Raw genomic sequence first — 57,671 nt, 5'->3', positions numbered from 1 at the left:
CCAGGACCAGGTGGCGCACGGATGATGCGCGTGCGGGTAGTTCCCGCCACTGCTGGATGTAGCCGGAGCCCGACGGCGCTGCGTCGCCTCGTTCTTCCAGTGCAGTCAGCATCCGCGCGAACTCACGGATGGTGAATGTCCGTTTCAACAGGGACGCGTCCATCTGCAGAACTTCCCCGCGGTGGTTTGATGCCATGGTGAGCACCAGGTCGGCCTCCCTGAGGATCGTCTGGGCGAGCTGCCGGGCGGCAAAGTCATCGGGTGTGCCGCCGTAGGTGCGGATGATGTCCGCGGACAGTGGTTGGATGGGGCTGCCCACCATAGCCCTGATGCCGGCGCTGCGGACTTCGAAACCGCCGGGGAGAACTTGATTTAGACCTGCCTGAAGCAAGCGCTCGGCGACGGGGGAGCGGCAGATGTTGCCGGTGCAGACGGTGAGGATCCGAACGGCTTGGGGCGATTCCAAAGGTATAGCTCTTTCACTAGCTGGCAGGCGCGCGTGACACCTGTGTTTTACAAGTTAACACGGCAAGAGTGATGGCTCGTGCAATGCTGGGTGGCGCAGGGGCTGCCGTTTCAACGGGGTCGAATGCATCAGCCCGATTCCGAATCCCACTGTGTTCATCAGGATGTCCTGCACGCTTGAAGACCGATGTGGCAGAAACAGCAGCTGGCTTAGCTCTAGGACGCCTGATGCAGCTGCCCCGAGCGCCAAGAGCTGTCACCAGCGCTTGCCTGGAAAGGTAAACGCAATAAGGAAGCGTGCTGGCGCAAAGAGGAATACGTTGGCAGAGGTCTCGACGAATCCGTAGCTGAACCACTCCGGGATACCGTTTTGGTGGAGAAATCCAGAAGACAAGCCAGGCTGCCTGCTGCTGGCTTGTCCACAGGAGTTGGCCAAAAAGCGATGAATGCAAGGGCAACAAAGTGGAGCAAGAGCATCCAGCAGAGGAGTCCAAAGGAACGCAATTTCACGTGTTTCGCATCAAGGCGAAAGCCGCAACGCCGAAAGAGGTCAGGGCCAAGACTATCAGGAACAGAATCGGCCATGCCGGCCTCGGGATTTCCGGAATCGCGGGCCATTCCATTCTGAGGCTCAGCCTCTTACGTCGTCGCCAATGTCTCCCCATGGTCATAAAGTACTGTACACATAAGAAGGAGGGGTTGTTACCGGACTACCGTTAACAACCCCTCCTTTTGTATGACCTTTAGGCTGCAGCTACGGTTTCATTCTTTGCGCGGCGGCGAACCACCAGAACGGAAGTGGTGCCAGCAACGAGTGCGCCAGCGCCGACCAGGCCCCACAGAATGAGGCTGGAATCGACGCCGGTGTTGGCCAGACCGGTGCCACCGGTGTTTGCCAGGGTTGCACCGCCGGTGTTAGCGAGGCCCGCCGCGGTTGGGATCGCATCTACTATCTCAGTGACGGTGTGGCCGGAAGTAGCACCGACCGCGGTCAGCTGGTAGGTGCCGACCTGGGCCAGTGAGACGTCGGTGGAGAAAGCACCGGAGCCGTTGGCAACAGTGGTGATTGTGGTAGGTGCCAGGTGAAGGGCGCCGGGTACGGCCATGGCGATGCCATTGCTCGTGCCGGGTGCCGCAGCGCCCTGGGGGGCAGCAGTAAAGGTAATGGTGATGATGATCGTTTCGCCGGGCGTGAAGCCAGTTCCGGAGAATACGATGGTGCCGCCTACAATTATCGTTGCCCTGGAAATAGTGCCCTGCGGAGGGGGTGCCGGGTAGTCAACGGCCATTGCTGGACCAGACGCGGCAAGTGCGATGGTGCCCGCGAGCGCGAGCGCTGACAGAGTTTTCTTCAATTTGTCCCCCTGAGACCTTGGTACGTACTTGAGACCTGCTACGTAGTTCTTTGTGATGAAAGAGATTCCATCCACCACGAACACGTGAACTGAAATCCGAGTCCTACCCCAGACCGAAGCTACCATCCTGTGGGTGCATACTGCAAAGTAAATCCAAACCCGTTACAAAGGATTAATCCCCCGTCTATCTGTCCGGACCGCAGCTTTCCGATTGAGTCGGGAGTATTACGCGGTCCACGGATTGGATGGTCGGGGTCACCACTACCTCGGGCTGGCTGTTCTGGACGATCTTTCCAAAAGTAAATTCCACGGTACTGCTTTGTCCAGGCGCCAGCCGGACAGAGAGGGCGCCGACGGGTCGCTCGTCGTGGCGCTGCGCGCCAAACGGGACGTTTTTCCCATCCTGAGTGGCTGTTTCGACGTAGGCTTGGGCGGGGCCGTAGGCGATCACATTGCTTTGCGCGGTACCTGCCGGCACTCCATAGGATCCCCCACCGGTAACGTACGCCGGCAATGAGGTTGCCGCATCTGCGGGAGCGGTGTTCGTGCTGGTGATCCGAACCTTGACGGTCCCATAACCGCCGGGAGCAGTGCACTGCTGGATGAGCTGAACAGTGCGGTTCACGTAGTAGTCCATTTTGGCGCCCGTGCCGTCATTGAAGTAGGCGCCAAACTGGGCTGCAGGCACGCTAGGGCCGGAAATTGAGCCGCTGAGCGTGTACTTCGCGAGAGTTGTCTGTTCAGCCGTATCCGCTGACCAGAGCAGAACCCGGTGCTCTTCCACGCCTTTCCCGACGCCGGCAAGCAGGCTTTTCGCATTGCCCTTGCCCGAGGTGAAAGCGCCAAAGATCTCCCTCGCCACAGCAGCGAAATAGACGTCCTGCTGTTTTGGATCCTTGATTTGGGCGTAGACATCCGAAAGCAGCGTTTTCACCACGTTCTTTCCGGAGAGCTGAGTCGGCAGTTTCCCGGAGTTCAGCGCCTGTACCTGTGGATCTTGAAGCGTGACTGGTCCCGTGGCGTCCAGTATGTAGCCGAGGGCCACCGGGTCGATCGAGACCACACCGTCGAGCTTTTCGCCCTTCTTCTGTTCCCACATCGTTAGCGCCGTGACTGCGGACGTGGGGAAATCCGGGGTGAAGTTGACATCTTGCATGAAAGTGCCCATGCGGGAGCTGTAGATGCGCTCCTGTTCGGCGTCTACGGATACCGCTGGATTGAAGGCTCCGAGTTCGGTAGCGCTGCTTTCAGTAGAAAGGCTGAGCTTGCCTTTGTCCGCGGTAAGGACCACCAGGGCGCCCGGGATCCCTCCGGTGGCTCTGGCCTCGGCGTTGTTCTGTACGAGCAGCAGGTAGTGCCGCGGCTTGTCCGAGCCCAACATGGCCGGGGCGAGGCCCGCAGCGTCAGACGCCGTGTCGAGCTCGTCTCCCACGGAACTAAGTTGTTGCCGCGCCTGTGTCAAGGGTCCCGCAATCTGGGGGAGCAAGCTGCCAGCATCGATCGCGTTGAGGCGTTCGGCTGAAGAGCGCACAACGTTTGCGGCGGAGGCCACTGCAGGTGCGGCTTTCTGGATTGGATTCAAGTCAGTGCCGTTGCCGCTGGGCACTAACTTGTCCCAGTTGAGGGAGTCGTACACCTTTACCAAGGGGGCCACGCCAAGCGTGGCTACGTCGTCCGCTGAGCGGGCTATTTCGGTCGTGGCGGAGAAATTCGCGCCCAGCCATGGCATGGCAGCAGCTAAGGACCAGAGTGGATCCGAGGCCGCTTCGCGGGCAGATGCGGTGTGGTCCCTCAGCTCGTCGGCAACCTCGGTGGCATCTGCGGGCCGGTTCTGGAGGATGCTCTCTTTGAGTTTGGGCACCAGCTGTGTGGATGACCAAAGCTCTGCCTTGATCGTGGAGGCCTTGGCACTGAGCCAAAGGACGGCGGCTCCGCCGAGGACCAGAACGGCTACGAGGCATATTCCGGCGGTCAAGACGCGACGACGCCGCTTACTTGGGACCGTCTGTCCGCCACCCTGGAGCATCCCGGACTCCTCCGGGATGCTCTCCTCACGTTCGGTGTCAGTCACGTCTATGGCCTTCCAAGTCCGCGGAACTGCCATCCGGCGGCGCGCCATTTGGCGGCATCCAAGACGTTTCGTCCGTCCAGGACTCGGAGTTCGGCGACCGCGCCGCCTACTTCATAGGGGTCGAGCTCTTTGTACAGCCGCCATTCGGTGAGCAGGAGTAAGGCATCGGCGCCCGCAATGGCCGCATCCAAGTCGGCCTCGTACTGCAACTCAGGGAATCGCTTGGCAGCGTTCCCCAGGGCTTTCGGATCCGTGACCGTCACGACGGCACCTTGGAGCTGGAGCTGGGCGGCGATGCTAAGTGCCGGCGAGTCCCGTACGTCGTCGCTTTCGGGCTTGAAAGCGGCGCCGAGTACCGTGATGCGTTGACCCAGTAGGCTCCCTCCGCAAAGTTCTCTTGTGAGCTCCACAACCCTGGTCCTTCGGCGCATGTTGATGGAGTCCACTTCCCTCAAGAAGGTGAGGGCTTGGTCGGCTCCGAGTTCGCCGGCCCTGGCCATGAAGGCCCGGATGTCCTTCGGGAGACATCCTCCGCCAAAGCCGATGCCTGCGTTGAGGAACTTGCGGCCAATCCTGTCGTCCATTCCGATGGCATCGGCCAGCCGGGTGACGTCCGCCCCTGCTGCTTCACAGACCTCAGCCATGGCGTTGATGAACGAGATCTTAGTGGCCAGGAACGAATTGGCGGCCGCCTTGACTAGCTCGGCTGTCGGGTGGTCGGTGACTAAACGTGGAGTGCCGTCGGCGAGTGGGGAGGCATAGACCTCATCCAACACCGAAACGGCTGCGTGATCTTCCGAGCCGTCTGCAACGCCATAGACTAAGCGGTCAGGTGAAAGAGTGTCGGTGACGGCATGGCCTTCGCGGAGGAATTCGGGGTTCCACACAAGGTGAGCCTCTGGCTGATGCTCGGACAAGATGTCAGCCAAGCGGGCGGCAGTCCCCACTGGAACAGTCGACTTGCCCACCACAACGTCGCCAGGCCCTACATGGGGGAGCAACGTCTCCATTGCCGCGTCCACGTACCGTAGGTCAGCGCCGTTTTCGCCTTTCTTCTGGGGTGTTCCCACGCAGATGAAGTGGACGCTGCTTCCGGCGGCCGCGGACATGTCAGAGGTGAAGGACAGACGCCCCGTCTCTTGGACGTTCTTGAGCAGTTCTTCCAAACCTGGCTCGAAGAACGGGGCCCGAGCGGCGGAGAGCGAACTGATCTTCCGCTCATCCACATCGATGCCAACCACCTCGTGGCCAAGCTTGGCCATACAGGCGGCGTGTACGGCACCGAGGTAGCCGCAGCCGATGACTGAAATGCGCATTGTATTGCCTTCCCCCAGAGGGTTATATTCTGCGTCAGAGCTGATCAATAAGCGCCGTGGCCGCCGAGGACGGCCCTAGCGGTACGAAGCAAGATGATGAGGTCCCCAGCTAGAGACCAGTTTTCCACGTAATAGAGATCCAACCGGACCGAGTCCTGCCAGGAAAGATTAGATCGTCCGCTGACCTGCCAAAGCCCGGTCACCCCTGGTTTGACCAGAAGTCGCCGACGCACATCCTGTTCGTAAGCCTCGACTTCTTTGGGCAACGGAGGACGTGGGCCGACCAAACTCATGGAACCAAGAAAAACATTGAATAGCTGAGGAAGCTCATCCATGCTGTACTTACGGAGAACGCCGCCCACACGAGTGATGCGAGGATCGTTCCTCACCTTGAAAAGCAGCCCGCTTCCCTCATTTCTGTGAGCGAGCTCGGTGAGTCTCGCCTCTGCATCCACTACCATGGAGCGGAACTTGAGCATCCTGAAGTGAGCGCCTTCAAACCCCACGCGTTCTTGTCTGAAGAGGACGGGACCAGGACTGTCGAGTTTCACCATTAGGGCCAGGATCATCAACAGCGGGGAAAACAAGACGATGAGGCCAGCCGAGGCGGCGACGTCGAAGAGTCGTTTGGCGACACGCTGACCCGCTTCAAGGGTTGGAGTCGTGACGTGAATGAGAGGAAGCCCGGCAACTTGTTGCGTGTGGATGCGCGGTCCTGCGACGTCGGTGAGGGCCGGGGCGAGAATGAGCCCAACGTTACGGTCGGCCAATTCCCAGCCGAGCTGACGGAGCGTTCTCGGACTTAGATGAACGCCTGCAGTGATGGCCACTGCGTCAGCATCGCATCGATCGATCGCGTCAAGGATTGTCTGTGTTTGTGGCGTGTGGCCAAGCAGAGGAAGCCCTGAGCCTGCCAGTTCGTTCGAGGAAGATGGGTCACCCGGCGTATATGCGGCAACAGGCATGTAGCCGGCGTGCTTCTCGCGCACCAGGTTTTCCGCCAGGTGGACGATTCCGCTAGGACCTCCCAGAAGCATGAGACGGGACATACGCCGGCCCTTTTGCCGGTGAACACTCAAATGCTGTCGTAAGAGCCAGCGACCCAGCAGGAGTCCGGTGAGGCCAGCGGGCAGGGCGATCCCGACGTATCCGCGGGCAGTATCCAGGCGGAATACGTAGGAGAAAATCGCAACAAACCCGAACAGCCAAAGAGAGGCGGCGGCTACGCGTTTGTACTCGTCAGGTCCGGACCCGAGAATTCGACTTTGCCTCGTGTTCCATGCTTCCAGCATAAGCCACCATGTGATGGCCAAGATTATAGACAACCAAACATAGCTCGAGTCTTGCCCAGAAACGGTAAAGCTCGAGTCCAAGCCGAACCGGATGCTGTAGGCACCCGCCAGCGCCCAAACGATGACAAAGGCGTCAACTATTCGAAGGGTACGTGAAGTACGTGATCTCCAATTTGCCTCTTGACTCAAAGAGTCCCCCATTTCCATGTGACCGCCGCTTGGACTTCTTAGTTACGGATCTCAGCCATATTCGCCCGGTACCAGTCAACCGTGGCCTTGATTCCTTCTTTCAAGTCAATGGAAGCAGACCACCCGGCTCTTGAAAGCTTGGAAACATCCAGCAGTTTTCGTGGCGTGCCATCCGGCTTGGAAGTGTCCCACTCGATAGCGCCTGAGAAACCGACAGCTTCTGCTACTATCTCGGCCAGTTCCTTGATGGTTACATCTGCCCCGGCGCCGACATTTACTTGTTCAGGACCGTCGTAGTTCTCCAATAGATGGAAGCAGGCCGCAGCCATGTCGTCTACGTGAAGGAATTCCCGCCGCGGTGAGCCGGTGCCCCAGTTGGTGACTACAGGAGTACCGGATTTAGCCGCTTCGTCGTAGCGACGAATCAGGGCGGGCAATACGTGTGAACCTTCGGGCGAAAAGTTGTCGCCGGGTCCATAGAGGTTGGTGGGCATGGCCGATATCCACGGGAGCCCGTATTGCCGGCGGACTGCCTGTACCTGCATGATGCCTGCGATTTTCGCGATTGCGTAGGCATCATTGGTGGGTTCAAGGTGGCCTGTGAGCAGCGAGTCCTCACGGATTGGTTGCTCTGCGAACTTTGGATAGATGCAGGACGACCCCAAGAAGAGGAGACGTTCGACACCGTGCTCGCGAGCCGCGTCGAGAACATTCACCTGGATCCGCAGATTGTCGCTGAGGAAGTCCACGGGATACGTGTTATTTGCAAGAATCCCGCCTACCTTCGCGGCAGCCAGCACCACGTAACGGGGCTTGCTCGTGGCAAAGAACTCGAAGACCGCATTCCGGTCCTTAAGATCCAGTTCGGTGGAAGACTTGCCCACAAGCTGGGCGAAGCCTTCGTTTTCCAAGTTGCGCCAAATTGCGGAGCCCACCAAGCCACGGTGTCCGGCTACATAAAATCTTGAGTTGCGGTCGAGTCTGCCAGGCGTGTATGAGACGGACTCAGACATCAGTTTTTCCAACTATCGAGATCTACGCCATCGATCCAGTGGTTGCCGGCGTGCTTTAGGGCCTCTATGTCAGCATCCACCATGATTCGGGCAAGCTCCGGCGTGTGTACGGTTGCTTTCCAGCCGAGTTTTTCCTGCGCCTTCGAGGCATCGCCTACAAGTGCGTCGACTTCTGTAGGACGCAGATAGCGCTCGTCAAACCGCACGTGGTCTTCCCAGTTCAGTCCTGCATGCTCGAACGAGATCTCCAGGAAGTCTCGAACGGTGTAGTTACCACCAGTTGCGAGGACGAAGTCCTCCGGTTCATCGGCCTGAAGCATGCGCCACATACCTTCAACGTATTCGGCCGCGTATCCCCAATCCCGCACGGCGTCTAGATTGCCCATATAGAGCAGATCTTGTTTGCCGGCCTTGATGGCGGCAACTGCGCGCGTAATCTTGCGGGTGACGAATGTCTCGCCACGACGTGGGGATTCATGGTTGAACAAGATTCCGTTCACCGCGAACATGCCGTAGGCCTCGCGGTAGTTCTTCGTGACCCAGTAGCTGTACACCTTGGCGGCCCCGTAAGGGGAGCGCGGGTAGAACGGCGTGTCTTCGTTTTGCGGGGGAGGAGTAGCACCGAACATTTCGGACGAAGAAGCCTGATAATACTTTGTCGCGATGCCCGACATGCGAACTGCCTCGAGGAGCCGGATGGAACCAACTCCGGTCGTGTCGCCGGTGTGCTCGGGCTCGTCGAACGACACCCGAACATGCGACTGGGCCCCGAGGTTGTAAACCTCGTCCGGCTGGATTTCCGCTAGCAACGTGACGAGTCTCGCGCCATCGCTCAAGTCGCCGTAGTGGAGCAAGAGCTTTGCGTTGGGTTCGTGGGGATCGACGTAGAGGTGGTCGATCCTTGAAGTATTGAACGTCGATGCCCGGCGGATAAGTCCATGAACCTCATAGCCCTTACTCAGTAAGAGTTCTGCTAGGTAAGAGCCGTCCTGCCCGGTGATGCCGGTGATGAACGCGCGCTTGGTCATTCTTGCCCCCATGAATTGCAATAAAAGGAAAGTGTGGCTCAAAGACTGCGCTGCGATGCCAGCCTTGCCAAGAACTCATCATACTGGGCGATCGCGGCGCTTTCGGATAATGTGACTTGCCGGAAGTGCAAACCGTTGCGACCCATTTGACGGCATTCGTCGGGATTCGCCGTGAGCGCCTCTATGGCCGAGAGTAGTTTGTCCGGAGCTCCGGCCGGAACCGTGATGCCGCCCCCTGACGCCTGGATTTCGGAAGCCGTGACGCTGCCTTCATCGGTCGCCGCCACAACTGCTACTCCAGAGTTGAAGTACGAAGTCAATTTGCTTGGGACGGCCATATCCTTGACGCCGGGGAGCTCGTTAACGAGGAGGACGTCGGCCGCTGCCAGTGCGCGCTGAAATTGATCGTCGGGGAGAGTATCGACGAATTCGAGCCTGGCGTCCTTCTTTGCGAGTGCTTCAAGTTTGGGCCGCTGGTTGCCGTTCCCCATAAGAATAAATCGCACACGACTTTCTCCCGTTGCGGCCAAAGCTGCGGCGTCCACGACGTTCTCGAGCCCTTGCTTCTTGCCCATGTTGCCAGCGTGCAGTACAACGACATCGTCGGGAGACCACCCCATCCTCGTACGAAACGCGTGAAGACCTGAAGTGGGTGATGCCGGCAGGTGAGTCCAATTACGAATGACGCGGATCCTCTTCTCGGGAACTCCAAGATACTCCACCATGTACTGCTGGAATCGATCGTGGATGGCGACTACAGCATCGACCGAGCGGAGGATCAAAGACTCGGTCTTCGACATGAGCACTCCGAGCCGCTGCCCCCCGGCCCCTGTTTCAACGACGCCGCGGCTATATATGTCTTGGACCCATATGACAACCCGCGGCCGTCGTGGGGACAATCTGGCTCGGAGGATAGCCATGGCAGATGAAAATAGGCCCGGACTGACGACTAGAACGACATCGGGACATTCCCACGACGCGAGGATTGCCCGAAGCCCGAAACTGAGTTCCATATGCATGCGCTGCAAAACTCTTGGCTTTTTTGGGATGAAGTGCCTTAGGCGTTTCACGTTGACGCCACCTAGGACTTCAAGTCGCTTCCATCCGGTGTAGCCCTGCTTGAGCTTCCATTCGGGATAGTGCGGGTAGCCAGTGATGACAGAAATCGAGTGGCCTGCGGCGGCCAGACCGTCCGCTAAACTTGTCGTGTAAGGGGCGTTGCCAGTCGGCTCGGGAGCGTAGTTGAGCCCGATGATGGTAATTCTGAGATGCTCATTCACAAGTGTAACAATAGGCGTATCGCGTCGCATCAGCTCATTTTGGGGGGGAGTCATGTCCGAATCATCTGGTCGTTCAAGAACCATGCGGGTGATCGATCTGTCCCATGCTCCCGGTGAGCGCGCCGCGTGGGACCGGCCACGGATAATCATCTACCTTTGGTCAATCGCTGAACTGCTCCTTGTCACGAATCCGTGGCAGATCAGTTCTGCCCTGAGGGTACGCGTTCTCCGTCTGTTTGGAGCAAGAATTGGATCCGGCGTTGTCTACCGCCCCCGAACGCGCGTTCGATTTCCTTGGAAACTTGAAATAGGAGATCGAACTTGGATTGGCGAGGGGGTGTGGATTCACAACCAAGACTACGTTCAGGTGGGCTCGGACGTAGTACTGTCTCAGGACGCCTTTATTACAACTGGAAGTCATTCCCATCGAACGGACATGGCGCTCCTGACCAGTCCAACGACAATAGGCAGCGGTACGTGGATAGCAGCTAGAGCCATAGTTCTCGGCGGTACGACCCTAGGCGTTTCGTGCTTGGTTTCGCCCAATTCCGTTGTTGGTCCTCGGACCACATACCGGGATGGTGAGGTCTTAAAAGGAAATCCAGCGAGGGTTGTCGGACAAAGGTTTCCGGAGCTTCCCGGACTAAACCACGATGTATGAAGTCCGTCCTCGGACGGACAGGCCGAGATTATTTTCAAATTCCAAAATGGGCCAGCCGAATAAAAATCGGGCCACCCACGAGCGTATTCGCCGAGCTGCCCGCTTCATATCCTTGGATCTAGCGCTTCAAGCTATCGCGTTTCTTGTGGGGGTAGCAGTAATTCGGGGGCTTCCCAAGGAAAATTACGGCCAATATGCGGTGTACGTCGGGATTCTCTTTGCTTCAATCCTTATTTCTGAGTCAGGTCTATCAAATGTGATGCTAGGTTACGCCAGCCAGCACCCAGGCGATTCCACGCGCACGAGTGACTTGAGGAAGTCCGGTCTATATGTTCGGAGGAAAATCGGGCTCGTTTCCACCTCTACAGGTGGCCTGGTTCTAGTCTGGTTGCTGACACTTAATAGACTCGGCACACTGGAGACACTGGCCGCGCTCTTGGCATATCTTTTGTCGATGCAGGCAGTGTTCGTGCGTTCCAATTCGCAAGTCTTCCTTCGTTTAGAAGGGCGTGCCAACTCCTCTCAGAAAAACCTCCTTATTGCAGCAGGTTTCCGTTTAATTTTGATCGCACTGGTCATGCTGACGATGCCGATTCAAATGAGATTCACGGCAATAGTACTACTAACCGCTGTAACTTACTGGATCGAAGCCTGGCTCATGACGCGAAGTCTGAGGTCGCAGAACGTCGTCGTCGGTTTGCGAAGCAAGCTGCATGTCCGACGGCTAAGTCGGGCGGCGAGACGCCTGGCCCCAATGAATTTCGCCATTGTCGGACGGGAGCAAGCATTCTTGATGGTCATGTCCTTGGCAGGATCTACGGTCGTCCTTGGCGAGATCTCGGCTATGACCCGATTTGCCGTTGCGTTCACCGTCGTAAATTCTTTCGTGCTAAATCTCGTTTTACCTAGATTGGCGAGAATGAACGCATCAAGAGCTATCAGGGCCATTCCCATCTATTCGGCAGTATATTTGGCGTTAGCCGTCATGAGTGTAGTTTGCGTCAGTCTATTCTCGCCGATTCTGCTGTGGGTGCTGGGGGATTCATATAAAGGACTCAATCTGGAGTTGACTGTAGTAATGGGTGGATCTGCCGTTTTAAGCTTTTGCAGCGGACTGGGCATGATGGGTCAAAGCCGGCGATGGCTTTCTGGTTCCTGGTTTTTAGTAGCCAGTTCCGCCATTTGGGTCGTCAGCGGTCCGCTGCTCTTTGATTTAAGGACGACGATGGGCGGAGCCCTTTATTTGGCCACCCAATGCCTTCCTGCCTTGATGGCTGAAGTTCTCAGGTTTGCAGCTGGAGCTCGAGAAGTCCGCAGAAGCACTCGGATGGAGCATGAACGGTCATGACTCCATACGAACTATCGAAGTCAGTATGCCCGACCCGTGTAAGAATATCTGGACAGCTTACGACGTCCTCGTTTCTCAGAGTCGTTACCCTTCTGTATGTCCATCTTTGGATCTTGGAAGGACTGTTGAGAAAACTTGTCCCTGCGGCGAATTATTTTTTGTATTTTAGCAGGGACGCTCTCGCCTTAGCGGCCATTGTAGCTTTTGTTTTCCGAAATGGCACGGATAGAAAGCACGGCCCCAAAATACTGTTTGTGCTGGCCCTGGTTCTTTGGACTTGCGTGGCGGCACTGCCCGGTACGGATTCCTTATCCGTTTGGGTGGTTGGAATACGAAGCTATGTCGCCCCCGTTCTGTTCATAGGGCTTTGTTCCCTATTGCCGGAGGCTCGTCAGCTGCGACGAATTCGATCTACCATCGCGATGTATCTTCCAGTCCAAGCCGTCGTGGTTATTGCACAAGTCACATCGCCCGCGGATAGTGTTTGGAATCGTCAAATTTCGGGTGAAGAAGCTCATTTTCTAAATGAAGGCATCGCTCGGGCTTCTGGAACTTTTAGTGCACCAGCCGGTTTGTTTGGTTTCTTCTTAGTGGCGGTTGCCCTTTGTTTGGGATTGCTGCTAGGTGGCGAAAGTAGGGATCGATGGACTTCTTTGCTAGGGATATTTTCCGCAGTGGTGATCGTCACACTCGCCGGGTCGCGGGGAATATTGACACTCCTTCTAATCCTTGTCCTAAGCATTTTCTTTTGGCTGTTGACAAACGCGACTTTTTCGCGCTTCATTTTAGCAATTTTAATAATGGCCGGCTCGGTATTATTGTTCATATCGATCGTATTGGCACTTCCGCAGGTTGTCGACGCGTTTAACGGCAGAATCCAGGATGCATCACAGAATGAGGACACCCTTGGGCGTCTCATTTTTACCGCTTTTGGATTCTTAGGCGGGCTTGGATCCTTTTTTGGCGCTGGCGCTGGACATAATAGTCAAGCCGGTATCGCGGTTGGTGCCGCTGGTCCCTGGATTGAGAATGAAACCATTGGTTGGGTGACGGAGTTGGGTGTCTTTGGCCTACTTTTAGCTTTCCTCCGACTTATTGTTGCTGCACGGATGCTCATGGTCTCCTTCCTCCAGTCTTCCAAAACGTCGGCAGTCAGGTTTATGTTGGGTATCGCTATTGTTCTTATCCTTGTTCAGGGAACAATTACTCAGAATCCTTCTTCTCAGGGTGCGTTTTCGATTTTAGTGGCATTATACATTTTTGGACGTGACAGAGACGATCGACCATTTGAACGCTAAGTCTGTGGGTGCCGCTATTATCAAGGTGTTTTTGGTTAGATTAGGAGCGAAATGTCGATACTACGTGTGGTAAATATTGGCAGTCGAAGCGGTGCTTATGGTGGCCCATTTGACACCGCCGTTCGCCAGGTGCGGCTCGCGCTAGACTGTGGCCTCTCAATTCGGCTTTGGTATGGTTGTTTGCCGAACGATGCGCCGTCGATTGATGAGCTGCCGGAAGGAACTACTATGAATGCCCAGGTGCGGCGGTGGGTTCCGCGACTTGGGTTTACTTCGGCGTTCTCTTTCGACGCGATGAAATCTCTTGTTCGTGCGATAAGAGATGTAGATACCGTCCACGTCAGTTATTCGCGTGAGATCCTGCCCATTTTGGCTGCTGTGTCGGCGCTGATGTTACGCAAGAGATTGATTGTTCAACCTCATGGAATGCTCACAAGCCGATCTTCTTTGCTCCACAGAATTGCGGACATCGTTGTGAAGCGCCTATTTCGGGCATCCGATGTCGTCCTGGCGTTAACCGACATTGAGCGGCAAGATCTTGAGGGCTGGCTGGGGAAAGCCTCGCCTATATCGTGGGTTGTGTTGGGAAACCCAGTGGGCCGACTGCGAGGAGTACAAGCCGTCGTCCGACCGGCTCCCCGCAAGGACGAAGCTCTCTGGGTTGCCCGTTTGCATCCGCGCAAACGCGTCGGTGACTTTGTTTCTGCGGCCGCCATCAGCATCGGGAAGGGGGCAGAGACGCAGTATGCGATAGTTGGACCGGACGGTGGTCATCGTGATGATGTTATTCAGGCGTGTAGGGCCCATCCGAATCTTGTTTACGAAGGTGCAATATCGCCGGATGCCGTGGTTAGGCGTATAGACGCAAGTGGAGTATTTGTCTTAACGTCTCACAAGGAACCCTGGGGGAATGTGTTGGCGACTGCACTTAGCTTGGGAGTTCCTGTCGTCGTAACGGAATCCTGCGCTCTTTCAGCAACGATCTCGAAGTATGGTGCCGGCCTCGTAGTTCCTGACGGGGCACCCGCTAGCATGGAATCGTCGATAGCGCATCTACTCGGCGACGATATCGCCTATAGCGCTTGTTCCGAGGCTGGCCTTAGGATGTCGAAGGAATTGTTGTCAGAAGAGGCGCAGAAAAAGAGCTTGGCTTTACTCTATCGAGAACTCTAGGCATTCTGGACTGTTTCGATGGCTGAACTGTATTCTTGACCAATTTGGGGGGGGTAAACGTCGTTGAAGGCGGCCTATGCAACAAATGTTGGGCACTACGATCACGTGCTCTACGCTATGAATAGCATTTTTGATGAAGTCACGCTGATTCGAAGGCCAGAACCGACACCTCGCCAAGTTAAGTTCTTGGAAAGTGTTCATGCGCCGAAACGCGTCCTAACGATGCTGAATCGACGAGCGCGAGAACCGATCAAAGTTCCCCACAGTGTAAAACTACTGGGCCTCGGGGACTTAGCGCTAACGGCTGCTGTGCAATCGGGCCGCCGGCTCTCACCGGACATGTTTCGACGTGCTACCGAGTACTCGGCCAAGCGGGTAGCGAAATTTACGGCGGGTGACAACGTACTGCATTTTCTAGAGGGTCTTGGCCATCAAGCATTGCGCCGTGGCCACTACTTCGCCTCGATTTGCGAACGTCGGGCAATGCACCATGCGGTCTTTGAAGGTGATTTTCCATCCATTGGATCATTTCCACACGTTGCTAGGACTGATCCGATCGGGGAACTGCTGGATTTTGAGTACGAAGCGTCCACTAAGATCCTCGTCTATTCACAGGCAGCTAAGCGATCATTTCTTGAACGAGGTTTCGATGAGGACAAGCTTCTAGTCGCGCCGATTGGAGTTCCCCGCCAACTGCCGGTGACCGCGCTTCCGAGAGATAGCTACAAGATCGCTTTTGTTGGTCGCGGCGACGTCTATAAGGGATTAGATCTAGCAGTCGCTGCGGTAGGGAAGCTCGGCAGTCCGTATAAACTGCACGTCGCAGGGCCTATGCGGAACGAGGTTTTAAATTGGCTGAAATTCCATCCGCAAGTAGTTTATGAAGGCCTGCTGAACAAAATTCAGCTTAGAGAGTTATATTCGACCTCAGCTATTATGGTCCTACCATCAATTGAAGCCTTTGGGCTGGCTGTGGCCGAGGCGTATCATCATGGTCTGCACGTCCTTTGCATGCCTGAGACGGGAATTTCCGAATATCTACCGCAGGATGCATGCACTCTGGTGTCGGGGCGAGATCCTGACTACTGGGCATTTCGAATTCGGGAACTGACTCAAATGGAAGGCGACTTGATGAGACCAGTTCCAGATGAATCAGTACGAACTGCTGCGATCTCTTGGGCGGAAGCTACGAAACGCCTGGCGGACGCATACTCATTGTTAGTGTGATTTTTCACAGCTGATCCTAGTTGGAGGCCCGATGTCCGTAGCAGGAATCTGGAAGAGTTCATGGTTGCCCTATACTGAGACGTTCATTCGCGACCAGATTCGGGCGATTCCGGATTGGGAGATCGTGAAGCTGGGTTTCTCGAATGTCGAGGGCGGTATCGACCATGCGGACTTCGCCCCATACTCGACCCGAGTGAATGACTTGATTGTTCGGAGTGTGCTTGGAGTTCATCCGTATTTGAACGCGTACAAAAAGGTACTACAAGACGCTGGGGCAATGCTGCTACATGCACATTTTGGCCCGGGGGGTATTGAGGCCTTGCCCTTAAGTCGGGCGGCCGGGCTTCCGCTATTGACAACCTTTCATGGGGCGGATGCCGCACTGAGCAGGTCCCGATCTCCTTGGGCGCGTTCTAGATATCCGCGCAATCTTTCGGAGCTCTTTAGACATTCCGCAAAACTCATTGCCGTTTCTTCTCACATTGCTGACGCACTCCTCAAGAACGGTGCCCCGGCGAAGAAGATAGAAGTCCTCCACACCGGCACAAAGATCATCCCACTTCGGGATTCCGACGATCGGCAAGGCATTGTATTTGTCGGTCGCCTGATTGACATAAAGGGTCCAATGGAACTGTTACGTGCCATGAGTTTGACCGACAAGGAAATTCGTCATTCGACTCCGATTACCATCGTGGGAGATGGACCCCTGCGAGGTGCGCTTGAAAGCTTTGCGCGTGATAAGCATCTAACCGTCAAATTTACTGGCAAGGTTGACTCTGGATTAATTCCCGCTTTGCTCAGGTCTCATTCCGTATTCTGCGGGCCATCTCTTCCGGCTAAGGACGGGACGCGGGAAGGGTTTGGAATGGTTTTTATTGAAGCAGCTCTCCAGGAATTGGCGTGTGTCGGATATGCCTCAGGCGGAGTGATGGAGGCCGTTGAGCACGGGACGACCGGCCTCTTGGCGCCGGAGGGTGATATTCAAACGCTCAGCCAGTACCTGGTTCGGCTAACTAGGGACGAGGAATTTTCGGCGAACCTTGGACGAAACGGTCGAGTTCGAGCAAAAGCAATGTTTAACTTAGATGTGCAGGCAGAGAATTTGGCTACCATCTACCAAGAGGTTGCTAACTAGCTTACGGAGTCAAGTTGAAGTGCGTTGCACGAGTAAGTGATTTTCTTTAATTTTGTAAAATGTTGACAAGTTTCTAAGAGTGACTCAATGACTCGGTTGAGAAGGATGTATTGGTGAGTAGAGTTTTGTTGGTATCGAACCGGTTTTCCCCCGATTATGGCGGAATTGAGACTATTTCACTCGCCCTTGCAGAGGGCTTCGTGGCCGCGGGCATGCAAGTTGAAGTTATGACCCATTCGGACGGCGATCCTAACCCCTTTAGCAAGTACCAGGTAACCCGTCGTCCAGGGTTGTTGCGCACCTGGCGGTCATATGTCGAGGCCGACGTGGTATTTCATAATAATATCTGCCTTAGATTTCTCTGGCCCGCCCTATTTGTGCGCAGGCCGCTAGTCTTCGCCGTGCATAATTGGTTAGTCGACGGAAGCGGCCGCATTGGTATTCGGGAAATAATTAAGCGTCGAATCATAGGGTTCTGCAGGTCGATAACAGTCAGTCGTGCGGTTCGAGATTCTTTACCATTCGAGAGTACATTGGTTTACAACTCCTATAATTCGGAGGCGTTCCATTCCAATGGCACTGAAGAGCGTTCTCGTAATTCTATTGCTTTTGTAGGGAGGCTGGTGTCCGGAAAGGGATGCGCGGTGTTGATCGATGCCCTCGCGCAGCTTAGAAACAGAGGTCACGAATTCCAATGTTCAATCGTCGGAGATGGTCAGGAAAGAGTCGCCTTGGCGGAGGCGGTGGAATCCTATGGCCTTCAAGGCAGTGTGTTGTTCACCGGGGCGTTAACTGCTGAGGAGATTGGAGCCAAGCTTCGCGAAACGGAAGTCCTGGCGGTGCCCTCTCACTGCCGTGAGTCTTTCGGTATCGTTGCACTAGAGGGAATCGCCAGTGGATGTTTTGTAGTTGCGAGTGACGATGGGGGCCTGCCTGAGGCCGTAGGCGAGTGCGGAAAGGTTGTCCCGCAGCGCGCCGCCGATCAGTTGGCTGATGCGATTGCAGCTGCGTGGCACTCCAAGTCTTGGGCCACCGATCGTTTTCGTTCTGCGCGAGCAGTTCATCTCAGAGGCTTCTCTGAGCGTTCCATGATCGATGGATATCTGGAAGTCATCTCCACTGCTTTGAAGGGTTAGATGTCTCCCAAAGGTTTCCGGGCCTGACTTGGCTCATTTTACCGACTCTTCGCATTAGGCATGGTTGGTTTGTTCGAGGCTCTTCACTATTCGTGGTGAATGTTCTGCCGCGATGGATGTTCATGGCGCTGTTCTGGCGGCACTGCGCAACAGGATACGCGTTTTGTAGTTGCGTGCGTTGGTGAATCCCCGGCCAGTCCTCTCTATGTGCTTTATCGCGGTGTTGTTGGCTTCTACTTTCGCCGTTGCCGCACCGGTGACGATCAGCACTTCGATCTCCTTCCACCACCGGCATATCGTGCGCCAGAGCCGGTTGGTTTCGGGCTGCGCGGCTCGTTCGACCAGTCCTTGCAGGCGGTCTCTCGCCGCGGCCGCGTCGGCAAGAGACCCGGTGGCGAGCAGCGCCCGGAGCTGTTCTTTGACCAACCAGGCAGCCTGCAGCTTCCCGGTGGCGTCGTCGGTAGCGAACACGGTGCTGAGCCTGTTCCGGGCCCGGTCCGAGAGTGTATCGCCGCCGCGCAGGAACAGCCGCCGGTTGGCCCAGACCGGGTCGATGGAACGTCCCCGCCGGCCGTGGACCTGCTGGGTGAGCCGTTCCCGGACTTCGGTGAGCATGTCGTTGCCGGGCTTGGCGGCTCTCCGTGGTTCGTGGTGAAACGGATTCCGTGTCTTGAGAGCTGAAGGGCTCGTAGCCCTGCTGTGATGGATGTTCTCTACGCATTCATCAAGAGTCAGGAGCTACGAGCCTTGATCGAGCCTACTTCCCCGCGCCCCGATGCTGCCACCGCCCTGTTCAATCTGCCCGACTACCGCGTCACCGATACTGAGGTCCTCGCTTTCGGGCAGCGGCGGGTCCGCGTCGAAGCCACGGCCGAGGCCGGGTGCCCGTGCTGTGGCGTCATCAGTACCCGCGTGCATTCACGCCGGCCCCAACGCCTGCGTGACATCCCTGTGGCCGGCCCGGTCGAAGTGATCTGGTCCAAGCGGAGATTCTTCTGCGATGAGTATCTGTGCCCGCGGCGGACGTTCGCGGAGGAGACTGCCCAGGTGCCGCGCCGCGCCCGGTCCACCCGCCGGCTTCGCGATGCCCTCGTGTCCGCCGTCATTGGATCCGGAAGGGCCGCCGCGGAAGCGGCCGCATCGTTCGGCGTCTCATGGTGGCTGGTCCAGCGGGCCCTGGATTCCGCGGCGCTGACACTGCCCGATGTCGACGGCCTGGCGCCACGGATGCTCGGCATCGATGAACACCGCTACCGGTCCGTGCGGTTCTTCCGGGATCCCGAAACGAACGCCTGGAAACGGTACGAACCCTGGATGACGACTATTGTCGATCTGGACAGCGGACAAGTGCTCGGGATCGTGGACGGGCGTGACAGTGAGGGCGTCGGGGACTGGCTGTTCGCCCGGCCGCTGCAGTGGCGTCTGGGGGTGCAGGTCGTCGCGATCGACCCGTCAGCGGCTTTCCGCAAGGCACTGCGGATGTGGCTCCCGCGCACAGCAATCTCGGTCGACGCGTTCCATTTGGTCAAGCTCGGCAACGACATGCTCACCGAAGTCCGGCAACGACTCACCCACCAGGTCCACGGCCGGCGGGGACGCTCCATCGATCCGGTCTGGGCCAACCGACGGCTGCTCTTGCGCGGCGCCGACACGCTCTCGGACCGGGCACGGAAAAGACTCAGCACCGTGTTCGCCACCGACGACGCCACCGGGAAGCTGCAGACTGCGTGGTTGGTCAAAGAACAGCTCCGGACGCTGCTCGCCACCGGGTCTCTTGCCGACGCGGCCGCGGCGAAAGACCACCTGAAGGAACTGGTCGAACGAGCCGCGCAGCCGGAAACGAACCGGCTCTGGCGCACGATCTGCCGGTGGTGGAAAGAAATCGAAGTCCTCATTGTCACCGGTGCGACCACCGCGAAAGTAGAAGCCAACAACACAGCCATCAAACACATCAAACGGACAGGCCGGGGATTCACCAACGCACGCAACTACAAAACGCGTATCCTGTTGCGCAGTGCCGCCAAAACAGCGGCATGAACATCCATCACGGCAGAACAATCACCACGAACCGTGAAGAGCCGGCTTGGCCAGGTGGAACGCGTCGACCGAGACCGCGGTGCGCGGCAGCCACATCCGCAGTGCCTTGCGGAACGCCGCCGAGGGGTCGATCGCGACGACCTGCACGCCCAGCCGCTAATGCAGCGGCCAGGCGAACAGCCAGTCTCCGACGCCTTCGCTGTCACGGCCCTCCACGATCCCCAAGACTTGTCCGGTGTCCAGATCAACGATGGTCGTCATCCATGGTTCGTACCGTTTCCAGGCCTTGGTGGCCGGGTCGCGGAAGAACCGCACGGACCGGTAGCGGTGTTCGTCGATGCCGAGCATCCGCGGTGCCAGGGCGTTGACATCAGGCAGTGTCAGCGCCGCGGAATCCAAAGCCCGCTGCACGAGCCACCATGAGACACCGAACGAGGAGGCGGTCTCCGCGGCGGCCCTTCCTGATCCGATGACGGCGGACACGAGGGCATCGCGAAGCCGGTGCCGGTGGACCGGGCGCGGCGCGGCACCTGGGCGGTCTCCTCGGTGAATGTCCGCCGCGGGCACAGATACTCATCGCAGAAGAATCACCGCTTGGCCCAGACCACTTCGACCGGGCCCGCGACGAGGATGTCGCGCAATCGTAGACACACCCATCCCAGCAGGGCCACGGGCCCCTTGTCTTCAACGACACGAACTCAATTCACCACCGACGACCAAGAGCTTGTTTATCGGTGAGGTGTTCGGCGCAGCTCTGCAGGGTCCGGCGGATCCCGTAGATCGGGTCGCCCTTGCTGCCCCGCTGGCTCAGGGTGTCCTGCTGGACATGGCGGCGGCCCTCATCGACCATGGCTGATCCGAGCTTCACGACATGGAAGGCATCCGGCACGGTGACGCTTCGGGCAGTTCGTCGCGGATCGCGTTCACGTAGCCGCGGAACAGATCCAGCGCCGCGGTTTGGATGCTAGCGGTGAATTCCTAACCGCCGTCTTTGAGCCAGTCGCCGTAGACCTTCGCGGACCGACCCGGGACGAAGTCCAGCAACCGGGCATGGACTCGTGACCATCCCGGATCCGGGCGCCCCGGTATGGGACCAGACACGCGGAAACAGCTCTCGGCATTCCCCAAGTTAGTACCTGCTGTATATCCTCATGACTTCGATGAAGATGGCATTCTCTTGGAGTTTGATCCTCGGTTGAGAGCCCTGCCCCTAGCGCGTCGGCCCGGCGATTCATCGCGGTTGGCAGATTCGGCCGATTCGTGACTGTAGTAGCGATACCCATAGGCATCGGGGCCGTTGACTGGCAATTTGTTGAGCACGATCCCGAGGACATCCGCTCCCACCATTTTCAGCGTGGTCAACGCCCGGAGAAGGTCCTGTTCCTTTACTGCTTGTGAAGCCACAACCATTAACACTCCGCCTGTGTGTTGGGCGAGCACGGCTGCGTCGGTGACTGGGAGAAGCGGCGGTGCGTCAATCACAATGTAGTCAAATATGGCTTCAAGTCGTTGGATCAGGCCCTCCATATTTCGAGACCCAAGTAGTTCGCTGGGGTTCGGCGGAATTTGACCCGAGGTCAGCACTGCGAGCCCGGAATCCCCCCATGGCTGCAGCAGGTCTTGCACATCGGCCTGTCCGACTAGCGCAGTTGTCAAGCCAGCGTTGCGGTCCAGTCCCAGGTATGCGTCAAGCATCGGCCGTCGCAGATCAGCGTCAACCAAACATACCTTATGCCCCGTTTCAGCCAGCGCTATAGCCAGGTTTGCCGCGGTTGTGCTCTTGCCTTCGCCGGGAAGGGACGACGTAACCGTCAGTGTCTTGGCTCCGCTTGAGACGTTTGCGAACTGAAGATTCGTTCGGAGTTGCCTGAACGATTCGGCGCGCGGGCTTTGATGGTGTACCTGGGTGAGCAGCGGGTTTTTCCCTGCATCGGGTTCGTGAGCGATACCGCCGAGAATCGCCACATCCGTTATCCGGCGAAGTTCCGTCTCGCCGCGAACCTTGTTGTCGAGCGTAGACCTAACAAATGCAATTCCGATACCGAGAATCAGTCCGATGACGAGTCCCATGAGCATAGTCGTTCGTGTATTGGGCGCGGATGGTACTGACGGCGCCGTCGCAGGCCTGATAATTGAGAGGCTCACCACTGACGGGGCGGTCGATGTCGGACGTTCCAGCTTTGCCACTGCCGTTATGAGGCTCGCGGCGACAGCTTGAGCAATGGCTGCAGCCTGCGACGGGGAATCGTCCACCACGGAAATATTGATTAAGACCGTGTTTGGATCGGCTGTGGCTCTGACCTGCGATTGCAGTCGCTCCGGCGTCGTATTCAAGCCCAGACTATCGATGGCTGGTTGGAGGACTACTGGGGTGGAAACTGTCTTGACATAGGACTGGATGCGGGCTTGGCTAAACGTGTTGCCTTGCTGGAGCTCTTGAATGGACCCGGAACCTTGAATCGCCACAAAAAGCTGAGTATCGGCAGTGTAGGTGGGCTTGGTCAATATTGCGACGCTTGCCCCAACGAGCAATCCGGCCAGTGTCGCTGCCACGATCGTGATCCAATTTCGGCGCAAAATGACTAAATAGTCGCGTAGATCCAAGCGTGGGCCCCCTATGTGGTTCCGGTCATGGCTTCTGCGGATTTAGCTGCCACAGGCCGATGGTCAATACAATGGTAACCGCCGCGTAGCGGTGAGCAGGCACGCGGATTGCTCGAAGACCCTCGCGAACCCCAACTCGAGCGACCGCTAGGAGTCCGCGCGGGAATCCCATGGGGTGACGCAATTACCTGCCCTGCCGGGCTGCCGATAGACACTTCTTGGGCGAGTACATGGATTATTGAGTTGGAGGACGCTTTGCCGTACGTGGACATCAACCCCTACCGAAAGACCACTCGGAAACGGGGACTGCCCCCGGTTTTGTTGACTCCTTGACCTAGCGAGCTTGTGCTCGTGGAAGGATGTTGACCATGCCCACGGCTTATGGGGCGGAGTTCCGCCAGGATGTTATTGATGTGGCCTGCAAGGGTGAGGCGCCGCTGGCGCAGATTGCGAAGGATTTCGGACTATCGGTCACGACCTTGAAACGCTGGATCGCCATCGCCGAGCGCAAGGAAACCGGGGCCGGCCCGGCGGCGGCGGAGTCTGCCGAGATGCGGGAATTGAAGAAGCGGAACCGCCTGTTGGAGCAGGAGAATGAGATCCTGCGCCGGGCTGCCGCCTACCTGGCCAGGGACATCAACCCAAAATGATCTACCCGCTGGTTACGGACCTTGCCGCCGACGGTGTTCCCGTGGCGGTGACCTGCAGGGTGTTGGGATTCAGCAAGCAAGGCTATTACCGGTGGAGAGCCAGCCCGGTGACGGAACGGACTGGGCGGATGCGCACCTGGTCAACGCCGCCTTGGACATCCACGTCGACGATCCCGCATTCGGATGCCGTTTCATCGCCGACGAGCTCCCGGAGAAGGGCGTCACGGCGGGCGAGAACAGGGTCCAGCGCTTGTGCCGGGACCACGGCATCTGGTCGGTCTTCTCCAGGAAACGTGGCCTGAACCGCAGACCCGGGCCGCCGGTTCACGACGACCTGGTGGAACGTGACTTCACCGCTGCGGCGCCGAACGAGCTGTGGCTGACAGACATCACCGAACACCCCACCGCCGAGGGGAAGCTCTGCCTCTGCGCGGTGAAGGATGTCTATTCCCGCAGGATTGTCGGGTACTCGATGGACTCGCGGATGAAGTCTTCGCTGGCCGTCGCCGCGCTGGAGAACGCAGTCCGGACTCGCCGTCCGGTAAGGACCGTGGTGCACTCGGACCGCGGCTCCCAGTTCCGGTCCCGCCGCTTCGTCGAATCCCTCCGGCACCACGGGCTCACCGGCTCGATGGGCAGGGTCGGCGCGTGCGCGGACAACGCCGCGATGGAATCGTTCTTCTCGCTGCTGCAAAAGAACGTCCTGGACCGTCAGCGGTGGCTCACCCGGAAGGACCTCCGACTGGCCGTCACGACCTGGATCGAAAGAACCTACCACCGCCGGCGACGCCAAAGACGGCTGGGAAAACTCACGCCCATCGAATATGAAACAATCAACCGGACCGCGCTCACAGCGGCCTAAGACCCCGAGTCAACAAAAGCCGGGGCAGTCCCCGGTTCAAGATCGGTGGGTTGATCGTCTTGTTGTTGGTCACAGCGGTGGTGGTTTATCTGGCGCTGTCTCGGTAGTGCTCGATGCAGCTTGAAACCTACGTCGAGCCAGACTCCCGCCCTACCGCGTATCCAGATCCTCGAACACCAGAAACGTCTGCGTGTCCTGCACCCCCGGCATCGATTGCAGCCGGTCGAAGATGACCCTGCGCAGGTGAATATTGTCTGTGGCGCGTACCAGCAGGATGACGTCGAAATCACCGCCCACCAACGCGATGTGCTGCACCTCCGGAATGAGCCGAAGTTCCTCCCGTAGCTCGCGCCAGGAATGCTGCTGCACCTTGAGCGTCACATAGGCCGATGACTTCAAGCCGGCCTTGATGGGATCCACCAAGGCCGTGAACTTGGTGAGCACGCCTTCGCCCGTTAGCCGGGAGATTCTGGAGTAGGCATGCGCCCGGCTGATGTGGACGTTTTCCGCCACCTGGGTGACCGACATCCGGCCGTCCCGCGTCAGCTCGGCAATGATGTCCCTGTCCACCTGGTCCAAGGGAACCTCCACTTGATCCGCCTCGACCTCGGCCATCGCATCTCCAATTCGTCCACAGTGCGAGCCCGTTACCCAACTCACATTTGCAATTCGTCTTCCAGAATAGAACTTTTCTGCAAGCTTTTCCAAGATTCTGCCCAGAGCTGGATACGAAACTTCTCCAAGGAACATACTGAAGACAAATAGTGGATACAGAAGGACGGACCAATGACGATCTCCGCAGACCATAAGGCCCAAGGTCTGGCTGACGCTCGGCCGGACGACACCGCAACGAATGACCAGGCTTCCGAAGTGCGGCGCAAGTTCGGAATCAGCGTGGAAGACTACATGCTGCCCGCCCGCCACCAGATCCAGATGGTTGACCCCACCGGCTCACTCAAGCCCGAAACAGAGCAAGGCACCGAACCCGGCCACGAATATCCCATCCCCGGCGACGCCGAACTCATGGCAGCGTACGAACAGCTCGTGGTCGGACGCCGCGTCAACGACCAGAACTCCGCCCTCGTACGGCAGGGCCGCATGGCCGTCTACCCGTCCAGCCACGGCCAAGAGGCATGCCAGGTAGCAGCCGCCCTGTGCCTGAGCGAAGGCGACTGGCTCTTCCCCACCTACCGTGACGCCGTCGCAATCATGTCCCGCGGCGTAGACCCGGTAGAGACCATGACGATCTTCCGCGGCGACTGGCATGGCGGCTACGACCCCACCAAACACAAAGTGGGCATCCAGTGCACTCCGCTGACCACCCAGCTGCTGCACGCAGTCGGCGTTGCCCATGCCGCCAAACTGCGCGGAGAAGACACCGTGGTGTTGGCAATGTGCGGAGACGGTGCCACCAGCGAAGGAGACTTCCACGAAGCGCTCAACTTTGCAGCCGTCTTCCACCTGCCCGTGATTTTCTTCGTGCAGAACAACAAGTACGCCATCTCGGTGCCTTTGAGCCACCAGTCCGTGGCGCCGTCGCTGGCCCACAAAGCTGTGGGCTACGGCATGGCCGGTGAGCGCGTGGACGGCAACGACCTGGTCGCTTTGCTCGCCGTACTTGACCGGGCAGTGAAGCTCGCCCGCGAAGGTTCCGGCCCGCTCCTCATCGAAGCCCACACCTACCGCATGCAGGCCCACACCAACGCTGACGACGCCACCCGCTACCGCGAAGACAGCGAAGTGGCCGAATGGACCGCCAAGGACCCCATCAGCCGCATGACGTCATACCTCACCGGCCGTGGACTGCTCGACGACGAAGGTTCCTCCCGGATAGCAGCAAAGGCCGAATCCGTTGCTTCGCAGCTTCGCGCCGGCCTGGGGGAGGACGTTCCGGTAGACCCGCAGAACCTCTTCCGCTACGTCTTCTCCACCCCCACCCCGCAACTGAAGGAGCAGTCCGCCCTGCTCGCCGATGAACTCGCCCGTGAGGCATCCAGCCAGAAGGAAGCAGGCAAATGAGCTCCGCCGTCACCACATCCTCTGAGGCCACCGAGCGCGCAGCCACAGGCGACGTCAGCTCCGCCACCGCCAGCGCCGCAGCCAGCGCAGCGGCAGTAGCCGAAGCCTCCGGTCCCCAAACCATCACCATGGCCAAAGCACTCAACACAGCGATGGCCGACGCCATGGAAGCCGACCCCTCCGTCCTGGTGTTCGGCGAAGACGTCGGCCGCCTGGGCGGCGTCTTCCGGATCACCGACGGCCTCATGGCCACCTTCGGAGAACAGCGCTGCTTCGACACGCCCCTCGCCGAATCCGGAATCGTCGGCATGGCCGTGGGCATGGCCATGAACGGAATGCGCCCCGTGATCGAGATGCAATTCGACGCCTTCGCCTACCCCGCCTTCGAACAGATCGTCAGCCACGTTGCCAAGATGCACAACCGCACCAAGGGCGCCGTCAAGCTACCCATGGTCATCCGAGTGCCGTACGCGGGCGGGATCGGCGGCGTGGAACACCACTGCGATTCCTCCGAGTCCTACTACGCCCACACCGCCGGGCTGAAGGTCTACACCCCGGCCACCGTGGCAGACGGCTACCGCATGCTCCGCGAAGCCATCGATTCCGATGACCCGGTCATGTTCATGGAACCCAAGAAGCTCTACTGGTCCAAAGACCAGGTAGACCTCGGTGCCCTACGCGCCGACCACTCTGCGAACGCTGCGGCGGGATCCAGCAGCGAAGGCCGTGCCGCCGTCGCGCGCCCCGGCACTGACGCGACCCTCATCGCCTACGGGCCGTCAGTCCCCACGGCGCTCGCCGCGGCGGCTGCTGCCGCTGAAGAGGGCCGCTCCCTCGAAGTGATCGACGTCCGCTCGATCGTGCCCTTCGACGACGAAACCGTCTGCGCCTCCGTGCGCAAGACCGGCCGCGCCGTGGTCATCGCCGAAGCCCACGGATTCGCCTCGGTCTCGTCCGAAATCGTGGCCCGCGTCCAGGAACGCTGCTTCCACTACCTCGCCGCGCCCATCCGCCGCGTGACCGGCTTCGACGTCCCCTACCCGGCTCCGAAGCTGGAGCACTACTACTTGCCAAGCGTCGACCGCATCCTCGACGCCGTTGACGACCTTCAATGGGAGAACTGACCATGAGCGCAGATATGCAGGTGTTCCTGCTTCCGGACCTGGGGGAGGGCCTCACCGAGGCCGAACTCGTCAACTGGCTCGTGGCCGTGGGCGACGAAATCCGCGTGGACCAGCCGATCGCCGAGGTCGAAACCGCCAAATCCATGGTGGAGGTGCCCTCCCCGTACGCCGGCATTGTCGCCGAGCTGCACGGCGAAGCCGGCCAAACGCTCGACGTCGGGAAGCCGCTGATCTCTGTGGCTCCTGTTGGTGCTTCGGTGCCGGCTGAGCCCAAGGCCGCGGCCCTCGAAGAAGAGGTCACCGAGGCGCCAGCCGCGTCGATTGCCGCCGAGACCTACCGGACCGAGGAGAAAGCCGGATCCGGGAACGTGCTCATTGGCTACGGCACCTCCGGAGGCGGCGAGGCTCGCCGTACCCGGCCGCGGAAAGCTTTGGGTTCTTCTGTTGCTGTACCGTCTGCTGTTGCCGTGGCGCCTGACTTTGCCGAACTCGCGTTGTCCCGCACCCGGATTCCCGGGAAGCTTTCCGCCGTGATTTCCCCATTGGTGCGGAAGATGGCCCGGGACCATGGGGTCTCGCTCGATGCATTGCCGGGTTCGGGGGAGAGCGGACTCGTCCTCCGCCGAGACGTTGAAGCTGCCATCGGTGGTGCGGTGCGCGAGACCGCGCCTGCGGAGGTGCCTGCTCCGGCCGCTGCAGCCGCCGACGTCGAGCCTTCGGCAGGGGTGCGGGACGCCCGGACTGGTTTGCCTGTTGCCTCGCGGACACCCGTCCGTGGAGTCCGCAAGGCAGTTGCCGCGAACATGACCCGCAGCCGGTCCGAGATCCCTGAGGCGACCGTCTGGGTGGACGTTGACGCAACTGCCCTTCTCGAAATGCGCGCAGAACTCAAAAAGAAGGACGCGCACGGTACCCCCGGGCTGCTCGCCTTCATCGCCCGTTTTGTCACAGCTGGGCTAAAAAAATTCCCGGAGTTGAATACCCGAATCGTCACTACTGAGGACACTGCAGGTGGCGAGATGCAAGAGATCGTCGCGTTCGACGGCATCAACCTTGGTTTCGCCGCTCAGACCGACCGCGGACTGGTGGTTCCCTCGGTCCGAAACGCCCACTTGATGAGCGCCCGCGAACTCGACGCGGAGATCCGCCGGCTCACCGCCGTCGCGCGTGACGGCAAGGCAAGCCCGACTGAATTGGCCAGCGGAACGTTCACGCTGAACAACTACGGAGTGTTCGGCGTCGACGGCTCAGCAGCCATCATCAACTACCCCGAAGTAGCCATGCTTGGCGTGGGCCGCATCATCGACAAGCCCTGGGTGGTGGACGGCCAGCTCGCAGTCCGCAAGGTCACGGAGCTGACCCTCGCGTTCGATCACAGGGTGTGTGACGGCGAGACCGCTGCCGGGTTCCTCCGGTATGTCGCCGACGCGATCGAGAACCCCGGGACGGTGCTGGCGGATTTGTAAGCCCGACTTCCGCGGAGCATCAACTCGACATCAGATCCACCAAAACAAGTACCGACCACTCTTAAGGCGTCTCTGGGGGCGGCCCTAGCCTAACGTCATGAACAATGGGGGATACCGTTCGGGCTGGCGACGCAAGCGGCACCGGAGGACACGTCAGGATCTGTTCGTTCTTGTGGGGGTCGGTGCGCTCTTCGTAGTCGCCGTGGCTGTGTCCACCATCGCGCTCACCCATTGAACCGCCAGGCTAAGGATGCCTTAGAGCCCGGGGCTCATGGAAGCGACACCCGCAGGACCACATCGTCGCCATGCTCGCCGAGCGTTACTTCCGTGGACAGGGCCTGAAGCGTCGTCATCCCGAGGCTGGGGCGGTTCTGGCGCCGGAGCCGGCCAGGGGAGCTGATGGAAATGTGAATGGCTCCGGTGCCCGCAGCCGCTGGTGCCTGCTGCGACTCTTGGGCAGACATTGTGACGCGGACATGGCGCCGTTCGCCGTGGCGGATGGCGTTGGTGAAGCCTTCTGAGAATACCTCGATGACTGCCTCGGCCCTGGCGGGGTCCTCGTCGCATAGGGCCCACACTCCAGGGCCGATGTCGCATTCAAGCTCCAGCACGCGCCCCCAGGTATTCAGCAGGTCCCGGATACTGGATGCGGCGTGCCTCTCCTGCCCGGATGATTCCTCCAAGATTTCACTCTGCGCAGTAGCCATGGCACGCGTCAGGATGTCACTCACGCGCTGCGGGGCAAGATCCTCTGCTGGGTGGTTCCCTCCAGGGACAGCCAAAGCGAGGGCGCTTGAGACCAGGTTCCCCTGGACGTTGGTGTGCAGAATCCGAGCGACCCTCCGGCGGGTGTGAAGCAGCTTTCGGTGCGCGCGGTCTGCAAGCTTGAGTTGCTCATTCAGCGAGTGTGCCAGCCTGACCTCATGCCGCCGTCGTTGACTCTCAGCAGCTCGAATAACCGCCACAGTGAGCGCAGTCAACGGATAGGTCCAGATGGCGGACCAGTAGAAGAACGGGGCAAAGCCGAACGCGCCCTGAAGTAGGCAGGTCACCGAGGCGCCAACTGCAGCCGTACCCGCATAGCAGAGGGTCATGGCGGAAATTCGCCACAAGGGACTGGTGATCCTCCATACCGTCCGGGCAGCCACGGCGTTCCCGACGAGCAGAATGCCTCCGCCCACAACCCACTGAACCAGCAGAAAGAGGACCCCGTATTCCGTCAACAGACGCACTGCAATGAGTGATGCGAAGAGCAGGACAGGCAATGCGATCGGCGCAGCTTGGATCAAATGCGCCAGTCCCGGCGCGCGCTCTGCCCGGGAAGGCGGCCGCGGAGGGGCCGTCTCAAGCGGCCAAGGTGTGTGGTCATGGAAGAGTTCGTGGCTCATCGGGCGGACCACCTCATCGGAGATCGTCCGCAGCAGGAGTGAGGCCGAGGATCTGTCGAGAGTTGTCATCATCCAGGGAGCCAAGGCCGCGTCAAGGCGCTTGGAAAGTTCGGCGACATAGTGGGAACGGATCGAGCGCAGCCGGTTTTCATCGAACCCTTGCTGCCCCTCGATCGCAGCCTGGGCGGCGCGGAGCCGGCGTTCAAGCACGGCGTGGCCGCGGATGGAGTCTGCCAGAATCGCGATCGCCGAGAGGAAGACCAAGGCCATCACGGTGTTGATGAGGATACGGGCCCAGAGATCTTCGCTGAGGTCTGCGATATTCAGGGCCTCCGCGGCCCAAACCACCAAGGGAGCGCGGGAGGCGCCCAATAATGCGAAGATGCCAAACGCCGTCGCCATTCGGCCTTTAAGGCTCGGCCGTGCTGTGATCAAAGGGCGGAGGAGTATCCCCAAAAGACCAAGCATGACGTGCACGAATAGCACGATCGCCATGCCGGAGCCTCCGCCAACCAGCGTGATCGATTCGGTCTGAGCCAGCGCGTTCGATCCATCGAACATGTTCATGACCGTCAGCGCCAAGGGCACGGTCAGAAGCCACGACCAGAGGCTCAGGGCATTCTTGCCGCCGACACCCCGGGCCCAGTGCGCAGGGGAGCGGCCGCTCATGTATCGCTATCGGCAGGAACCGGCCACCCAAACGTGCGCGCGTACAGCGTTGCCGCGGCAACCCGCGCATTGACGCTCGGACTTCGGTTCAGGCCCAAGGCCTCGAACGTGCGCGAAACAGCCTTCTCCACGGAGCGGATGCTGCTTCCCCGTTGTTTGGCGATTTCAGCGTTCGACCAGCCCTCCGCGATCATGCGGAGGGTATCCAGCTGTACGCGGGTCAGAGCGCCGATCTTTGCCGCGTCCGACGCCAAAGGGGGAGCCACCGTGACGGCAAGCTCTACCAGGGTCGAGTTCACTGCACTGATGAGGCCGTCCACGGAGTCAAGGGACCCCTTGTTGACGAAGGTTGATCCCGCCGGTAACTCGGAAAAGGGAGTTTCCGACGGATAGTTGGTAAGGAAGACGATGGCGCACCCCGGCGAGAGAGCCTTCGCGACGTGCGCCAGCTCGACCCCGTTGGGCCGGGAACCCAAATCGATGTCAGTCACCAGAACATCAGGATCGACAGCCGCGAACATGGATATGGCCTCTGACGAGGACGCACAAGCGCGCACTTCGAATTCCGCGCTCCTTAAGGCCTCGGCGACAAGCCCGCGCATGAATGGTTGATCTTCAACAACCAGCACCCGCCGAACCCACTCCGTGTCCCCCATAGTCGAAGGCTATCCGAGCAGACCCTTGATTCATCAGCCGGCGCCGCTTGGTTACGATTCCGGATGGATACGACGGCGGCACACTCGCGCTATAATGCGCGGCGGAGACGCCGCACGCCCCGGGCGTCTGCTTCAGTGGCGGAGAGCAACCGTGACAACGAGAATAGTGGCGGCAGCCAATACCCCTAATCCAACGTAGGACAGTTTCCGCCGAAACCTTATTCGACGCTCGCGTCGTTCATCCCAGGCTCGATATCCCGTGCTGTAGTTCCTCATGTGGGGAGGATAGCGGCGCTGAATTTCCGGGTGCCTCCCGGGGTTCGGTTATTGCGACCGGGAGCGCTGCCCTCGACTCATCGCGCTCACGCATTGACTTCAGCACTCCGGGTGGATCGCCACTTTGACGAAGGCCGCGGTCTGATAGAGGTACTGGTACGCCCAGGAGCCAGTACGGCTGGTCAAGGAGATCAGCGGCAAACTCCTGCGCTCGGCAACCATGTGCAGCTCCCCTCCGTAGCAGCGGCCCATAATCACTCTTGCCCGGGTGACGTGGAACTGGACGGTGAGAACGTCCGCGCTTTTCCACCCGTACTGGGCGGACAGCTTTTTCAGTGCCTGTGCTTCGCCCTGCGTGGTGAACGGATCTGGGTTGAAGCAGATAATCCGGTACGAGCGCTGAGCGCCACATACCTTTGCGGCGAATCTGCCGTCTTTCCCTACTGGACTTGAGACCGCAAGCGTGGGTGCATACCCCTGTTGCATCAGCTGTTCGGCGTAGGCCATGCGTTGATCCGGCGGCCCCAGGACGAACAGCACATCCGCGTGTTGGGGTTCGTCAGCAGGGGGTGCAACATAAAGAAAGATGCCGGCAATGGCCCAGACGGTCACGAAGGCGATGATCACAGTCAATGCCTGGCGAAGCCGGCGCTTCCAACGCTTGGGCTGCGTGGGCTTTGTTTCGTTATCGCGGAGAAGAGTCATACCGTCCTCTGGCCAAAGCGGGATGTGGGCGGCTTCGCTGCACTGGATCCAAGACTACTAGCTGCTGACGCTGAGACGTATCAGTGCATGGCCCGTCTACTGCAAGCAACTGATCGTCCGTGGCACACCGAGGCCTTTGCCCGAGCCCGCGCGTGGGACTAGGCTGCGGGAATGAAAGTTACGTTGCTCTGCGGGGAGGGCGAGGGCCGGCCCGACTGCCCTCATCAATTCGTTGGTCGCTGCAGTGATTGTGACGACGCTGACCGAAATTCGAATGGAGAATCGGGCAGCAATGAGCCCGTACGCCCCGGCGACTAACCGCCCGGGGCGAATTCACTCCTTGCAACAATGACGTGCAAGCTGCCCAAGCCTTCCACGCCGGGATCCGGCGGGTTCCGCCAGCGACGTCACCATCCCGCACCTTGGCACTACTACAAGCGGCAGTCGATGGGCCGGACAGGAAATGCGCGGTCCCTTCTTCGATGATGGTCCCGTAGGGCACGTGCCAGACAGCCAGCATGTGCCCTGCATCCTTGGAAGGTTGAAAATGCTGAGCTTGGTCCTTGGTCTCCTCTTCGCTGTGCTCTTCCTTGCCTCATACCGCTCAGACAAGCGGCGGCTGCGAAACGGCGTGCTGCTCGTCGCCGCGGTGTGGTTCCTACTGCTGGCCTGTCTGGGTTTCCTCTCTGGTTTCCTCGCGTCCTTCGGCCTGGCGTCCACCTTGTTGTACGTCGGTGCGCTGCTTTGCCCACCGCTGTGTGCGTTGGTGTTCGCCGGGTTCCTGATCGCGAACGGAGTCACGATGATCCGGAAGGAAGGCCCCGGGATCAGCAGCCTGTTGCCCTTCGCGGTCGGACTGGCCGTGATACTCACGCCTGTGGCGGCGTTCCTTTTGCTCAAGGACGAGCGACACCCTGCGCTCTACGGGTTCGCGGTACTGGGGTTCTTCCTGGCCGCATATGTGGGGTGCGCATTCGTGGCTTTCCTCGGTTACGCGCTGTTGTATTCCAAGGCGCGCTTTGACCCGAACCCGGCCGCCATCATCATCCTGGGCTCCGGTCTCATCGGCGGGAAGGTACCCCCGCTGCTCGCCGCCCGGCTGAACAAGGCCTTGGAGATATACAACGCCGGCACTCACGCCAAGCCTCTGTTGGTTCCTTCCGGGGGACAGGGCTTCGATGAACCGAGGCCGGAGTCCGCAGCCATGAAGGAGTACCTCCTGACTCAAGACGTCGCGGGCGTGCACGTGCTGGAGGAGAACCGGGCTACGAATACTCGCGAAAACCTCGAGTATTCCGTGGCCTTGCTTAAGGCAAGGGGTGTCCACGGGCCACTGCTTGTGTGCACCAACAACTATCACGCTCCGCGGGCCGCCCTGCTGTCCCGTCGGCATGGCATCGATGCTGCGGTAGTAGGCGCTCCAACCGCCAGATACTACGTACCCGGCGCCTTTCTGCGGGAATTCGTTGCCGTCCTGAGGGACAACAAACGGATCAACCTCATCCTGTGCCTGCCGATGCTCGGGATTGCGGAACTCATCACCTGGCTGTTGACGAGCTCGTCGACGGTCTGAACGCGCCCCGCCCCTACTGCAACTTGAACAAATTATGCGTCGCCGGTCCCTCCAGGAGCTTGCCCGCAGCAGAGAACCGCGAGCCGTGCAGCGGGCAGTCCCAGGACCTCTCGGCGTCGTTCCAGCGCAGGATGCCACCCAAGTGCGCACATTCCGCGGACACCCGGCACACCACGCCATCCACCGTGCAGACAGCCGCAGGCTTCCCATGGAAAAGCCCGGTGACACCCGTGCCCTCGGCAGGACTGGTTTCCTCCGTGATGGGAGGCAATTCCTTCAAGGCTGCCTTGTCCCGGAAATTCTGCCGTTGCGTCTCCACATTGACCGAAATCGTGGACGCGGCGCCGCGAGGGGACGTGATCCGGTGGTGGATCGTGTGGGCCCACTCCAGCTTTTCGCCGCGGATCGTGGCCGTGATGTCCAGCGCCGCCGCCACACCGTTGGTCATGCCCCACTTGTTGTAGCCGGTCCCGAACAGGATCCTGCCATGGCCCCGCGGAAGCTTGCCGAAGAACGGCATGAGATTGGTGGCCTGGTAGTCCTGGGCAGACCAGGTGTGCGTCACCTCCGCACCCGGATAATACTGCCGGGCCCACGCAAGCATTTCGTCCACATGGGCCTGGGGCGACGGCTCCCGGCCACCCGCATGCCCGAACCCGCCCACCAGAAGCAACGCCCCGCCGTCGGGCACTGGATAGTCCCGCAGCGAGCGGGTGGGAGGCTCCGCGGAAAGGTACATTCCTGGCGGCGGGCTCATGCCTTCCGGCAGCCGCAACGCCGCGGCATAGGAGCGGTTGGTGCGCAGCTTGGCGAAATAGAGCCCGCGATTCAGGATAGGCGTCCCGGTACCCAGCACCACGTGGTGGGCCCGGACCTCGCCTCGCCTGGTGACCACCGTCAAGGGATTGCCGTTGTGGACGTTCATGACCCGCACGCCCTCCACAATGCTCCCGCCGGCAGCCCGAACATCCGCGGCCAGCGCGTCCAACACGTCCATGGGATTGAACTGGGCCTGCTTCGCCAGCCGCAAGGCGCCGTCGACGGCGAACGGCAGCCCGGTCTCCTGCGTTGACTTCACGTTGAGCCCGGCAGCCCGGGCCACCGTTGCTTCCGCGCGGAGCCGTTCCGCGCCCGCCGGCGTCGTGGCGAAAGTGTAGGCATCCCGATACTGGAACGGCACGCCCCGCCCCTCGAGGTAGTCCAGCAACCACTTCTGCGCCGCCCGGTTCGCGTCCACATAGGCACGGACCACATTCACCGAGTACTGGCTACGGAGCGCGGACAGGGCGGTGCCCTGCAACAAGCTCAACTTGGCCGTGGTGTTGCCGGTGTTGACTGCGCCCACATGCCGGGCCTCCAGAACCATGACGGTGCTCCCGGTCCGGGCCAGCATGAGAGCTGTCACCAAGCCCGTGATTCCGGCGCCCACCACCACGGCGTCGTAACTGTTCCCGGGGGTGAATTCATCCGGGCTCGTGCCGCCTCCGGAAGCCTCGCGCGCGTCCAGCCACAGAGAAGTCATAGTGGTCTCACGTCCCTTCAACCGGGCACGGTGCGCACCGGAAGTAGCACGTCGGCGGCCCGGTAGTGCCAGAGAAGCAGAAGGCAGCGAGAGAAGCAAGAGGTCAGCGCCGACGTCGCCCGTTGCCCCGTGCCGAACTCAGCCTGCTAAGCCAGCATGCCGCTCGGCCCCGGGAAGGTCAGATGCCCGTTGCGCCCGGCCCACATGGCCCAGTCGCCGGGCTGGACCGAGGGCCGCCCCAAGTGAAAGCCCTGTCCCACGGTAATCCCCAACCTGGCAATAGCGGCGAGCTCCGCCCCCGTTTCGATGCGTTGGGCGCTCAAGACCGCACCGACGTCGCGCGCGAACCCGACCTCCGCCTCGACAAGTTCCTGCCGAAGGGGATCCTGGTCCAGGCCCGCCGTCAGGCTCCGGTCCAGTTTGATCATCTCCGGCTTGAGCCGAAGGATATGGCGAACCGCAGCAAAGTACGAACCCGTATTTTCGATGGACAACCGCACACCGGAACTGCGCAGCGGAGCTACCGCGGCGTCGAGCTCGGCAGTCTGGTCCGGCGGGAACTGTCCGGAAATTTCAAGGACCATCCGTGCAGGCGACACCGGAGTTTCATCGAAAAGCGAAGGAAGGCGCGGATCCAGGCAGACCGAATGGGAGAGCTTCAAGGCAACGAAAAGGTGGGGCGGCAGATCCACTGCGGCCTTGAGCCCCGACTCCAACGCCGCGAATTCAAGATCCGTGCGGAGCCCCGTGTCCTCGGCTTCTGCGAACCAATAATCGGCTGGGTCTCCGCCGTCGCTGACGAAACGGGTCAGAGCCTCTGCCCCCACCACCGCAGAAGTGGTGAGGTTGAAAACCGGCTGGAAAGCGGTCATCAGCATCCGGTCCCTGAGCACCGCCTCCAGCCGCGCGTTGCCAGGCTGCTCGGACGGCTGTGCCACGAGAGTAAGCGGGTTCTCCACAGCCGGGTCCTGATGTTGCTGCCTCAGCGAAGTCAAATGTTCCAGCAGAGCCTCTTCCGGATGCCCCGGATGGGCTGCAACGTGCCAGCGAAGTTGTTCGCGCACTGCCTCGGTCGCCTGGGAAGAGTCCGCCAAGACTTCATCGATAATTCCCAGCACCTGGAGTGCCAGAACGGACGGATTCTGCGTCGACATGAATTATTCCTTTAGCTTTCAGCTTCCACTGAGCCCGGGACCTGCAAACAAGGGGAATGCTACAGGCGAACCAACCCCTCGCCCTGCATTGAGACGAAACAGCCACGGCCAACTTGTCCGTCCTGTGGACGCGCGCCAAGTTCACGTTCCTGTCAGCCGTACGTGGGTAGAATCGAGGCCTGAACACCGCCGGAACGCAACTGAAGACGGAGAAACAATGTCAGCATGGCTCGAAGTCGGCCCAGACAACTACGTGTTGGAGACCGAAGGGTGCCTGCTCAACACCGGCCTTGTAGTAGGTACGGAACGGGCCATGGTGATCGACACCGGCTGCGGCCCCCGCCAAGGCCGGCAGATCCTCGCCGCGGTCCGCGAAAAGACCCAGCTGCCGCTGGTCGTCGTGAACACCCACGCCCACTACGACCACTACTTCGGCAACGCGGTCTTTGCGGACGACGGCGTCACGGAGTTCTGGGGGCACGTCAACTGTGCGGCAACAATCGACGACGACGGCGACCACCAGCGCCGCTTCGTCTCCGCCACCGAACCGGAGATGGCAGCGGGCGAGGGCGACGCCGTCGAGCTCGTCATCCCCAACGCGATCGTCAAGGACCAGCCCGTCCTGGTTGACCTGGGCGGACTGACCGCCACCTTGTTCTACCTGGGCCGCGGCCATACCGACGGCGACCTCCTGGTGGGCACGCCAAGCACCCTCTTCGCGGGAGACCTCGTGGAACACGGCGCGCACCCGTCGTTCGAGGACTCGTACCCGGAGGATTGGGCAGACGTGCTGCGGCACATCTCGGCCCTGCGCCACCGCTACGAATTCCTCGTCCCCGGCCACGGTCAACCCTGCAGCGACCAATTCGTAAAAACCATGGCGGACACCATGTCCACCGCGGTACGGCAAGCGATGCAGTCGATCCGGGACACGCCGTCGGACGCCACCAAAGCGATCCCGGTCCTGCCCTACGGGCCCGAACAATCACGCTGGTTCATCAAGCGGCTCCAGGAAACGCAGGCGCACCACTAAAGCGTGGTGTGTTTGAAGGCGTGGCGGGCCTCCCTGGCGGCGTAGTAGATGATCACGACCCCCGCCAGCGGATCGGCCCACCACCAGCCAAACAAGGCGTTAAGGACCAGACCGGCCAACACTGCGCCGGCCAAGTAGGCATCCACCAGGGTCACTTTTCCCTCCGCGCTGAGCACCGGATTCCCCAAGTCGCGGCCCGTGCGGATCTTGCCCCACGCCAAGGCGAGCATGACCACGAACGTCAGGGCCGTCCACGCGATGCCCGGCCCCGAGGTGGCAGGCCGGATCCCCGTGGCAAACACAACGGCCAACTGGATCAGCAGGTAGGCCACAAGGAACGCGAAGGCCGCCCCTATCAGCCGCATCGCCCGGGCTTCCCGCTCCTGGTGAACGCCCCTGAGCTGCCACACCACCACGACGGACGCGAAAATCTCAATCAGCGAATCCAAGCCGAAGCCGGCCAATGCCGGGGAACCCGCGCTGATCGCGGCAGCCGCCAGGACACCGAGGCCCACTACGTTCCAGCCCAGGGTGGCGTACTCCAGACGCAGACCACGGCGCAGCAACAGCCCGTGCCCGGTGGTCTTCGCTGGGGTGGGCCGACCAGTACTGGCCATGGGGTGTCCGTTTCCTTGCCGGTTTAGCCGATCCCGCTCCACGACGTTTCCCTCGAGGCCTGCACTAAACAATCGTGGCGTACTCTTCCCTCTATGGGGAACAAAGTCATGATAGGGCTGTCGGCCAGGGAATCGAAGCGGGAAATTCGGAAACAGCGCCTTCAGGTGCTTGCCTACGTGGGACTGGGGGTCCTCGCACTGGCGACTGTCGCCGTCGTCGTCATAGCTCTTCGACGGTAGACCCGGTAACGCTAGCGCCTGGCGCGAAGTGGCAGCAGATGCCCTCTGGCGACAATTTTGAGGTCATTAGCTGCCAGTTCGCGCTCAATTTCAGGGGGTTGGCTTTGATGTTGCGGGTCCTGGGCTCTGGATTTGGGCCGTGGTCAGTTTCGCCCACGGGGAGTCCGGAGCGCTTTGGATTGCGGCTTCCGGGCTGGCTCCCTGGGTCCACCATTTGGCTTCGAACGCTGATCCTTCGAAGAGGACACGATCCCCCTGGTGGTAAACCGTTTCAGGCACCCATGCCGGGAAAGTACCCGCAGGCACCGTAACCTTGGGGCTGGGCTTGTCTCCTGGCAACACCGGGCCCACGAGCTTCCAAGGGGTAGCACCGCCCTGCAACACCGGGTTGTCCGGAACATCCGAGCGAGTCCACCATTTTGCCTCGTAGACGCTGCCATGCCACACCACCCTGTCCGCGGCAGCATACGCCGCATAGGTGTTCCACACCGGGTAGGGGCTCGTTGACGGATCGTCGGTGGGAACCGCGGCGGCGGTGGCCGTAGCCGAAGGAACAACCGTTTGCGCAGGAAGCGCTACGTCATTGGCGAGCATCGCGGAAAACAGCTGAGACCCCTGGTTGATCCCGCTGCAGCCATCCGAGACCTTGCCCAAGTCAGGGTAATTGGGGCTACACGTCCGGTCGCGGTTCATGGACCACATCGACAACCTGCCGAGGCCCTTGGCTTTGGCGAAGCTGTTCATAGCCGTCGCGTCGCTGAGCGTGAAGATCTCGCCGGCAGTATCGTTCTGGCCGATCATGACGGTCACGCCGAGCTTGCGCCAAAGGGTTTCACTGCCCAGATCGGCTCCAGCGCCGCGGTAGAGGGCACCGAGCTGATCATGGGCGGCCTCCGCTGCCGATACCGACGCCTGGGACATGCTCGACGCAGCAGGCTTACTGGCGCCGAAATCCATCGTCATGATGTTCACGCCATCCAGCTCCACTCCGCCGGCCAAGGTGTGCGACACGACCTCTTTGCCTTGAGGAGTGAGGCCATTCGGGTCAGCCGCGAGGGTCAGCCAAACGGCAAGGGGCTTGCCTGCGGCCTTACGCTCCTTCTGAAGAGCGGAAATGGCCTGTGCGCGTCGGTCGGCCGCGGCCGTGTCGCTGAGTGCGCCGCTTTCGATATCGAGATCGATCGTGGTGACGTCGTAGCGATTCACAACCTGCCGGTAAGCGTCCACCAAAGCTTTCGGATCCTTGCAAGACACCGCAAGCTCCGTATTGCTCAGGCCGCCGAAGGAAACAGCGGCAGTACCGCCGAGCTGGCGGAGCCGGGCGATCCGCCGGTCAAGGTCAAGATCGGAACCTGCCTGGTCAGGGCTGTATGCCGCACCCCAGGAGGGGGCGCAGCCCTGCTTGGGATCGGCTACGACGAAGGACAGCACCACGGCCTTTGCATTGGGCTCAACCGGATCTTCGAACGCGAACTTCGGCGTCGCAGTCACATCCACGTAGCCGGAAAACACCGAAGGCATGGATGCCGCAGCATTGACATCCTGGACATTGCGAAGGCCGAGGTAGCCCGCCGTGATCAAGGCGACCACGACGACGCACAAGACGGCAAGGCGCAGCACGGACAGCCGGCGGCCAGGAAAGCGTTTCGACACAGAGATACCCCTAGAGCTTCTAAAAGGACTTCGCGGATGTCCGGGGAAGTGCCCCGCCCCGTTGAAGCCCGCACACCTTGCGTAGCATTTCGACGAGTCCTGTCGGAAATCCACATCGTTCGCCTATCATAGGGGCGCAGTGAAGTGCAGGGCGTCACATTACGCCCTGCACTGCGTCGCGTGCCCGCTGGGGGCCCACGGACAGCGGATGGGGATTCATGGCAGAACAGATGGTGTTACTTCACGCGGACGCGACGGAAACGGCGGACGGGCAGGCCACAAAGGCCCGCAAACGGCAATGGGGTTCGGAAAAACGCTCCGAACCGCTCTCGATCGTCCACCCGGCACCATCACGGCGGAAGATAGTCCTCGGTCGTATCGGCATCCTGACTACCGTCCTTGCCTGGGTCGGATACGTCATCACCACCGTGCTCAAACAATTGGTGGACAACCCCGGCGCAGGCTTCAGATTCGGCGTCGAATCCGTCTCCTATCTGGTGGTGGTGTCCTTCCTGACCTTCTCCGCCCTGATGTATTTGACCGCCCGGCAGGGCGCTCTGACCCGCTTCCGCGACCACCGCAGGGTTCCACGCGGGGAACTGGACCGGCACTTCTTCGAGTACTCCGAAGGCGTCACAGTATTGATTCCTTCCTACGCGGAGGAACCCGGAGTGGTCCGTGGCACCATGTGGTCCGCGGTCCTGCAAGAATTCCCGGACCTCAGCGTCGTACTGCTTCTGGACGACCCGCCCTTCCCGAAGGATCCGGACGTACTCCGGCGCCTCGAGGCAACCCGCGCGCTCGCCGGGCAGATCACCGAGACGCTCGCCGAACCAGCGGCCAGGGTCAACGCCGCGTACGAGAGTTACCGCCGTCGTCGTACGCTCACCGAGGAGGCAGGCACCTCGGCCGCCGGCACGGAAGTGCAACGGTTGATCGCGGAATACGAATACGCGGCCGGGTGGCTCGAAGCGATGGCCGAGACAGAGAGAGTGGAAGACCACGTCGATGAGTTCTTCGTCGATCTGGTCCTAATGGGCCTGGCCCGGGAACTGCGCCTCGTGATTCTTGCACTGACTGCCGCTCACGCACAGCAGACCTCGCCCAGCCCGGAACGTATCGCTCAGCTGTACGCTCGGCTTACCTGGATCTTCAACGCCCGCGTATCCACGTTCGAGCGGAAGCGGTTCGCGAGCCTTTCCCACGAAGCCAACAAAGCCATGAACCTGAACGCCTACCTCTCGCTCATGGGAGGACGCTGGCACCGGGAACAAACAGCGGACGGCGCCGTTTTGCGGCCCGCCGGCATGGTTGGGTCGGCGGCTGATTCCTCGATGACGCGCACTTCTGACAGCACCGAGCTCATCATCCCTGACAGCACCTACGTCCTGACCTTGGATGCCGACTCGCTCCTGCTTCGCGACTACTGCCTCCGGCTGGTTCATCTCCTCGAATCCCCTGGCAACGAACGCGTGGCCGTTACCCAGACCCCGTATTCCTCCTTCCGAGGCGCCCCGACCCGGATCGAACGCATCGCCGGCGCCACCACCGATATCCAGCACATCCAGCACCAAGGCATGACCCAATACGGTGCCACGTTCTGGGTCGGAGCCAACGCCGTGATCCGCAAGCGCGCCCTCGAAGACATCGTCGAGATCTCCACCGCCGGCGGCTTCGAAATCAGAACCTACATCCAAGACCGCACCGTCATCGAAGACACCGAATCCAGCGTGGACCTCGGCAAGCACGGCTGGACCCTGGTCAACTACCCGGAACGGCTCAGCTACAGCGCCACCCCGCCGGACTTCGGATCACTCGTGGTGCAAAGGCGGCGCTGGGCCAACGGCGGCCTGCTGATCCTGCCCAAGCTCTGGGAACAGATCCGTCACCGCCGCAGCCAGGACCGGCCGGTCCCTCTCCGCGAAATCCTGCTTCGGGTCAACTACATGGCCTCGATCACCTGGGCCAGCTTCGGTCTGCTGTTCCTGCTCGCCTACCCCTACGACAGCCGACTCCTCAGTCCATTGGTCTTCCTCGCTGCCTTGCCGTACTTCCTGGCCATGGGCAGCGATCTATGGGACTGCGGCCACCGGTTCAGCGATATTTTCCGAATTTACGGCTTCAACCTCGTCCTCCTGCCGGTCAACCTGGCGGGCGTCCTGAAGTCCCTCCAGCAGGCCCTGACCGGAGACAAGATTCCCTTCGTCCGTACCCCGAAGGTCAAGGACCGTACAGCGGCCCCGGCCCTCTACGTCCTGGCTCCATACCTCGTGGTGGCCTTCTCCCTGTTGACCGTTTGGCGCAACTGGGAAGTGGGGAATTGGGGCAACGCCGCATTCGCTGCCTTCAACGCCGTCATGGCCGCCGGGGCGATCCGGGCCTACATCGGCGTGGCAAACTCCGGGGTGGACATGTACCTCGGCGTCTTGAACTGGCTGTACGTCGGCCCCAAGGCACCAAAACCACAAGCACCGGTCATCATTCCGAAAACCGCGGAGCAGACCGACTGGGAATCCCTGCTCTACCACGGAGACCGCCGCCTGAACCGCGACCTCCGTGGCAAGGACGACCGCCGCAAACGAGCTGGATCCCTCTGACGGTTTTCGAACATTCTGCTGGATCATCGCCTTGGTGGGGGGAGTTGGACCCACGGGTTTCCGGGGTCGAGCCACGGGCCGGCCTGGATGATCCAGCAGAATGTGCCGCGGGCGAGTTGCGCGGGCGAGCTGCCCGCGCGACCCGCGCTCGGGCGAGCTGCAGCAGGCCGTAGGGCGACCCGCGCTCGCGACCGGCCGGACGTCGTCGTGCTCCCTGGAGCCGAGATAGCGCTCAAGGTTCCGGCCGGTGGGAATGCTGGCTACGCTGGCTCTGGGTGGTGCCGCCTTTGCACCCCCGGAAAGGTCCGCCATGAAGCCACTAGCAGTGGTACTGGGATCCACCGGGTATATCGGAGGACGGCTGGTGCCGCGATTGCTCGAAGCCGGCTACGACGTCCGCGTCCTGGTACGCCACGCGAACAAACTCACCGACGTCCCCTGGGCATCGCGGGTGGAGGTGGTGACCGGCGATCTTGAAGACGTGGACTCCCTTCGCCCGGCCTTCGCCGGAGCAGACGTCATCTACTACCTGGTCCACTCCATGGGTCCTCCGGGCCAACGGCGATCCTTTGCCGAGACGGAAAGGCTTTGCGCCGGCAATGTTGCGCGTGCAGCGGCGGACGCTGGCGCGGGACGGATCATTTACCTGGGCGGATTGCACCCCGAAGCGGCCCAACTCAGTAAGCACCTGCGCTCCCGCAAGGAAGTGGGCGACATCTTCCTCAACTCGCCGGTGCCCGCGGTGGTGCTCCAGGCCGGCGTCGTGATCGGCTCCGGCTCGGCCTCCTTCGAGATGATCCGGCAACTCACCGAAGTCCTGCCCATTATGGTGGCTCCGCGATGGGTGCGGAACAAGGTGCAACCCATAGCCATCCGCGACGTCCTTTACTACCTCGTGGCGGCTGCCGGCCTCCAGGCTTCGCTCAACCGCGCCTTCGACATCGGCGGGCCGGACGTCCTCCGGTACGACGAGATGATGAACGGCTACGCCGCGGAAGCGGGCCTGCGATACCGGCCGGTCATCGCTCTGCCCGTCCTGACTCCCTGGCTGGCGTCCCAATGGGTCAACCTCGTCACCCCCATACCCCGGTCCCTGGCCGTGCCGCTCATCGGTTCCCTGCAGCAGAACTGCGTGGTGGGGGAGCAGGACATCCACCACTTTATCGACCCGCCCGGAGCCGGACTGCTGGGATATCGGGAATCGCTTCGCCTCGCGTTGGCTCGGGAGGCCGCCGGGGAAGTGGAAACAAGTTGGCAGAACTCCTCAGTTCGTGGTGCACCGAGTGACCCGCTCCCCAGCGACCCGCAGTGGGCCGGGCACCTGGTGTATCAGGACAACCAGGAGCAGTTGACAACCGCCACCCGGCAACAGCTCTGGCAAGTGATCGAGGGCATCGGCGGAGACAACGGATGGTATTCGTTTCCGCTTGCCTGGTCCGTGCGTGGCTGGCTGGACAAGATCGCGGGAGGCGTGGGGCTCCGCCGCGGACGGCTCAATCCGACGCGGCTGAATACCGGAGATGCACTGGACTTCTGGCGTGTGGAGCAGATCGACCGGGGTTCCCTCCTGCGCCTCCGGGCCGAAATGAAAGTCCCCGGACGCGCATGGCTGGAAATGCGGGCGGACGAAGCCGAAGGCGGGGCTCTTTACCGGCAGAGGGCGGTCTTCTTCCCCAAGGGTTTGGGCGGACGGCTGTACTGGCTGGCGGTCCTGCCCTTCCACGGCGTCATCTTCAAAGGGATGGCCAACCGCATTACTGCTGCGGCGACGTCGATGGCGGAGAGGTCGGGAACGGAGCTGAGCCGGTCCGAAGAATAGCTCGAACCCCGCGCTGGATCCGTTGCTCGCAGCTGGTTCCGGTGCTCGCACATTCCGCCGGATCATCTCCGAGGCGCTTGAGGAAGGCCTAGGTCTTTCGGAGCGGGCGGCACGGGGCAGTGTGGATGATCCGGCCTTCGTCGGGCCAAACCGGCCCGGTGTATCAGCTTTGTGGCGCTCTCCACCTAGAATTGCTGGTTGAAGCAATCCAAACGAGAGCCGCGGCGCGCAACGCTGCGAATCCTAGGGGAAGACCATGCCGGATTCTGTGGACAACGAAGCTAGCGCCGCCCCATCTGACGGAGGGCAGCCCGAACTTCGCCGACGCCGCGATCGCCGCCGGGCAGAAGGCGACGACGCCTGGACAGGAACTATGCCGATTATTACGCCGAACGATTCCGACGCACACGCAGCCGCCCCCGCACCCCTCCAAAGCAGATCCTGGGCCGAGGCAGCAGCAGCGGCAGACGCGTCCCTCGAGGGGGAGGCGTCGGCTGCTGTTCCCCCAGCTGCGGCACGGGCCGGCCGTACTGCCGCGGCCAAAGCACCGGTTTCCGATTTCATCTCGTCCCCGGGTTCCTTCGTGAAGGAGCAGAAACCGCGTCCGGTCGGTGGCTTCCGCGGCATGCTCTATAAGCTGACCGGCGGCGCGTGGAACCTCGGACCGAGTGCCAAGCAACGCGAAGAGGACGAGCTGGCACGGCGGATTTCCCGGCAACTCCAAGGCAGCTACAACACGGCCGTCCTGAGTCTCAAAGGCGGCATCGGCAAGACCTCCACCACGGTGGGCGTGGGCCTGACTCTTGCCGAATTCCGGGGCGACCCGCCTTGCGCCATCGACGCCAACCCCGATTCCGGCGACCTCGTGGAACGTGCTTTGGGCGAGGGCATCTACCAGAAGGCCACTCCGCGCACCATCACGGACCTGCTCAAGAACGTTGACAACGTCGATTCGCTCACGGCACTCGCCCGGTATATGCACCACGCCGGCAGGCTGCACCTGATCGCCGGCGAGCAGGACCCGGAAGTGTCGGATTCACTGACGGCCGAAGAATACCTGCGGATCCGCCAGCTGATCTCGGGCTACTACTCGGTGGCACTGACCGACTGCGGCACCGGCGTCACACACAACGCAATGAGTGGCATCCTGCAATCGGCCGACAACCTGATTATCGCGGCCGGCTATGCCGTGAGTGGCGCCAAACGTGCCCGCAGCACCCTCCAGTGGCTTGCGAGCCACGGCTACGAGGAGCTTGCCCGCAACGCGATCGTGGTGATCACGGACAAGGACGAAGTTTCGTCGCGCGTGGACAAGGACGCCATCGAAGAACATCTGTCCGGGATCTGCCGCCAGTTGATCGCCGTCCCACACGACAGGGGAGTGGCCGACGGCGACCTCGTCACCCTGGACGTTTTGCGTCCCGACACGCGGCGCGCCTACAAGGAGATCGCGGCTGCGATCGTGGACGGGTACGTGTAGCGGCGTCCTTTTGGTGCCCGCCCCCAACTAGCTCGCAGTTGTTGTCGTTATAAGGGCTCATAACGACAACAACTGCGAGTTAGTTGGGTGGGTGGGTTCCTACTCGACTAGTACGTAGATTGCAAATTGTCGGTTCCGCCCGGATTTCCCTAGAGTTGCCCGTGGACGTCTTCTGTTTTGCGGGACGTCTTCGCCATGACCGGGAACTGGGCCCGGGCATGGTGCATAAGTCGTCGCTCATGTTTATGACATTCTGTTGCGCCCGTTTCTGAACTCGTGGCCGGCACCCAGGAGACTCATTTGATCCCGAAAAACCTTGCCTTCGTGCTCGCCGCACTACTCCTCTTCGGACTGCTCAGCGCCGCTGCAGGCCCCAAGGCGGGCCCGTCCACCGACACAGCGCCCGACGCCGCTCCGGAACCGCTCGCGAACGCCGCGCCTGCCGCTGAGGTGACCCCGCTCGCGACGCCCGCCCCGGTAGCCGCGCCCGCCGCCGTCGTACCCCAAGCTGCTCAGGGCGGATCCGTCAAGGTGCTCGACACCACCGCGGCCATCACCGACCCCAACTGGTTCCGGCAGGCCTACGCCGAAGGCTTCCGGCTATACGTCATGCACTCGACCGTCTGGGGCACATGCACTCCGTGGCAGCAGACGCAGGCCCAGTTGAAGATGGCGCTCGACGCCGGACTCAAGATCGCGGTCTACACGCGTGACGCTTCATGCTGGGAGGGCGGCATCAAAGCCGCAGGCCCGTACGTGTCCCAGCTGCAGTTCTTCGCCCTGGATGTCGAGCCCGGCGGATCCGTCGTAACGCGGGCCATGGTGGACGGCGTGCGAAGCTTGGGCGTACGGCCAGTGATCTACAGCGGCAGTGGAATGTGGCCGGGATTGATGAACAACAGCAGCGCGTTCTCGGACGTGCCCTTGTGGGACACCGACACGAGCAACCTCGACTACACCACATGGACGGCGAATTACCTGGCGCCGACCCCCGCGCAGTACGGCGGCTGGAACACGGCAGGCACCATGCGCGTGGGGGTCCAGCAGAAGTTCGAACACACCCTGAACGGCATCAACGTGGACCTGAACTCGTTCAACGCCAGCTTCCTTAAGTAGGCGCTGCGCTGAATTCCTAGCGCGGCGGGAGTTCCTTTGTCGCCAGGATGACACGGCATCGGGTGGCACGCGAAGCGTCGGAGTTTGTCCACATAGGGGGATTCTCTACTGCCTGGGGGCCGTTCGATGTGCCAGTTTCTTAGCTATGACCGAGCTGCCCCGACTGATCCTGAGCCGAGACCATCTCTTCCACGGGCTGACGCACAAGGAGCTCGCCCGGCGTGCCAAGGCCGGAAAGTTGTACCGCGTTCGCCAAGGGGTCTACGTTGACGGCTCCGAGTGGAAGGCGCTGAAACCGTGGGAACAGTACCGCGTGCGGGTCAGGGCCGCAGCCGAAACGGCTGAGGCCCGGATCATATTTGGCAGGCACTCGGCAGCGTCTGTGTGGGGGATCCCCACCATAGGCGTGCGTCATCCGGTGCAGGCCCTGACTCTCCAGAACGACGGCGGCCGCTCACGGGCAGGGATATCCCGCCACTACGCGGACCCCGCCGGCCTCAAGGTCTGTCGCCGTGATGGGCTACTCGTCACGAACAGGGTGCGCACGGTGCTGGACCTGGCTGCGTTTACCCCGTTCGTGGAGTCGATCGTGCCACTGGACCATGTACTGAAATCCGACACGAAGCGAGGTTTGCCCGCCATTGCGAAGGAGACGCTTCTCGCAGGAATGGCCGGCAACTATACGGCGGCGGCCATCCGCAGGATCACGGCGGCGGTGGATTTCGCGGATCCTTTGTCAGGATCTCCGGGCGAGTCATATAGCAGGGCACTGATGCATATCACGGGATTCGAGGCGCCCATTCTTCAACAACGATTCCGTGACGAAGCAGGGCGCGTGGGTTACTCGGACTTCTACTGGAAGGGTGTGCGGGTGGTCGGGGAGTTCGATGGCATCGATAAGTACCTGAAACCCGAATTCCTCAAGGGACGGACTGCCGCCCAAACGGTCATTGACGAGAAGCTGCGCGAGGACCGGATCCGTGCCACGGGGTGCGGCGTCGTTCGCTGGGTATGGGCCGAACTGATGACCCCCGGGGTGCTCGAACGGAAGCTGGCCGCGGCGGGGGTGCCCCGGCGTCGTCCTCGGTCTGGCTGAATTCCTGGCGCTGCGCTGAATTCCTCGCGCCGACAGAAATACCGGTGCGGTAGGTATTTGGCGCGTCGCAAAGAACGGGGCGTCCTAGGATGAAGGGGATGACAACAACCCGCACCGATCAGCCGTTCAGCCTCCGCAGCATTGCCTTACCCGCGTTCGGGCCCGCCTTGCTGTTCTGTATCGGCGAGGGCGCGGTGCTTCCCGTGGCGGCCTTGTCCGCCCGCGACCTCGGCGCTTCCGTGGCCGTTTCGGCGCTGGTGGTCACTTTGATCGGGCTGGGATCCTGGTTCTTCAATTTGCCCGCTTCGCTCATCACCATCAAGTTCGGCGAACGGTGGGCCATCGTGGCCGCAGGCGCCGCCGGAGCCCTGGCCTTGCTGGCAGCCGGATTCGCGCCGCTCCTTGCCCACAACGGCATCTGGCTGCTCGCCGCGGCGATGACAGTGGTCGGGATGTCCACCAGTGTCTTCAACCTGGCCCGGCAGAAGTACCTCACGGAAGCGGTCCCGGTCATCTACCGTGCGCGCGCCTTGTCCACGCTGGGCGGCGTCACCCGGATCGGCGTGTTCATCGGACCGTTCGTCGGCGCGGGAGTGATGCAGTTTGCGGGCATCAGCGGCGCGTACTGGGTTGGCGTAGTGGGCATGGCGGCTGCCGCGGTGTTGTCCCTCACCATTCCGGATCTTGTGTTACCGGACGACGTCGACGGCGGACGGAAGGGTCCCGAGCCCACCCTCCGTGGGGTGGCGGTTTCGCACGGGGGCGTCTTCCTGACCATCGGGACCGGGATTCTGCTGCTCAGTGCCATCCGGGCCTCCCGCCAGGTGGTCATCCCTTTGTGGGCCGACCACCTGGGCCTGGACGCAACCCACGCCTCGCTCATCTACGGTTTGTCCGGAGCGATCGACATGCTGGTCTTCTATCCGGCCGGCAAGCTCATGGACCGCAAGGGGCGCATGTGGGTCGCCGTGCCGTCCACTCTCATCATGGGTATCGCGTTGTTCCTCATACCCTTGTCGGCCGAGTTCGTGGGGCTGCTCCTGGCCTCGTTGTTGATCGGTTTCGGCAACGGCATCAGCTCGGGACTCATCATGACGCTCGGAGCCGACTTCTCGCCGGACAATGGCCGTGGGCAATTCCTTGGCTTGTGGAGGTTTATCTCCGACGCCGGTGCCACCGGTGGGCCTGTGCTGCTCTCGGCCCTCACCGCTGCAGTATCCCTCGCCGCAGGTGTCTGGGCCACGGGCGTGCTAGGCGTGGCTGCGGCGGCGGTGTTCGCCGTCGTACTCCCCAAGCTCAAGCACCGCCGGAACTACTAAGCGACGCCGGGACGGGCCGCCGCTGGTGGCGCGGCAACGGACCGAGATGGTTCCTGCCTTCCAGCTTTTTCCCAGATTCCAGTCAGGCGGCTCGAGTATGGTGAATTGGATGTTCTCAGTGATCTCGCCTCCGTATCGTGCCCCCAGCGGGAATCCGACCCCTGGGAAAGCGGGTCCGGCCGGCGCCCGACCCGGTGGTACCCGAGCGGAAAGTCGCCCGCCGAACAGCGCTACGCGAGAATCACAGCAGTCCCGGCCCGATCTCGCGACGCTGACTTCGCTGCGTTTCGTTGCTGCGCTGTGGGTGGTGTTCTTCCATCTGCAGGCCATGCAGCAGACCTTCCTCGCCCCTGTCTTTGAGCTGTTCCGTCCGGTCATTGCCAACGGCGACCTTGGCGTGGACATGTTCTTTGTGCTCAGCGGCTTCATCATCACCTACACCTACCTTGACCGGCTGGGCCCGCGGTTCCGATGGCGTGCGGCCGGGGACTTTGTCTGGGCCCGGTTCGCCCGGATGTGGCCCGCCTTCGCATTGGTGGTGGGCGTGCTGGGACTCTGGTTTGTGTACGGGACCGAACAGGAATCGGTGTTGAAATGGTCCCTGCAGACCCAAGCTCCGGACCTGTCTCCGTGGGGGCTGGCCAAACAATTGCTGATGGCCCATCTCTGGTTCCAGCCTGAGACCGATGGTGCCAGCTGGTTCGGTCCGGGGTGGACGGTCAGCGCCGAATGGCTCGCCTACCTGGCGTTCCCGCTGCTCGCGCTGCTCCTGTTCCGGCTGCGTCGGCTGCATCCTCTTGCTGCCTTGGCCGTGTCTGTCCTGGTTCTGCTTCCGACGGCAGCCTGGGGTCCGGACCTGCCCTTCGCTACCAACGATCACCAGCCGTATGAGTGGCTCCTGCGAATCGCTTGCTGCTTCACGGCCGGAGCCTTCGCCTGCATCGCCGTACGGAACGCGGAACGCCTGAAGTTCAACCCTGCCTTGGCGGGACCCGGCGCGGCGCTGACCGGAGCCGCCGTCGTCGGCTTCCTCGCCACCGTCGGAAAGCCCGGCCCGGGACGGCTGGCGGTGTTCGCCTTCCCGCTGCTGATCGCCCTCCTCAGCGTCACCCGCGGCTGGCTCCGGTCCGCGCTGTCCGCGCGCTGGCTACAGTATGGCGGGCACAGCTCCTACAGCCTTTACTTGGTCCACATGTTCTTTGTCTACCTGTTCTACTGGCTGAACAGGGATTGGGCGCATGGTGCCGGACAGCTCGCGACAAACCTGCTTGCCGCAGGGTGCCTCGCCGGCATTGCCTTGGCTACCCATCTTTTGTTCCGGTACGTCGAGGAACCGGCCCGGCATCGGCTGCGTGCATTGGTTCCTCGCACGGCTGCTTAGGCTCCTCCCTGGAACGAATACTGCTCGACGCCGGGGCGCAGCGCCAGCCCGGATGCGCAGCGCCGGCCCGGATGCGCAGGGGGAACAGGCTCGCCCGTGGTGACTAACGCCGCCGGGTGCTCAAGCTGAAAAACCAGGTCGCGGCGACCGTTGCCAGGTAACCGGTGATGACAATCAGGGAAACCCCGGCCCAGAAGTAGTTGGTGGTGCTGCTTTCCTGGCCGTAGCCCGGGGCGATCTTGATCAACGAATACACCGCAACCGCCGCAGCGACGACGCCCGCCAAAGCCGACAACAATAGCCACAAGCGGGACGACGCCCAATGCTCACCGCGACCATCCGAGACGTTCCAGCGGTTTCCGGTGCGCAGCACCAACCATCCAGCGGGAAGCATGACCGCTCCCACCACGAGGAACGCCGCGACCACGTCGGCGGGCCGGTGCCACTGGTTGATCAGCGTGGAAACCCCGGCCGCCACCGCGAAAGTGCCACCGAGGAACCCGGCCAGGGGCCGCCAGCGCGGCGACACCACCAGGAACACCGCGGCCGCCGCAGAGGCTGCCAGCGTGGTGTGACCGGACGGCAGCGAGTTCAGTTCAATGGTCTGGACGCCGCGGAACGGCCTGTCCGGGAACCAGTCCTTGAGGAGCTGCGTGGCCAGGTTTGCCGCGAGACAAGCAGTCAGCGCAATGCCGGCAGCCTTCCAGCGCCGGCGCATTATCGTCACGAACAAAACCACGACGGCGGCGATCGCCATCGAGATGACCGGCAGCCAATCGAGGAAATCGGTGGTGGCCCGTTCAGCCGGGCCGTTGAGGGTCGCGGCTTCCACCAAGGCGGACTCGTCGATGTACTGCCCGGTCGTGGTGCGCACGAAAAAGTAGAAGGTGGCAATGAATGCTGCAACGCAGGCCAAGGTCGCCAGCGTAAAAGTCAGGCCCATTCCGGCGCCCGCGCAGCGCTTGCCTGCGGTTCCACGTGTGGCCGCCAGCCGGCCTGTCTTAGGAAAACTCATTGCCTTCAGGGTGCCATATATGGCTGGGAGGTTCACTTCGGCTCGGCAACCAGCTCATCGTAAAGGGCCAAGTGTTCGGCAACCATCCTCTCGGCACTGAAGTAGTCTTCCGCAGCATGGCGGCAATCGCTCCGGTCCAGTGTGGCTGCGGCAATGAGGGCCTCAGCCAGTTCAGCGGGACTGGAGCCGAGATAACCGGTGAGGCCCACGGAAACGATCTCGGGGGCAGATCCGCGGAAAGTTGCCACCACAGGCGTGCCCGTGGCGAGGGCCTCGATCATGGCCATCCCGAAAGGTTCATCCCACTGGATCGGATTCAGCAGTGCCACCGACCCACCGAGGAGGACGAACTTGTCCGCCGCGCTCAGCTCCCCGAGGTATTCGACGTCGGGCCCCAGCAACGGTGCGATGACGGCGGCGTAGTACTCATGTTCCTCGGCGCTGTACATCTTGGCAGCAATCCTGAGCGGTATGCGGGCCAGACGGGCGGCTTCAATTGCTTCCGGCAGGCCCTTGCCGGGATGCATCCGGCCAAGGAAGCTGGCGTAACCGCCGTCGCCGGCGCCGAGCGGGACGGATTCCGTGTCGATCCCGTGGTGGATGACCTTGCGTACCTTAATCCCGGGAGCCGAGTCTGCTTGATGCTGCGAGATGGCGATGATTGCGGTGTCGGTTGCCATCGCCTGGTAAATGTCATGGTTCTCGGCTGAAAAAGGCAGATGCGCCGTCGCGACAAGGGGGATTCCTCGCGGACGGTGCCGGTACAACGGCCCTGCCAAGGTGTTGTCGTGAATGAGATCGACGTCGTCCATGGCCGCGAAGGCGTACACGCTGTGACGGAGTTCGTCCGTGCCGATTCCTATCCTCGAGCCATCAGCAAGCGGTGGACCGGGGACTTTGGCCACCGGACATGTGCTGCCGGACGCCGCAGCCAGAAGCACCTCATGCCCGGCTGCCGCCAAGCCGCGCGCCAGGATATCGATGATGGACTCCGTGCCCCCGTACGCCGGTGGCGGTACCGGGATCCACGGCGGGGCCACTAGACCGATGCGCACCTACTGCCCCCGTCCAGGCGATGCGCCGGCACGGTGGACATCCAAGAGATCGGACAACGGTTTGCGGGCCTCACGGTGCAGCGCAATATTCTCGGGAAGCTCCGTAACCCGTGTTTCTCCATTGACCACCTCCACGGAGATCCGGGAGCCGGCGAGCGGGATGTTCCGCATCTTGATGTCGCCGAAGCCGTCCGGCACAACCGGCGCCAGCCAAAGACCACCGTGGGTGAGGCACGGATCGAAGCGAAGCAGCACCCGGAGTAAATGAACAGGCGTGGCCGCGGCCCACGCCTGCGGTGAACACGAGGAGGGATACGGAACAGGCATCCCGTAGCTTTTCCTGTCCAGACCGCAGAACAATTCCGGCAGCCGCCCGCCGAATGCCTCGGCGGCATCCAACAGGCCCGTGATGATGCGCTGGGATTCCTCAACGAATCCGTATCGCATCAATCCGCCGGCAATAAGTGCATTGTCGTGCGGCCATACCGAGCCGTTGTGGTAACTCGCCGGATTGTAGGCCGCCATGTCCGACGCCAATGTCCGGACGCCCCAGCCGGTGAACATGGTGTCCGACATCAGCCGCTCCGCGACCAGCGAAGCCTTGTCGTCGTCGACGATTCCGCTCCACAGGCAATGCCCCATATTGGACGCGCACGCATCTACCGGCCGCTTGTTGCGATCGAGGGCGATGGCGAAATAGCCGCGTTCAGGGAGCCAGAACTGCTCGTTGAATTTTCGCTTGAGTTCGGCCGCCCGGGCACCCCAGACCGCAGCCAGCTTCGTATCGCCGTCTTGTTCGGCCATGAGGGCCCTGCTGAGATAGGCCGTGTAAACATAGCCCTGGACTTCGCACAACGCAATCGGCGGCTCTGCCAAAGTCCCATCGGCGAAGTTGATGCCGTCCGCGGAATCTTTCCAGCCTTGGTTTACCAATCCCTGGTCCGTGGCTCGGGAATACTCCACGAAGCCGTCGCCGTCGGCGTCTCCATAGTCGCGGATCCAGTCCAAGGCGCGGTTCACGGCCGGCAGGAGGGATTGCGTGACTTCCGAACGGAATCCCCAACGGGTCAGCTCCCCGGCGAGGGTCACGAACAGCGGCGTCGCGTCCACTGAGCCGTAGTATGCGCTCCCGCCTCCAAGGGCCAGGCCCGTACTGGCGCCGAGACGGACCTCGTGCAGGATCCGCCCTGGTTCCTCTTCGCTGAGCGGGTTGACGGCCCTGCCCTGGTGGTCGGCGAGGGTCTGCAAGGTTCCCAGGGCCAGCGAGGGGTCCAAGGGAAGGGTCATGAAGGAAGTCAGGAGAGAGTCCCGGCCGAAAAGGGCCATGAACCACGGCGATCCTGCCGCCACCACCGTCCGTCCCGGATGGTCCGGGTCGAAGATCCTGAGGGAGCCGAGGTCTGCCCTGCTCCGGGCCAACGCTTCGTCGAAGGCGTGGTTGGCTACTTCGGTTTGAGGAACCTTTCCGTGCCACTCCTGCAATCTTTCCTCGGGCACGTCGTAGGGACGCTGGCTGCCCCAAATCCGGGCATCGGCGTCCGGTCCGACCCCGTCAATGCTTGGAGTGGCGGTCACGCTCGTGGACCAATGGCCTTGGGGTTCGATGGTGATCTCATAGCAGAGGACGTCACGGTCAACCATTGCATTCGGGGCGTCAATGGTGACCAGGACGTGATGGCCTTGGCGCTCGGCCTCAAGCACCAACGTGTCATCGCTGCCCCGCACCAAATGGATGGTTCTGTGATGTGCCCGCCCTTCCTTGACCTCGAAGATATCGGCAAAGTCTGCATTGACCGTGAGCGAGACCGTGCAGTGACTGGTCCGGGTGGAGAAGTTCCTGACGGTGATGTCTTCGCGCACACCGCCGAACAGGCTCCGCCGGCGTTCAATCAGCAGATGGCTGTCTGCCAGCCCGTCAGTACGTGCCGCGCGGCCCACGAAATCGGCACGGTAGGGCTCCGGGACCGGGGAACCAAGAGCTTCGATGGGGTGGCCGTTGACCGCGAGCACCCAATTCGAAACGAACCGCGTGTCCCGGAAGAACATCCCATGCGGGCGTAGCTGGTCCATATCGCCGTTGGCCGCAGAGACGCAGAACGATGTCCCTGCCAGCAATGTCACGGCGCCGGCGCCGGCCGATCCTGCAAGGTTCTCGGCATTCCAACCTGTCATCAATGGTCTCCAGGGGTAGGGACGGGGGAAGGAGGCAGCTTGCTTCAGCGTATTCTCCGCGTCTTCGGAAGTGAACCCTCCTGCAGGTATGTGGGCGTTCTTCCCGACCCTCCTGCAGGTATGTGCGCGGCGGGCGATATCTGATGGAGCGTCCTGAACGCCGAGCAGCCAACGCTAGAGTGAAATCATGCCCAACGAGTCCGCCCGCTCCCCACGGAACCCCAGCCTTGACGAGCTCCTGGACACCGCCAAGGTGGTCAGCTTGCCGATGCGGGTCAAGTTCCGGGGAATCACCGAGCGCGAGACCCTCCTCTTCTGCGGCCCGGCCGGGTGGGGCGAGTTCTGCCCCTTCCCCGAGTATGGCGACACCGAAGCCTCCCGCTGGCTCGCTGCCGCCGTCGAAGCCGCATGGCACGGCTTTCCCCCACAGCTGAGGGACACCATTCCCGTCAACGCAACCGTCCCCGCCGTGACTGCTGACCGGGTGCCCGAGGTCCTGGAACGCTTCGGCCGCGTGGACGCAGTCAAGGTCAAGGTTGCCGAGCGCGGGCAGGAACTCGCCGACGACGTCGCACGCGTCACTGCGGTCCGGGACGCCCTGCCGGACGCCGCGATCCGCGTGGACGCGAACGGCGGCTGGGACGTGCCGCAGGCGGTCGAGGCACTTGGGCGGCTGTCCGCCGTCGGGCTCGAATACGCCGAACAGCCCGTGGCGCAGATCGACGGACTCGCCGAAGTGCGCCGCCGGCTCGCCCGGCAGGGAACTCCCGTGCTCATCGCCGCCGACGAATCCGTGCGCAAGGAAGACGATCCCCTCAAGGTGGCCCGCGCCGGCGCGGCTGACCTGATCGTGGTCAAGGTGGCCCCGCTGGGGGGAGTGCGGCGCGCGCTGGACATCGTCGCGCAAGCCGGACTTCCCGCCGTCGTGAGTTCGGCGCTGGACACCTCGGTGGGGATCCGCGCGGGGTTGGCGCTCGCCGCCGCGCTGCCGGAGCTGCCTTACGCGTGCGGGCTGGGGACCGTGCGGCTGTTCGGCTCGGACGTCACCCGGGATCCGTTGGTGCCCGACGACGGCGCCATCCGCGTCCGCGAAGCCGTCGCCGACGAGGGGCTGCTGGAGCGGTATGCGGCGCCCGCTGAACGTCGCGATTGGTGGCTGGACCGGCTCCGCCGCGTGTATTTCCTCCTCGATAGCGAGTTCATCGAAAATTAATCAGAGTGTCCTCTCGGATTTTGTTGGCCCTGCAAGGGTGGGTGAATCACTCAATCCCCGGAGGTAGTCCCATGTCTGAATCACCCCGCAAGTTCGGCTTGCTTCCCATGCTCGGCCACACGAAGGGCAAACGCAGCCCGGTGACATGTGCGTTGAAGTGCGACAACGCCTGTTCGGGCGATGTTTGCAACACCAGCTCCAATGCCTACTTCCGTGACATCGCATCCGCGGCCGTGTCCCGCCGCTCCGCACTCGGCTTTGGCGCCGTCGGTGTGCTCGCCGTCGCCTTCGGCGGAGGCTTGGTCGGATGCAAGCCAGGCAGCATTTCCGAGGGCGGCGCTGGTCTTTCCCCCGCGGCCCAAACCGGTTTCGACAAGGCCAAGCTCAAGTTCACACCGATCAAGCCTGTTGACTACACCGTTGACGCGTTTACCGTTCCGGAGGGCTTCGACTGGCGGCCGGTCATTCGCTGGGGCGATCCGCTCTTCGCCGACTCGCCTGCCTTCGAGCTGAATGGCCAGACGGCGGCAGCGCAGGCCCGGCAATTCGGATACAACAACGACTACACGGACATCCTGCCGATCCCCGATTCCAAGGACCGCCGTGCCGTGCTGTTTACCAACCACGAGTACACCAACGAGAACATCATGTTCCCGGAGTCCTTGCCGGCTGCCGAGGCGCGGGGCATCGCTCGTGCCGCACATGGCCTCACGGTTGTGGAACTTGAGCGCCAGAACAAAAACAAGCCGTGGAACTACGTCAAGGGTGCCAAGCTGAACCGCCGCTTCCTGACCGACACCAGCTATGAGCTCACCGGCCCCGCCGCGGGCACGAACTTGGTCAAGACCATCGACGACCCCTCCGGCCGGGCTATCAAAGGCACCCTGGGCAACTGCTCCGGCGGCACCACGCCGTGGGGCACCATCCTCTCCGGCGAGGAAAACTTCAACGGCTACTTCGTCGCTCCCGGCACGTCGGCGGCGGACAAGCGCTACGGCCTGACGAACAGGCCCACGGCCCGTGAGTGGGAGCTTGACGAGCCGCGCTTCAACACCAACAACGCGGGCTACGCCAACGAGGCCAACCGCTTTGGCTGGATTGTGGAAGTCGATCCGTTCGATCCTTCGTCCACGCCCAAGAAGCACTCCGCCATGGGCCGCTTCAAGCATGAAG

At 61.3% G+C, this 57,671-nt stretch carries 45 protein-coding genes and 3 pseudogenes (2 of these 48 cut by a window edge); 24 read left to right on the top strand and 24 right to left on the bottom strand.

Going from position 1 to position 57,671, the window contains the following annotated elements; genetic code table 11:
- The 9 genes from A3M3_RS0104155 to A3M3_RS0104115 form a co-directional block, all read right to left on the bottom strand.
- On the bottom strand, nucleotides 1-466 hold the 5' portion of the coding sequence (locus A3M3_RS0104155) for an arsenate reductase/protein-tyrosine-phosphatase family protein (RefSeq protein ID WP_028265281.1). Its footprint begins 137 nt before the window's first position; 466 of the gene's 603 nt are visible here — the first part of the coding sequence; the start codon lies at nucleotides 464-466; its stop codon lies off the left edge, out of view.
- A gap of 54 nt (nucleotides 467-520) precedes the next feature.
- A complete protein-coding gene (locus A3M3_RS29445; protein ID WP_155854280.1) occupies nucleotides 521-715 on the bottom strand; it encodes a VanZ family protein in 195 nt (64 codons plus the stop codon).
- Between the two features lie 493 nt (nucleotides 716-1,208).
- Complete coding sequence (locus A3M3_RS0104145) at nucleotides 1,209-1,820, bottom strand: LPXTG cell wall anchor domain-containing protein (protein ID WP_028265279.1); 612 nt, start codon at nucleotides 1,818-1,820, stop codon at nucleotides 1,209-1,211.
- 184 nt (nucleotides 1,821-2,004) lie between these two features.
- Nucleotides 2,005-3,891: a DUF4012 domain-containing protein gene (locus tag A3M3_RS26835; protein ID WP_231497180.1), complete on the bottom strand. Its 1,887-nt coding sequence runs from the start codon at nucleotides 3,889-3,891 to the stop codon at nucleotides 2,005-2,007.
- A 2-nt stretch (nucleotides 3,892-3,893) separates the two neighbouring features.
- Nucleotides 3,894-5,207, bottom strand: coding sequence for a UDP-glucose dehydrogenase family protein (locus tag A3M3_RS0104135; RefSeq protein WP_028265277.1), 1,314 nt, complete (start codon nucleotides 5,205-5,207; stop codon nucleotides 3,894-3,896).
- Between the two features lie 44 nt (nucleotides 5,208-5,251).
- Nucleotides 5,252-6,700, bottom strand: a complete 1,449-nt coding sequence (locus A3M3_RS0104130; protein WP_028265276.1) for a sugar transferase — start codon at nucleotides 6,698-6,700, stop codon at nucleotides 5,252-5,254.
- 26 nt (nucleotides 6,701-6,726) lie between these two features.
- Nucleotides 6,727-7,701: a GDP-L-fucose synthase family protein gene (locus tag A3M3_RS0104125; RefSeq protein ID WP_028265275.1), complete on the bottom strand. Its 975-nt coding sequence runs from the start codon at nucleotides 7,699-7,701 to the stop codon at nucleotides 6,727-6,729.
- Nucleotides 7,701-8,729, bottom strand: a complete 1,029-nt coding sequence (gene gmd, locus A3M3_RS0104120; protein ID WP_028265274.1) for a GDP-mannose 4,6-dehydratase — start codon at nucleotides 8,727-8,729, stop codon at nucleotides 7,701-7,703. The genes A3M3_RS0104125 and gmd overlap by 1 nt, the downstream gene beginning before the upstream one ends.
- 38 nt (nucleotides 8,730-8,767) lie before the next feature.
- Nucleotides 8,768-10,063 carry a glycosyltransferase gene (locus A3M3_RS0104115; protein ID WP_231497179.1) on the bottom strand — a complete coding sequence of 432 codons (1,296 nt, stop codon included), beginning with the start codon at nucleotides 10,061-10,063 and terminating at the stop codon, nucleotides 8,768-8,770.
- Nucleotides 10,064-10,716: 653 nt separating this feature from the next.
- On the opposite strand from A3M3_RS0104115, the gene A3M3_RS0104110 reads away from it, so the two are divergent.
- The 6 genes from A3M3_RS0104110 to A3M3_RS27220 all read left to right on the top strand — a co-directional run bounded on the left by A3M3_RS0104110 (nucleotide 10,717) and on the right by A3M3_RS27220 (nucleotide 17,987).
- Entirely contained in the window at nucleotides 10,717-12,018 is a 1,302-nt protein-coding gene (locus A3M3_RS0104110) for a hypothetical protein (protein ID WP_155854279.1), read from the top strand.
- 125 nt (nucleotides 12,019-12,143) lie between these two features.
- Nucleotides 12,144-13,316 (top strand): hypothetical protein, encoded by a 1,173-nt coding sequence (locus tag A3M3_RS27840; protein ID WP_155854278.1) that lies wholly within the window; start codon nucleotides 12,144-12,146, stop codon nucleotides 13,314-13,316.
- A gap of 228 nt (nucleotides 13,317-13,544) precedes the next feature.
- A complete protein-coding gene (locus tag A3M3_RS0104100) occupies nucleotides 13,545-14,489 on the top strand; it encodes a glycosyltransferase family 4 protein (RefSeq protein ID WP_028265270.1) in 945 nt (314 codons plus the stop codon).
- Between the two features lie 117 nt (nucleotides 14,490-14,606).
- The gene (locus A3M3_RS27225) at nucleotides 14,607-15,716 is read left to right on the top strand and encodes a glycosyltransferase (RefSeq protein WP_155854277.1); all 1,110 of its coding nucleotides are present in this window, start codon (nucleotides 14,607-14,609) and stop codon (nucleotides 15,714-15,716) included.
- Nucleotides 15,717-15,747: 31 nt separating this feature from the next.
- Nucleotides 15,748-16,851, top strand: a complete 1,104-nt coding sequence (locus A3M3_RS0104095; protein ID WP_028265269.1) for a glycosyltransferase — start codon at nucleotides 15,748-15,750, stop codon at nucleotides 16,849-16,851.
- 113 nt (nucleotides 16,852-16,964) lie between these two features.
- The gene (locus A3M3_RS27220; protein WP_081736677.1) at nucleotides 16,965-17,987 is read left to right on the top strand and encodes a glycosyltransferase family 4 protein; all 1,023 of its coding nucleotides are present in this window, start codon (nucleotides 16,965-16,967) and stop codon (nucleotides 17,985-17,987) included.
- A 120-nt stretch (nucleotides 17,988-18,107) separates the two neighbouring features.
- Here the strand turns inward: A3M3_RS27220 and A3M3_RS0104085 are convergent.
- A pseudogene (locus A3M3_RS0104085) lies at nucleotides 18,108-18,617 on the bottom strand (ISL3 family transposase); the annotation flags it as partial.
- A 117-nt stretch (nucleotides 18,618-18,734) separates the two neighbouring features.
- On the opposite strand from A3M3_RS0104085, the gene A3M3_RS0104080 reads away from it, so the two are divergent.
- Complete coding sequence (locus A3M3_RS0104080; protein WP_028265267.1) at nucleotides 18,735-20,024, top strand: ISL3 family transposase; 1,290 nt, start codon at nucleotides 18,735-18,737, stop codon at nucleotides 20,022-20,024.
- Nucleotides 20,025-20,069: 45 nt separating this feature from the next.
- Here the strand turns inward: A3M3_RS0104080 and A3M3_RS23710 are convergent.
- The 3 genes and pseudogenes from A3M3_RS23710 to A3M3_RS0104060 all read right to left on the bottom strand — a co-directional run.
- Nucleotides 20,070-20,668: pseudogene (locus A3M3_RS23710) on the bottom strand (transposase); the annotation flags it as partial.
- A gap of 59 nt (nucleotides 20,669-20,727) precedes the next feature.
- Nucleotides 20,728-20,892: a hypothetical protein gene (locus tag A3M3_RS27215; protein WP_155854275.1), complete on the bottom strand. Its 165-nt coding sequence runs from the start codon at nucleotides 20,890-20,892 to the stop codon at nucleotides 20,728-20,730.
- A 281-nt stretch (nucleotides 20,893-21,173) separates the two neighbouring features.
- Entirely contained in the window at nucleotides 21,174-22,628 is a 1,455-nt protein-coding gene (locus A3M3_RS0104060; RefSeq protein WP_028265264.1) for a polysaccharide biosynthesis tyrosine autokinase, read from the bottom strand.
- Nucleotides 22,629-22,996: 368 nt separating this feature from the next.
- Here A3M3_RS0104060 and A3M3_RS23705 point away from each other — a divergent pair.
- Nucleotides 22,997-24,140 (top strand): annotated as a pseudogene (locus A3M3_RS23705) (IS3 family transposase).
- A gap of 150 nt (nucleotides 24,141-24,290) precedes the next feature.
- Here A3M3_RS23705 and A3M3_RS0104045 read toward each other — a convergent pair.
- Nucleotides 24,291-24,755, bottom strand: coding sequence for an Lrp/AsnC family transcriptional regulator (locus A3M3_RS0104045; protein ID WP_028265262.1), 465 nt, complete (start codon nucleotides 24,753-24,755; stop codon nucleotides 24,291-24,293).
- A gap of 171 nt (nucleotides 24,756-24,926) precedes the next feature.
- On the opposite strand from A3M3_RS0104045, the gene A3M3_RS0104040 reads away from it, so the two are divergent.
- From A3M3_RS0104040 to A3M3_RS28705, 4 genes are all read left to right on the top strand, one after another.
- Entirely contained in the window at nucleotides 24,927-26,159 is a 1,233-nt protein-coding gene (locus A3M3_RS0104040) for a thiamine pyrophosphate-dependent dehydrogenase E1 component subunit alpha (protein ID WP_028265261.1), read from the top strand.
- Entirely contained in the window at nucleotides 26,156-27,283 is a 1,128-nt protein-coding gene (locus A3M3_RS0104035) for an alpha-ketoacid dehydrogenase subunit beta (RefSeq protein ID WP_028265260.1), read from the top strand. Before A3M3_RS0104040 ends, A3M3_RS0104035 begins: the two co-directional genes overlap by 4 nt.
- Nucleotides 27,284-27,285: 2 nt before the next feature.
- Nucleotides 27,286-28,749, top strand: coding sequence for a dihydrolipoamide acetyltransferase family protein (locus tag A3M3_RS0104030; RefSeq protein WP_231497175.1), 1,464 nt, complete (start codon nucleotides 27,286-27,288; stop codon nucleotides 28,747-28,749).
- A gap of 97 nt (nucleotides 28,750-28,846) precedes the next feature.
- Nucleotides 28,847-28,984: a hypothetical protein gene (locus A3M3_RS28705; RefSeq protein WP_155854274.1), complete on the top strand. Its 138-nt coding sequence runs from the start codon at nucleotides 28,847-28,849 to the stop codon at nucleotides 28,982-28,984.
- Between the two features lie 34 nt (nucleotides 28,985-29,018).
- Here the strand turns inward: A3M3_RS28705 and A3M3_RS0104025 are convergent, their stop codons facing one another.
- From A3M3_RS0104025 to A3M3_RS23700, 3 genes are all read right to left on the bottom strand, one after another.
- On the bottom strand, nucleotides 29,019-30,806 hold the full coding sequence (locus tag A3M3_RS0104025) for a hypothetical protein (protein WP_028265258.1): 1,788 nt from the start codon (nucleotides 30,804-30,806) through the stop codon (nucleotides 29,019-29,021).
- Complete coding sequence (locus A3M3_RS0104020) at nucleotides 30,803-31,462, bottom strand: response regulator transcription factor (protein WP_028265257.1); 660 nt, start codon at nucleotides 31,460-31,462, stop codon at nucleotides 30,803-30,805. Before A3M3_RS0104020 ends, A3M3_RS0104025 begins: the two co-directional genes overlap by 4 nt.
- A 375-nt stretch (nucleotides 31,463-31,837) precedes the next feature.
- Nucleotides 31,838-32,365, bottom strand: a complete 528-nt coding sequence (locus A3M3_RS23700) for an ElyC/SanA/YdcF family protein (RefSeq protein WP_197023113.1) — start codon at nucleotides 32,363-32,365, stop codon at nucleotides 31,838-31,840.
- 625 nt (nucleotides 32,366-32,990) lie between these two features.
- Between A3M3_RS23700 and A3M3_RS0104010 the strand changes: the two genes are divergently transcribed.
- Nucleotides 32,991-34,016 carry a YdcF family protein gene (locus A3M3_RS0104010; RefSeq protein ID WP_028265256.1) on the top strand — a complete coding sequence of 342 codons (1,026 nt, stop codon included), beginning with the start codon at nucleotides 32,991-32,993 and terminating at the stop codon, nucleotides 34,014-34,016.
- Between the two features lie 13 nt (nucleotides 34,017-34,029).
- On the opposite strand, the gene A3M3_RS23695 is transcribed toward A3M3_RS0104010, so the two are convergent.
- A complete protein-coding gene (locus A3M3_RS23695) occupies nucleotides 34,030-35,538 on the bottom strand; it encodes an FAD-dependent oxidoreductase (protein WP_035741331.1) in 1,509 nt (502 codons plus the stop codon).
- Nucleotides 35,539-35,684: 146 nt separating this feature from the next.
- Nucleotides 35,685-36,692, bottom strand: a complete 1,008-nt coding sequence (locus A3M3_RS23690; RefSeq protein WP_051422917.1) for an EAL domain-containing protein — start codon at nucleotides 36,690-36,692, stop codon at nucleotides 35,685-35,687.
- Between the two features lie 217 nt (nucleotides 36,693-36,909).
- Between A3M3_RS23690 and A3M3_RS0103985 the strand changes: the two genes are divergently transcribed.
- A complete protein-coding gene (locus A3M3_RS0103985; RefSeq protein WP_028265254.1) occupies nucleotides 36,910-37,725 on the top strand; it encodes an MBL fold metallo-hydrolase in 816 nt (271 codons plus the stop codon).
- On the opposite strand, the gene A3M3_RS0103980 is transcribed toward A3M3_RS0103985, so the two are convergent.
- Entirely contained in the window at nucleotides 37,722-38,342 is a 621-nt protein-coding gene (locus A3M3_RS0103980; RefSeq protein WP_035741329.1) for a cation transporter, read from the bottom strand. The two genes, A3M3_RS0103985 and A3M3_RS0103980, sit on opposite strands and share 4 nt — an antisense overlap.
- 93 nt (nucleotides 38,343-38,435) lie before the next feature.
- On the opposite strand from A3M3_RS0103980, the gene A3M3_RS28700 reads away from it, so the two are divergent.
- On the top strand, nucleotides 38,436-38,582 hold the full coding sequence (locus A3M3_RS28700) for a hypothetical protein (protein WP_155854273.1): 147 nt from the start codon (nucleotides 38,436-38,438) through the stop codon (nucleotides 38,580-38,582).
- Nucleotides 38,583-38,672: 90 nt separating this feature from the next.
- Here the strand turns inward: A3M3_RS28700 and A3M3_RS23685 are convergent, their stop codons facing one another.
- Nucleotides 38,673-40,235: a chitinase gene (locus A3M3_RS23685; protein WP_035741327.1), complete on the bottom strand. Its 1,563-nt coding sequence runs from the start codon at nucleotides 40,233-40,235 to the stop codon at nucleotides 38,673-38,675.
- 218 nt (nucleotides 40,236-40,453) lie between these two features.
- Here A3M3_RS23685 and A3M3_RS0103965 point away from each other — a divergent pair, with 218 nt between their 5' ends.
- The 7 genes from A3M3_RS0103965 to A3M3_RS0103930 all read left to right on the top strand — a co-directional run bounded on the left by A3M3_RS0103965 (nucleotide 40,454) and on the right by A3M3_RS0103930 (nucleotide 51,043).
- Nucleotides 40,454-42,832 carry a glycosyltransferase family 2 protein gene (locus A3M3_RS0103965; RefSeq protein WP_081736676.1) on the top strand — a complete coding sequence of 793 codons (2,379 nt, stop codon included), beginning with the start codon at nucleotides 40,454-40,456 and terminating at the stop codon, nucleotides 42,830-42,832.
- 310 nt (nucleotides 42,833-43,142) lie between these two features.
- Nucleotides 43,143-44,651, top strand: coding sequence for an SDR family oxidoreductase (locus A3M3_RS23680; protein WP_035742194.1), 1,509 nt, complete (start codon nucleotides 43,143-43,145; stop codon nucleotides 44,649-44,651).
- A gap of 256 nt (nucleotides 44,652-44,907) precedes the next feature.
- Entirely contained in the window at nucleotides 44,908-46,131 is a 1,224-nt protein-coding gene (locus A3M3_RS0103955; RefSeq protein WP_028265251.1) for a MinD/ParA family ATP-binding protein, read from the top strand.
- 300 nt (nucleotides 46,132-46,431) lie between these two features.
- A complete protein-coding gene (locus A3M3_RS0103945; protein WP_035741325.1) occupies nucleotides 46,432-47,247 on the top strand; it encodes a hypothetical protein in 816 nt (271 codons plus the stop codon).
- Nucleotides 47,248-47,392: 145 nt separating this feature from the next.
- The gene (locus A3M3_RS0103940) at nucleotides 47,393-48,343 is read left to right on the top strand and encodes a hypothetical protein (RefSeq protein WP_028265249.1); all 951 of its coding nucleotides are present in this window, start codon (nucleotides 47,393-47,395) and stop codon (nucleotides 48,341-48,343) included.
- A 98-nt stretch (nucleotides 48,344-48,441) separates the two neighbouring features.
- Nucleotides 48,442-49,662: an MFS transporter gene (locus A3M3_RS0103935; protein ID WP_028265248.1), complete on the top strand. Its 1,221-nt coding sequence runs from the start codon at nucleotides 48,442-48,444 to the stop codon at nucleotides 49,660-49,662.
- 109 nt (nucleotides 49,663-49,771) lie between these two features.
- Entirely contained in the window at nucleotides 49,772-51,043 is a 1,272-nt protein-coding gene (locus A3M3_RS0103930; RefSeq protein WP_231497174.1) for an acyltransferase family protein, read from the top strand.
- A gap of 103 nt (nucleotides 51,044-51,146) precedes the next feature.
- Here the strand turns inward: A3M3_RS0103930 and A3M3_RS0103925 are convergent, their stop codons facing one another.
- From A3M3_RS0103925 to A3M3_RS0103915, 3 genes are read right to left on the bottom strand one after another with little or no spacing between them, the layout of a single operon-like run.
- Nucleotides 51,147-52,058 carry a phosphatase PAP2 family protein gene (locus tag A3M3_RS0103925; RefSeq protein ID WP_035742192.1) on the bottom strand — a complete coding sequence of 304 codons (912 nt, stop codon included), beginning with the start codon at nucleotides 52,056-52,058 and terminating at the stop codon, nucleotides 51,147-51,149.
- A 32-nt stretch (nucleotides 52,059-52,090) separates the two neighbouring features.
- Nucleotides 52,091-53,113 carry a glycosyltransferase gene (locus A3M3_RS0103920; RefSeq protein ID WP_028265245.1) on the bottom strand — a complete coding sequence of 341 codons (1,023 nt, stop codon included), beginning with the start codon at nucleotides 53,111-53,113 and terminating at the stop codon, nucleotides 52,091-52,093.
- Nucleotides 53,114-55,285 carry an amylo-alpha-1,6-glucosidase gene (locus tag A3M3_RS0103915; RefSeq protein WP_028265244.1) on the bottom strand — a complete coding sequence of 724 codons (2,172 nt, stop codon included), beginning with the start codon at nucleotides 55,283-55,285 and terminating at the stop codon, nucleotides 53,114-53,116.
- A gap of 187 nt (nucleotides 55,286-55,472) precedes the next feature.
- On the opposite strand from A3M3_RS0103915, the gene A3M3_RS0103910 reads away from it, so the two are divergent.
- Together A3M3_RS0103910 and A3M3_RS23675 are read left to right on the top strand one after the other, a co-directional pair.
- Complete coding sequence (locus tag A3M3_RS0103910; RefSeq protein WP_028265243.1) at nucleotides 55,473-56,498, top strand: o-succinylbenzoate synthase; 1,026 nt, start codon at nucleotides 55,473-55,475, stop codon at nucleotides 56,496-56,498.
- 71 nt (nucleotides 56,499-56,569) lie between these two features.
- Nucleotides 56,570-57,671 carry the 5' portion of a PhoX family protein gene (locus tag A3M3_RS23675; RefSeq protein ID WP_051422916.1) on the top strand. It continues 1,049 nt past the right edge of the window, so 1,102 of the gene's 2,151 nt are visible here — the first part of the coding sequence; its start codon is at nucleotides 56,570-56,572; its stop codon lies beyond the right edge, outside the window.

Source organism: Arthrobacter sp. MA-N2 (genome assembly GCF_000517125.1).
GTDB classification, from domain to species: domain Bacteria; phylum Actinomycetota; class Actinomycetes; order Actinomycetales; family Micrococcaceae; genus Arthrobacter; species Arthrobacter methylotrophus.
This window is presented reverse-complemented; position numbering and strand designations above follow the sequence as displayed.

What these genes read in the sequence shown, in the direction of transcription:
- A3M3_RS23690 (WP_051422917.1), bottom strand. Translation starts at nt 36,692, where the DNA reads ATGTCGACGCAGAATCCGTCCGTTCTGGCACTCCAGGTGCTGGGAATT.
- A3M3_RS0104010 (WP_028265256.1), top strand. Translation starts at nt 32,991, where the DNA reads ATGCTGAGCTTGGTCCTTGGTCTCCTCTTCGCTGTGCTCTTCCTTGCC.
- A3M3_RS0104030 (WP_231497175.1), top strand. Translation starts at nt 27,286, where the DNA reads ATGAGCGCAGATATGCAGGTGTTCCTGCTTCCGGACCTGGGGGAGGGC.
- A3M3_RS0103965 (WP_081736676.1), top strand. Translation starts at nt 40,454, where the DNA reads ATGGCAGAACAGATGGTGTTACTTCACGCGGACGCGACGGAAACGGCG.
- A3M3_RS0103915 (WP_028265244.1), bottom strand. Translation starts at nt 55,285, where the DNA reads ATGACAGGTTGGAATGCCGAGAACCTTGCAGGATCGGCCGGCGCCGGC.
- A3M3_RS0104100 (WP_028265270.1), top strand. Translation starts at nt 13,545, where the DNA reads ATGAATGCCCAGGTGCGGCGGTGGGTTCCGCGACTTGGGTTTACTTCG.
- A3M3_RS0103985 (WP_028265254.1), top strand. Translation starts at nt 36,910, where the DNA reads ATGTCAGCATGGCTCGAAGTCGGCCCAGACAACTACGTGTTGGAGACC.
- A3M3_RS0103910 (WP_028265243.1), top strand. Translation starts at nt 55,473, where the DNA reads ATGCCCAACGAGTCCGCCCGCTCCCCACGGAACCCCAGCCTTGACGAG.
- A3M3_RS0103980 (WP_035741329.1), bottom strand. Translation starts at nt 38,342, where the DNA reads ATGGCCAGTACTGGTCGGCCCACCCCAGCGAAGACCACCGGGCACGGG.
- A3M3_RS0104095 (WP_028265269.1), top strand. Translation starts at nt 15,748, where the DNA reads ATGTCCGTAGCAGGAATCTGGAAGAGTTCATGGTTGCCCTATACTGAG.
- A3M3_RS0103940 (WP_028265249.1), top strand. Translation starts at nt 47,393, where the DNA reads ATGACCGAGCTGCCCCGACTGATCCTGAGCCGAGACCATCTCTTCCAC.
- A3M3_RS0104035 (WP_028265260.1), top strand. Translation starts at nt 26,156, where the DNA reads ATGAGCTCCGCCGTCACCACATCCTCTGAGGCCACCGAGCGCGCAGCC.
- A3M3_RS0103955 (WP_028265251.1), top strand. Translation starts at nt 44,908, where the DNA reads ATGCCGGATTCTGTGGACAACGAAGCTAGCGCCGCCCCATCTGACGGA.
- A3M3_RS0104045 (WP_028265262.1), bottom strand. Translation starts at nt 24,755, where the DNA reads ATGGCCGAGGTCGAGGCGGATCAAGTGGAGGTTCCCTTGGACCAGGTG.
- A3M3_RS0104125 (WP_028265275.1), bottom strand. Translation starts at nt 7,701, where the DNA reads ATGTCTGAGTCCGTCTCATACACGCCTGGCAGACTCGACCGCAACTCA.
- A3M3_RS23680 (WP_035742194.1), top strand. Translation starts at nt 43,143, where the DNA reads ATGAAGCCACTAGCAGTGGTACTGGGATCCACCGGGTATATCGGAGGA.
- A3M3_RS0103925 (WP_035742192.1), bottom strand. Translation starts at nt 52,058, where the DNA reads ATGAGTTTTCCTAAGACAGGCCGGCTGGCGGCCACACGTGGAACCGCA.
- A3M3_RS27225 (WP_155854277.1), top strand. Translation starts at nt 14,607, where the DNA reads ATGAATAGCATTTTTGATGAAGTCACGCTGATTCGAAGGCCAGAACCG.
- A3M3_RS0104025 (WP_028265258.1), bottom strand. Translation starts at nt 30,806, where the DNA reads ATGAGCGGCCGCTCCCCTGCGCACTGGGCCCGGGGTGTCGGCGGCAAG.
- A3M3_RS0104130 (WP_028265276.1), bottom strand. Translation starts at nt 6,700, where the DNA reads ATGGGGGACTCTTTGAGTCAAGAGGCAAATTGGAGATCACGTACTTCA.
- A3M3_RS0104040 (WP_028265261.1), top strand. Translation starts at nt 24,927, where the DNA reads ATGACGATCTCCGCAGACCATAAGGCCCAAGGTCTGGCTGACGCTCGG.
- A3M3_RS0104135 (WP_028265277.1), bottom strand. Translation starts at nt 5,207, where the DNA reads ATGCGCATTTCAGTCATCGGCTGCGGCTACCTCGGTGCCGTACACGCC.
- A3M3_RS0104110 (WP_155854279.1), top strand. Translation starts at nt 10,717, where the DNA reads ATGGGCCAGCCGAATAAAAATCGGGCCACCCACGAGCGTATTCGCCGA.
- A3M3_RS0103930 (WP_231497174.1), top strand. Translation starts at nt 49,772, where the DNA reads ATGTTCTCAGTGATCTCGCCTCCGTATCGTGCCCCCAGCGGGAATCCG.
- A3M3_RS28700 (WP_155854273.1), top strand. Translation starts at nt 38,436, where the DNA reads ATGGGGAACAAAGTCATGATAGGGCTGTCGGCCAGGGAATCGAAGCGG.
- A3M3_RS0104020 (WP_028265257.1), bottom strand. Translation starts at nt 31,462, where the DNA reads ATGGGGGACACGGAGTGGGTTCGGCGGGTGCTGGTTGTTGAAGATCAA.
- gmd (WP_028265274.1), bottom strand. Translation starts at nt 8,729, where the DNA reads ATGACCAAGCGCGCGTTCATCACCGGCATCACCGGGCAGGACGGCTCT.
- A3M3_RS28705 (WP_155854274.1), top strand. Translation starts at nt 28,847, where the DNA reads ATGAACAATGGGGGATACCGTTCGGGCTGGCGACGCAAGCGGCACCGG.
- A3M3_RS0103935 (WP_028265248.1), top strand. Translation starts at nt 48,442, where the DNA reads ATGACAACAACCCGCACCGATCAGCCGTTCAGCCTCCGCAGCATTGCC.
- A3M3_RS0104115 (WP_231497179.1), bottom strand. Translation starts at nt 10,063, where the DNA reads ATGACTCCCCCCCAAAATGAGCTGATGCGACGCGATACGCCTATTGTT.
- A3M3_RS23695 (WP_035741331.1), bottom strand. Translation starts at nt 35,538, where the DNA reads ATGACTTCTCTGTGGCTGGACGCGCGCGAGGCTTCCGGAGGCGGCACG.